Source organism: Candidatus Allofournierella excrementavium (assembly GCF_048526665.1).
In the GTDB taxonomy this organism is placed as follows: Bacteria; Bacillota; Clostridia; order Oscillospirales; family Ruminococcaceae; genus Allofournierella_A; species Allofournierella_A excrementavium.
This window is the reverse complement of record NZ_DBGFPE010000001.1, coordinates 1-54,266: the sequence shown is the minus strand read 5'-3', so window position 1 is coordinate 54,266 and position 54,266 is coordinate 1. Positions and strand designations below refer to the sequence as shown.

53 protein-coding genes and 1 pseudogene are annotated in these 54,266 nt (G+C 63.6%); 37 read left to right on the top strand and 17 right to left on the bottom strand.

Annotated features, from left to right (window positions below):
• Positions 1–333 precede the first annotated feature (333 nt).
• The 6 genes from ACMI1Q_RS00270 to ACMI1Q_RS00245 all read left to right on the top strand — a co-directional run bounded on the left by ACMI1Q_RS00270 (position 334) and on the right by ACMI1Q_RS00245 (position 4,441).
• Positions 334–1,434 carry a hypothetical protein gene (locus ACMI1Q_RS00270; protein ID WP_419502394.1) on the top strand — a complete coding sequence of 367 codons (1,101 nt, stop codon included), beginning with the start codon at positions 334–336 and terminating at the stop codon, positions 1,432–1,434.
• 175 nt (positions 1,435–1,609) lie between these two features.
• The gene (locus tag ACMI1Q_RS00265; RefSeq protein WP_419502393.1) at positions 1,610–2,521 is read left to right on the top strand and encodes a helix-turn-helix transcriptional regulator; all 912 of its coding nucleotides are present in this window, start codon (positions 1,610–1,612) and stop codon (positions 2,519–2,521) included.
• Position 2,522: 1 nt separating this feature from the next.
• Positions 2,523–2,846 (top strand): TfoX/Sxy family protein, encoded by a 324-nt coding sequence (locus tag ACMI1Q_RS00260; RefSeq protein ID WP_419502392.1) that lies wholly within the window; start codon positions 2,523–2,525, stop codon positions 2,844–2,846.
• Between the two features lie 2 nt (positions 2,847–2,848).
• On the top strand, positions 2,849–3,490 hold the full coding sequence (locus ACMI1Q_RS00255; RefSeq protein ID WP_419502391.1) for a GyrI-like domain-containing protein: 642 nt from the start codon (positions 2,849–2,851) through the stop codon (positions 3,488–3,490).
• Positions 3,487–4,038, top strand: coding sequence for a DUF3795 domain-containing protein (locus ACMI1Q_RS00250; RefSeq protein ID WP_419502390.1), 552 nt, complete (start codon positions 3,487–3,489; stop codon positions 4,036–4,038). The genes ACMI1Q_RS00255 and ACMI1Q_RS00250 overlap by 4 nt, the downstream gene beginning before the upstream one ends.
• Positions 4,039–4,042: 4 nt before the next feature.
• A complete protein-coding gene (locus ACMI1Q_RS00245) occupies positions 4,043–4,441 on the top strand; it encodes an SRPBCC family protein (RefSeq protein ID WP_419502389.1) in 399 nt (132 codons plus the stop codon).
• 34 nt (positions 4,442–4,475) lie between these two features.
• Here the strand turns inward: ACMI1Q_RS00245 and ACMI1Q_RS00240 are convergent, their stop codons facing one another.
• Both ACMI1Q_RS00240 and ACMI1Q_RS00235 read right to left on the bottom strand, forming a co-directional pair.
• Positions 4,476–5,234, bottom strand: coding sequence for a MerR family transcriptional regulator (locus ACMI1Q_RS00240; RefSeq protein WP_419502388.1), 759 nt, complete (start codon positions 5,232–5,234; stop codon positions 4,476–4,478).
• Positions 5,235–5,316: 82 nt separating this feature from the next.
• Entirely contained in the window at positions 5,317–6,093 is a 777-nt protein-coding gene (locus ACMI1Q_RS00235; protein WP_419502387.1) for a helix-turn-helix domain-containing protein, read from the bottom strand.
• Between the two features lie 179 nt (positions 6,094–6,272).
• On the opposite strand from ACMI1Q_RS00235, the gene ACMI1Q_RS00230 reads away from it, so the two are divergent.
• The 11 genes and pseudogenes from ACMI1Q_RS00230 (at position 6,273) to ACMI1Q_RS00180 (ending at position 12,539) form a co-directional block, all read left to right on the top strand.
• Positions 6,273–6,719: a YaiI/YqxD family protein gene (locus ACMI1Q_RS00230; RefSeq protein ID WP_419502386.1), complete on the top strand. Its 447-nt coding sequence runs from the start codon at positions 6,273–6,275 to the stop codon at positions 6,717–6,719.
• A gap of 28 nt (positions 6,720–6,747) precedes the next feature.
• Positions 6,748–7,422 carry an alpha/beta hydrolase gene (locus ACMI1Q_RS00225; RefSeq protein WP_419502385.1) on the top strand — a complete coding sequence of 225 codons (675 nt, stop codon included), beginning with the start codon at positions 6,748–6,750 and terminating at the stop codon, positions 7,420–7,422.
• A gap of 53 nt (positions 7,423–7,475) precedes the next feature.
• Entirely contained in the window at positions 7,476–8,081 is a 606-nt protein-coding gene (locus ACMI1Q_RS00220; protein ID WP_394981382.1) for a DUF1349 domain-containing protein, read from the top strand.
• A gap of 41 nt (positions 8,082–8,122) precedes the next feature.
• Positions 8,123–8,533, top strand: a complete 411-nt coding sequence (locus tag ACMI1Q_RS00215; protein ID WP_419502384.1) for a peptide deformylase — start codon at positions 8,123–8,125, stop codon at positions 8,531–8,533.
• Positions 8,530–8,844 (top strand): TIGR04076 family protein, encoded by a 315-nt coding sequence (locus ACMI1Q_RS00210; protein ID WP_419502383.1) that lies wholly within the window; start codon positions 8,530–8,532, stop codon positions 8,842–8,844. The genes ACMI1Q_RS00215 and ACMI1Q_RS00210 overlap by 4 nt, the downstream gene beginning before the upstream one ends.
• 13 nt (positions 8,845–8,857) lie before the next feature.
• A pseudogene (locus ACMI1Q_RS00205) lies at positions 8,858–9,573 on the top strand (SDR family NAD(P)-dependent oxidoreductase).
• Positions 9,570–10,016: a flavodoxin family protein gene (locus ACMI1Q_RS00200; RefSeq protein WP_419502382.1), complete on the top strand. Its 447-nt coding sequence runs from the start codon at positions 9,570–9,572 to the stop codon at positions 10,014–10,016. Before ACMI1Q_RS00205 ends, ACMI1Q_RS00200 begins: the two are co-directional and overlap by 4 nt.
• A 14-nt stretch (positions 10,017–10,030) precedes the next feature.
• Positions 10,031–10,264 carry a hypothetical protein gene (locus ACMI1Q_RS00195; RefSeq protein WP_177521858.1) on the top strand — a complete coding sequence of 78 codons (234 nt, stop codon included), beginning with the start codon at positions 10,031–10,033 and terminating at the stop codon, positions 10,262–10,264.
• Between the two features lie 217 nt (positions 10,265–10,481).
• Complete coding sequence (locus tag ACMI1Q_RS00190) at positions 10,482–10,883, top strand: hypothetical protein (protein ID WP_419502381.1); 402 nt, start codon at positions 10,482–10,484, stop codon at positions 10,881–10,883.
• Between the two features lie 188 nt (positions 10,884–11,071).
• The gene (locus tag ACMI1Q_RS00185) at positions 11,072–11,668 is read left to right on the top strand and encodes a hypothetical protein (RefSeq protein WP_419502380.1); all 597 of its coding nucleotides are present in this window, start codon (positions 11,072–11,074) and stop codon (positions 11,666–11,668) included.
• A 19-nt stretch (positions 11,669–11,687) separates the two neighbouring features.
• Entirely contained in the window at positions 11,688–12,539 is an 852-nt protein-coding gene (locus tag ACMI1Q_RS00180) for a hypothetical protein (protein ID WP_419502379.1), read from the top strand.
• Positions 12,540–12,637: 98 nt separating this feature from the next.
• Here the strand turns inward: ACMI1Q_RS00180 and ACMI1Q_RS00175 are convergent, their stop codons facing one another.
• On the bottom strand, positions 12,638–13,963 hold the full coding sequence (locus ACMI1Q_RS00175; RefSeq protein ID WP_419502378.1) for an MATE family efflux transporter: 1,326 nt from the start codon (positions 13,961–13,963) through the stop codon (positions 12,638–12,640).
• 76 nt (positions 13,964–14,039) lie between these two features.
• On the opposite strand from ACMI1Q_RS00175, the gene ACMI1Q_RS00170 reads away from it, so the two are divergent.
• The 6 genes from ACMI1Q_RS00170 to brnQ all read left to right on the top strand — a co-directional run bounded on the left by ACMI1Q_RS00170 (position 14,040) and on the right by brnQ (position 18,833).
• Positions 14,040–14,858, top strand: coding sequence for a MerR family transcriptional regulator (locus ACMI1Q_RS00170; protein ID WP_419502377.1), 819 nt, complete (start codon positions 14,040–14,042; stop codon positions 14,856–14,858).
• Between the two features lie 113 nt (positions 14,859–14,971).
• The gene (gene bilQ, locus ACMI1Q_RS00165) at positions 14,972–15,391 is read left to right on the top strand and encodes a bilirubin utilization transcriptional regulator BilQ (protein WP_419502376.1); all 420 of its coding nucleotides are present in this window, start codon (positions 14,972–14,974) and stop codon (positions 15,389–15,391) included.
• Positions 15,384–16,487: a bilirubin reductase gene (bilR, locus tag ACMI1Q_RS00160; RefSeq protein ID WP_419502375.1), complete on the top strand. Its 1,104-nt coding sequence runs from the start codon at positions 15,384–15,386 to the stop codon at positions 16,485–16,487. Before bilQ ends, bilR begins: the two co-directional genes overlap by 8 nt.
• Positions 16,484–16,990 (top strand): flavodoxin family protein BilS, encoded by a 507-nt coding sequence (gene bilS, locus ACMI1Q_RS00155; protein ID WP_419502374.1) that lies wholly within the window; start codon positions 16,484–16,486, stop codon positions 16,988–16,990. The genes bilR and bilS overlap by 4 nt, the downstream gene beginning before the upstream one ends.
• 33 nt (positions 16,991–17,023) lie before the next feature.
• Positions 17,024–17,350: a hypothetical protein gene (locus ACMI1Q_RS00150; RefSeq protein WP_177522199.1), complete on the top strand. Its 327-nt coding sequence runs from the start codon at positions 17,024–17,026 to the stop codon at positions 17,348–17,350.
• A 139-nt stretch (positions 17,351–17,489) separates the two neighbouring features.
• Positions 17,490–18,833 carry a branched-chain amino acid transport system II carrier protein gene (gene brnQ / locus ACMI1Q_RS00145; protein WP_419502373.1) on the top strand — a complete coding sequence of 448 codons (1,344 nt, stop codon included), beginning with the start codon at positions 17,490–17,492 and terminating at the stop codon, positions 18,831–18,833.
• 45 nt (positions 18,834–18,878) lie between these two features.
• On the opposite strand, the gene ACMI1Q_RS00140 is transcribed toward brnQ, so the two are convergent.
• Positions 18,879–20,714 (bottom strand): DUF975 family protein, encoded by a 1,836-nt coding sequence (locus tag ACMI1Q_RS00140; protein WP_419502372.1) that lies wholly within the window; start codon positions 20,712–20,714, stop codon positions 18,879–18,881.
• A 263-nt stretch (positions 20,715–20,977) separates the two neighbouring features.
• Here ACMI1Q_RS00140 and ACMI1Q_RS00135 point away from each other — a divergent pair, with 263 nt between their 5' ends.
• Entirely contained in the window at positions 20,978–23,770 is a 2,793-nt protein-coding gene (locus ACMI1Q_RS00135; protein WP_419502371.1) for an InlB B-repeat-containing protein, read from the top strand.
• A gap of 75 nt (positions 23,771–23,845) precedes the next feature.
• Here ACMI1Q_RS00135 and ACMI1Q_RS00130 read toward each other — a convergent pair whose 3' ends face one another.
• Positions 23,846–24,682 (bottom strand): glycosyltransferase family 8 protein, encoded by an 837-nt coding sequence (locus tag ACMI1Q_RS00130; RefSeq protein WP_419502370.1) that lies wholly within the window; start codon positions 24,680–24,682, stop codon positions 23,846–23,848.
• Between the two features lie 253 nt (positions 24,683–24,935).
• Here ACMI1Q_RS00130 and ACMI1Q_RS00125 point away from each other — a divergent pair, with 253 nt between their 5' ends.
• The 6 genes from ACMI1Q_RS00125 (at position 24,936) to ACMI1Q_RS00100 (ending at position 30,792) form a co-directional block, all read left to right on the top strand.
• Positions 24,936–26,021, top strand: a complete 1,086-nt coding sequence (locus ACMI1Q_RS00125) for a Gfo/Idh/MocA family protein (RefSeq protein WP_419502369.1) — start codon at positions 24,936–24,938, stop codon at positions 26,019–26,021.
• A 7-nt stretch (positions 26,022–26,028) separates the two neighbouring features.
• The gene (locus ACMI1Q_RS00120; protein ID WP_419502368.1) at positions 26,029–26,739 is read left to right on the top strand and encodes a 6-phosphogluconolactonase; all 711 of its coding nucleotides are present in this window, start codon (positions 26,029–26,031) and stop codon (positions 26,737–26,739) included.
• Between the two features lie 215 nt (positions 26,740–26,954).
• The gene (locus tag ACMI1Q_RS00115; RefSeq protein ID WP_419502367.1) at positions 26,955–27,458 is read left to right on the top strand and encodes an RNA polymerase sigma factor; all 504 of its coding nucleotides are present in this window, start codon (positions 26,955–26,957) and stop codon (positions 27,456–27,458) included.
• Positions 27,448–27,972: a zf-HC2 domain-containing protein gene (locus ACMI1Q_RS00110; RefSeq protein ID WP_419502366.1), complete on the top strand. Its 525-nt coding sequence runs from the start codon at positions 27,448–27,450 to the stop codon at positions 27,970–27,972. The genes ACMI1Q_RS00115 and ACMI1Q_RS00110 overlap by 11 nt, the downstream gene beginning before the upstream one ends.
• Before the next feature lie 4 nt (positions 27,973–27,976).
• The gene (locus tag ACMI1Q_RS00105) at positions 27,977–28,801 is read left to right on the top strand and encodes a hypothetical protein (protein ID WP_419502365.1); all 825 of its coding nucleotides are present in this window, start codon (positions 27,977–27,979) and stop codon (positions 28,799–28,801) included.
• Between the two features lie 95 nt (positions 28,802–28,896).
• A complete protein-coding gene (locus tag ACMI1Q_RS00100) occupies positions 28,897–30,792 on the top strand; it encodes a CvpA family protein (protein WP_419502364.1) in 1,896 nt (631 codons plus the stop codon).
• A gap of 86 nt (positions 30,793–30,878) precedes the next feature.
• On the opposite strand, the gene glf is transcribed toward ACMI1Q_RS00100, so the two are convergent.
• The 12 genes from glf to ACMI1Q_RS00040 all read right to left on the bottom strand — a co-directional run bounded on the left by glf (position 30,879) and on the right by ACMI1Q_RS00040 (position 48,168).
• A complete protein-coding gene (glf, locus tag ACMI1Q_RS00095) occupies positions 30,879–31,979 on the bottom strand; it encodes a UDP-galactopyranose mutase (RefSeq protein WP_419502363.1) in 1,101 nt (366 codons plus the stop codon).
• 11 nt (positions 31,980–31,990) lie between these two features.
• Positions 31,991–33,004 carry a glycosyltransferase family 2 protein gene (locus ACMI1Q_RS00090; protein ID WP_419502362.1) on the bottom strand — a complete coding sequence of 338 codons (1,014 nt, stop codon included), beginning with the start codon at positions 33,002–33,004 and terminating at the stop codon, positions 31,991–31,993.
• A 189-nt stretch (positions 33,005–33,193) separates the two neighbouring features.
• Positions 33,194–33,745, bottom strand: a complete 552-nt coding sequence (locus ACMI1Q_RS00085) for a GtrA family protein (protein ID WP_177521889.1) — start codon at positions 33,743–33,745, stop codon at positions 33,194–33,196.
• A gap of 60 nt (positions 33,746–33,805) precedes the next feature.
• Complete coding sequence (locus ACMI1Q_RS00080; RefSeq protein ID WP_419502361.1) at positions 33,806–36,229, bottom strand: glycoside hydrolase family 3 C-terminal domain-containing protein; 2,424 nt, start codon at positions 36,227–36,229, stop codon at positions 33,806–33,808.
• Positions 36,230–36,318: 89 nt separating this feature from the next.
• A complete protein-coding gene (locus ACMI1Q_RS00075) occupies positions 36,319–39,273 on the bottom strand; it encodes a glycoside hydrolase family 3 N-terminal domain-containing protein (protein ID WP_419502360.1) in 2,955 nt (984 codons plus the stop codon).
• A 211-nt stretch (positions 39,274–39,484) separates the two neighbouring features.
• A complete protein-coding gene (locus ACMI1Q_RS00070; RefSeq protein ID WP_419502359.1) occupies positions 39,485–40,816 on the bottom strand; it encodes a GHKL domain-containing protein in 1,332 nt (443 codons plus the stop codon).
• Positions 40,813–41,523: a LytR/AlgR family response regulator transcription factor gene (locus tag ACMI1Q_RS00065; protein ID WP_419502358.1), complete on the bottom strand. Its 711-nt coding sequence runs from the start codon at positions 41,521–41,523 to the stop codon at positions 40,813–40,815. Before ACMI1Q_RS00065 ends, ACMI1Q_RS00070 begins: the two co-directional genes overlap by 4 nt.
• 195 nt (positions 41,524–41,718) lie before the next feature.
• Positions 41,719–42,927, bottom strand: coding sequence for an aspartate kinase (locus ACMI1Q_RS00060; RefSeq protein ID WP_394979365.1), 1,209 nt, complete (start codon positions 42,925–42,927; stop codon positions 41,719–41,721).
• A 62-nt stretch (positions 42,928–42,989) separates the two neighbouring features.
• On the bottom strand, positions 42,990–43,880 hold the full coding sequence (thrB, locus tag ACMI1Q_RS00055) for a homoserine kinase (protein WP_419502357.1): 891 nt from the start codon (positions 43,878–43,880) through the stop codon (positions 42,990–42,992).
• Positions 43,881–43,895: 15 nt separating this feature from the next.
• On the bottom strand, positions 43,896–45,125 hold the full coding sequence (locus ACMI1Q_RS00050; protein ID WP_419502356.1) for a homoserine dehydrogenase: 1,230 nt from the start codon (positions 45,123–45,125) through the stop codon (positions 43,896–43,898).
• Between the two features lie 48 nt (positions 45,126–45,173).
• Positions 45,174–45,599, bottom strand: a complete 426-nt coding sequence (locus ACMI1Q_RS00045) for an ACT domain-containing protein (protein WP_177521897.1) — start codon at positions 45,597–45,599, stop codon at positions 45,174–45,176.
• A 250-nt stretch (positions 45,600–45,849) separates the two neighbouring features.
• Positions 45,850–48,168, bottom strand: a complete 2,319-nt coding sequence (locus ACMI1Q_RS00040; RefSeq protein WP_419502355.1) for a transglycosylase domain-containing protein — start codon at positions 48,166–48,168, stop codon at positions 45,850–45,852.
• Between the two features lie 566 nt (positions 48,169–48,734).
• On the opposite strand from ACMI1Q_RS00040, the gene ACMI1Q_RS00035 reads away from it, so the two are divergent.
• The 7 genes from ACMI1Q_RS00035 to udk all read left to right on the top strand — a co-directional run bounded on the left by ACMI1Q_RS00035 (position 48,735) and on the right by udk (position 54,115).
• On the top strand, positions 48,735–49,034 hold the full coding sequence (locus tag ACMI1Q_RS00035; RefSeq protein WP_177521838.1) for a BofC C-terminal domain-containing protein: 300 nt from the start codon (positions 48,735–48,737) through the stop codon (positions 49,032–49,034).
• A 121-nt stretch (positions 49,035–49,155) separates the two neighbouring features.
• On the top strand, positions 49,156–50,934 hold the full coding sequence (locus ACMI1Q_RS00030; protein ID WP_419502354.1) for an HAD-IIIC family phosphatase: 1,779 nt from the start codon (positions 49,156–49,158) through the stop codon (positions 50,932–50,934).
• A gap of 22 nt (positions 50,935–50,956) precedes the next feature.
• The gene (locus tag ACMI1Q_RS00025; RefSeq protein ID WP_177521839.1) at positions 50,957–51,199 is read left to right on the top strand and encodes an acyl carrier protein; all 243 of its coding nucleotides are present in this window, start codon (positions 50,957–50,959) and stop codon (positions 51,197–51,199) included.
• 65 nt (positions 51,200–51,264) lie between these two features.
• Positions 51,265–51,681 (top strand): MaoC family dehydratase, encoded by a 417-nt coding sequence (locus ACMI1Q_RS00020; RefSeq protein ID WP_419502353.1) that lies wholly within the window; start codon positions 51,265–51,267, stop codon positions 51,679–51,681.
• A gap of 9 nt (positions 51,682–51,690) precedes the next feature.
• The gene (locus ACMI1Q_RS00015; protein WP_330058044.1) at positions 51,691–52,422 is read left to right on the top strand and encodes an SDR family NAD(P)-dependent oxidoreductase; all 732 of its coding nucleotides are present in this window, start codon (positions 51,691–51,693) and stop codon (positions 52,420–52,422) included.
• A complete protein-coding gene (locus ACMI1Q_RS00010) occupies positions 52,419–53,408 on the top strand; it encodes a hypothetical protein (RefSeq protein ID WP_419502352.1) in 990 nt (329 codons plus the stop codon). Before ACMI1Q_RS00015 ends, ACMI1Q_RS00010 begins: the two co-directional genes overlap by 4 nt.
• Positions 53,409–53,488: 80 nt before the next feature.
• The gene (gene udk, locus ACMI1Q_RS00005; protein ID WP_419068571.1) at positions 53,489–54,115 is read left to right on the top strand and encodes a uridine kinase; all 627 of its coding nucleotides are present in this window, start codon (positions 53,489–53,491) and stop codon (positions 54,113–54,115) included.
• The last annotated feature ends 151 nt before the right edge of the window (positions 54,116–54,266 follow it).

The window sequence follows — 54,266 nt, the reverse complement described above, 5'->3', positions numbered from 1 at the left end:
CTTGAATAGCCAGCAGGGGTCTGACAAGACCTCAGCTTTGCTATACCTTTCTTGAGCCATCTCTTTTTCACCACCACCATTCATTTTTGGGGTTGACTTTTAATAGTTAATCTTTCTGTTTTATGATACCACAGCGGAGATTTTCCGGCAATTGCGCCGGCCGGGGTACGGCTGCAAAAATATTGCAAAAAAGCTGGTTTTTCTCAAACGGGTTTTGTATGATAGAAGCAGAGATTTGCGGCTCGCTGCGGCGTTTACCGAGGACGCATTGCGCTCTTTTCTCGCGAAAATTTCAAACCATATTCCGAAATACCTTTCGAGGAGGAATCGAATGTGAAAAAGGAATTGGAAAACAATGTTCTCACTCCCACGGAAAAAGCTCCGAACTCCTTCGGAAAAGCAATGGGACATCTGGGCGTTCATGCCAAAGAAACCGTGGCCAAAGCACAGAGCGCTGTGATGCATGCCGTGGACAAAAACGGTAACGGAAAAATCGACGCGGAAGACTTTGGCCTGACCCGTGAAAACCTGGAGGACGCAGGCGAAACAATGAAAGGCGTCGCCCTTGCCGCCGGGCATGGACTCAAGGCAGGAAGCGCTGCTATGGGGAAAGCCTTTGCCGAAGCCCGACTGGAACTTGACCTCAAAACGTTAAAGCCGGCCTTTGCGGATACCTTGCCCTTCACCGCCAAAGACAGCCAGGCGGATGCCGCGCAGCCAAGCATCCTCTCCATTGTCGCTCGGGACAAAAAAAGAAGTGAGAGCGAAGTGTGCCGCGGAGCGGTGGGATACTATCAGTCCGCAAAGGGATATGAACTGCTGAATCTTTACGAAGACTACGTGCCACAGTTATCACTGGCATTTTACCCTGCTGCAGCCAAGGGCGTTTTCCTGGCAGACCCTTATCAGACAGGGGTCTATATCGCTCTGGACGAATACTTTGACTTCATCCGCAAGGCGCTTGTGAACGAACTGGAAGTCGTGGCGCAGGACCTTGGCGCAAAACATGTCCGCATCAGTTTCAAAGAGGACAAAAAAGCGCTGGTTGCGCAGCAGGTCAAAACCAAAGCAAAAACGCAGATGGAGTCGGTGTCTGCCAGCCGTTCGGCTTCCGTGGATGAATTCTCCAGCGTGGAAATCGCCGCCGATGTGAAGTTCAGCGGACATGATTCTCCCATTGCGCCGCCCCTTGTCTACTTCAAAAACGAGAGTGACATTGTGAAGCTGGTCCGTATGCGCACCAGCGATGGTTTCAATAAAATCGAATCCAAAACTTATCGTTTTCAGTGCAATCGTCTGTTCGGCGCCAAAGAAGATGACTCCGCGCAAATCAGCGCGATCCTGAACGGCATCAAATGCACCGGGTCGGCCTCCTTCAGCCAAAATATCCAGCGTGAAAGCCGCACCATTCTGGAATACAGCATTGAATTCTGACAAAAGTTCCGGCTTCCTGATTTTCACTGCAAACGGGCGCAGAAGTCCTCAAAACCAGAGGAGTTCTGCGTCCGTTATTTTTAGTATTACCTGCGCTTCGCCATCAAACATGACACACAGCTGTCCGGTTCCTATGGTATAATACAGGCAAGACACAGGAAAGGCGGCGGGGCGTATGAAACTGGACCGGCTCATCGGCATCTTGTCCATCCTGCTCCAGCGGGAGAAGGTCACCGCGCCGGAATTGGCGGCACGGTTCGAGGTGTCCCGCCGCACCATCCAGCGAGATGTGGAGGCCCTCTGCCGGGCGGGCATCCCCATCGCCACCGCGCAAGGGGCGGGCGGCGGCATCTCCATTCTGGAGGGCTACCGGGTGGACCGCACCCTCCTCACCGCGCCGGAGATGCAGGCCATCCTGGCGGGGCTGCGCAGTCTGGACAGCGTCAGCGGCACCCGCCGCTACGCCCAGCTGATGGAAAAGCTGTGTGCCGGGTCGGGCACGCTGGTGCCCGGCAGCGCCGACCTGCTCATCGACCTGTCCTCCTGGTACAAGGACAGCCTTGCCCCCAAGATCGAGCTGATACAGGACGCCATCCGCCGGCGGCGCACCGTCCGCTTTTGCTACTTCTCCCCCAAGGGGGAATCCCGGCGCACGGTGGAGCCCTGCTATCTGGTGTTCCGCTGGTCAGCCTGGTACCTGTGGGGCCGCTGCCGCACCCGGGAGGACTACCGCCTCTTCAAGCTGAACCGCATGACCGGGCTTTCCACGGGCGAGCCCTTCGAACCCCGCCCCGCCCCCCTGCCGGACCTCGCGCCGGAACGGGTGTTCCCGGAAAAGTATCGGGTGACCGTCCTTTTTGACCCTGCCTGGCGCTGGCGGCTGGTGGAGGAATACGGCGCGGACGGCCTCACCGAGGAACCGGACGGCCGCCTGCGGTTCACCGGCGGTTTTCCCGACGCGGACAGCGTGCTGGGCTGGGTGCTCACCTTTGGCGAGGGCGCGGAGCTGGTGGAGCCTGCGGAACTGCGCGAAAAGCTGCGCCGCCTGACCCGGTCGCTGGCCGAGCGCTATGAAGGGAGGAACTGAGATGGCGTCCCATCCGGATTTTGTGGATTTTGTGGCCGACCAGCTGCGGGAGGCGGGGACCATCCGCAGCCGCAGGATGTTCGGTGAATACGGTCTTTACTGCAACGGAGTGTTCTTCGCCGTCATCTGTGATGACCAGTTCTTCGTAAAAATCACCCCCGAAGGCTTAAATGCCTTCCCGGACCTGCCCAAGGCCCCGCCTTATGAAGGGGCAAGAGACTCTTTCCTGGTGGAAGATGTGGAGGACCGGGAGCGGATGACCGCCCTCGTGCGCATCACCTGCGAGGCACTGAAAGCCTGTCCCCAGAGAAAAAGGAGGAAATGACTATGCCCTTCGACTACAAAAAAGAATACAAGGAATTCTATCTTCCGCCCAGAACGCCAAGCATCGTCACGGTGCCCGCCATGAATTTTCTGGCGGTGCGGGGGCAGGGCGACCCCAACCAGGAAGACGGCGCCTACAAAGAGGCACTGAGCCTGCTCTACGCCGTGGCCTTCACCATCAAGATGAGCAAGCTGGGCAAACACAAGCTGGAAGGTTACTTTGACTATGTGGTGCCGCCGCTGGAAGGCCTGTGGTGGCAGGAGGGCGTGCACGGCGTGGACTACGCCCGCAAAGGCGATTTTCAGTGGATCAGCCTCATCCGCCTGCCGGAGTTCGTGACGGAAGAGGCGTTCCACTGGGCAATCCGCGAGGCCACTGAAAAGAAGAAGCAGGATTTTTCCAGGGTGGAGTTCTTTTCCTGGGAAGAGGGGCTCTGCGTCCAGTGCATGCATCTGGGCCCCTACGACGACGAGCTCGCCACCGTGGCGGCCATGGACGAATACGCCCGTGCCCAGGGGTATCTGCCGGACTTCAGCGAGAGCCGGTTCCACCACGAAATCTACCTGAGCGACGTGCGCCGCTGCAAGCCGGAAAAGCTGAAAACGGTCATCCGGCAGCCGGTGAGAAAGGAGGTCCGGCCGTGAAGGGATTCACGCGGGAGCACACAGAATTCAGCCTCTGCGGCCTCGCCTGCCTGCTCTGCCCCATGCAGGTGGGCGGATACTGTCCGGGCTGCGGCGGCGGAGCGGGCAACCAGAGCTGCGCCATTGCCCGGTGTTCACTGGAACAGGGCGGGCCGGAGTTTTGCCGCGGCTGTGCCGCCTACCCCTGTGCCCGGTACGACGAGTTCGACACTGCGGATTCCTTTGTGCCCCACAGCCGCCGGGCCGCCGATTTGGCCCGGGCCGGGGAGATGGGGCTGTACGCCTGGCTGGCCCTGCTGCGTCAAAAGCGCACCGTTCTGGACCAGCTGCTGGCGAACTGGAACGACGGCCGCCGAAAGTCTCTCTACTGCGCGGCCGCCTATCTGCTGGAGCCGGAGGCCCTGCGCCGGGTGATGGAGGCGCTGGCCGCCCAAAGCGATCTGGCCGCCGCGCCTGCAAAAGAGCGGGCCCAGGCCGCCGCCGCGCTGCTGCAAACGGAGGCGGACCGGGCGGGCATCAGCCTGAAGCTGAACAAGGGAAAGGGGTGAGCGAATGGCAGCGTCACAAGTGACGGTGGAGTTCTCCTGCCCGGTGGAAACGCTGTGGCACACCGTGACCGACCTGGAGCACACTGCCTGGCGCAGCGACATCGAGCGAGTGGAAGTTTTGGACGCGGCCCACTTTGTGGAGCACACCCGCGGCGGCTATGCCACCCGCTTCACGGTCACCGCCTGCGAAGCGCCTTGCTTTTGGGCCTTCATCATGGAGAACGGCAACATGTCCGGCGCCTGGGAAGGGCATTTTGAAGGAACGGCGAATGGTTCCCGTCTGGTCTGCACCGAGACCGTCAACGCAAAGCGCTGGTGGATGCGCCCCTTCGTGCCCGGCTATCTGAAGCGGCAGCAGGTGCTGTATCTGAACGACCTGCGCCGCGCACTTTCCGGCAAATGAAAAAGCGCCCCCGGCATCTGCCGGGGGCGCTAACTTATTTTGCCCAGCGCTCCACCGCGTCCCGCAGGAACTGCGCGCAGCCAGGCACCGCCCGGTCGTAGTAGGCGGTGAACCGCTCGTCCAGCACATACAGCTGGGCGATGCCCCGGTGCTTTTGGGCCGTCAGGTCCTTCACCGTCACCGCCAGCCAGCGGCGGTGCAGGTCATAAAGTTCCCTGCCCTCTTCGCTGTCGGGCCCAAGGCCCGCCTTCACCGCGGCTTCCAGCCTTTGGCGCAGTTCGGCGTCCAGCGCGTTCCATGCGTCGTACTGCTTCTGCGTCAGGCCCATCAAACCGGCGTTGGCGGCGTCCACTTCCCCGTCGCCGTATTTGGCCCGGGCCTCTTTGCCGTGGGCGGCCTCGTTTTCTGCCACCAGCTTCGCTTTCAAGGCGGCAAACTTCTTTTCGTCCTCCATAGGCTCCTTCCTTTCTTCGCTGCCGATGGTCTCTTCCACCGACCGTATCAGGTCTTCCAGCCGGGCCTTCTGCGCCTGCAAGGCAGCCAGGTGCTGCCGCAGGGCGGCCAGCCGGTCGAAGGAGGGCGCGTCCAGACATTCCCGGATGCGGGCCAGCTCCACCCCGAGGGCCCGGTAAAACAGGATGTCCTGCAGCCGGTCCACCTGGGCCGGGCCGTAATATCGGTAGCCGCTCTCGGCCACCCGGCCGGGCTTCAGCAGGCCGATCTCGTCGTACCAGCGCAGGGTGCGGGTGGACACCCCCGACAGGCGCGACAGTTCATGGATGGAATATTCCATGCTGTTCCCTCCTTCCTGCTATCAGTGTAGCAGTTGACGGTACGGCAGAGTCAAGAGGAAAGCGAAAAAATTTTCAGCGGGTTCAGCCCGGGTCATAGGTGCTGAGCGCCTCGCTCAATTGCGGGAGCCACGCGGGGCCGTCGTACTGGGCATCCGGGGCGCAGATCTCCATCAGCTCCACCTTTCCGTTCCGCCAGGTGCCCCGGCAGGTGAGCAGGTAGGTGAGCTGCCCCTGCCGCACCGTCAGCTCCAATTCGGTGAAGAGGAACATGTCGTCCAGCCGGGTGCGGCTGAAACTTGCCCTGGCGTCCCGGATGAGCACGTCCTGCTCTCTGAGTTCCTCCAGCGCCTCGTACACGCCGCCGGCATTGCCGATGCAGCGCTCTATCCCCTCTTTGTCGTAGTTTTCCAGCGCCCGGGCGGCGCTGCGGGCGCACAGCCACGCGGGGATGCACCGCCAGGCGAACCCGTCGCCGCCCACCGTTCCGTTCAAGACCGGCAGGGCGAGCAGCAGCGCCAGGCAGACGCATACCACCGTCAGCAGGCTCCGCTTGTGCATGGTCTTCTTCTTTTGAGCGAGCTCCTGCTCCGAATACCGAAGCACCTCCTTCACGGCGCTGTCGATATTTTCCGGGTGCGGCTCTGCCTGCGCCCGGGCCCCGGAGATGAGTTCCAGCACGGTGACGTCCAGCGCCTGCGCCAGCGGTTCCAGCAGGGCGATGTCCGGGGCGCACAGCCCCCGCTCCCATTTTGAGACCGCCCGGTCGGTCACGTTCAGGCGCTGGGCCAATTCCTTCTGGGTCAGCTTCTTTTCCTTGCGCAGCGTTCGTATCAGTGCGCCGGTGGCTTCGTTGTTCATCCCTCGGCCCTCCCTTTCGCCTCTATTATACCTCTGCGCCGCCCTTCCCGCACCAAACCGCTGGTTGAGTGCGGGGCGTGCCCTGCTTTTTTCCGCGTCTTTTCGCGGCCGCCGCTTGTTGCGCTTCGGATTTCATATTACAATAGAACCAGTCAAGAGAGCAAGAAAGGAGGAGCGCCATGCCCACTGTATTGATCGACGCGGACGGCTGCCCGGTGGTGGACCTGACCATCCGCGTCTGCAAAGGCCATGGGGTGCCGGTGCTCATTCTCTGCGACACGGCCCACCGCATCGAGCGGGCCGGCGCTGAAACGCTGGTGTTCGACAAAGGCGCGGACAGCGTGGATTTCGCCCTGGTCAACCGGGTGAAAGCCGGGGACATCGTGGTCACCCAGGACTACGGCCTTGCCAGCATGTGCCTGGCCCGCCGGGCCCGGGTGCTGAACCAGAACGGCCTGGAATACACCGCGGGCAACATCGACGCGCTGCTGGAGCGCCGCTGGCAGAACAAAAAGCTCCTCCGGGCCGGCAAGCACCCGAAGGGGCCGGCCAGGCGCACGAAGGAGCAGGACGCAGCCTTTGCAAAAGCCTTGGATGAGATATTGCGCGGCACCGCCGCGCTGTGATGTTTCCCGAAAAAGGGAGGGATGCACGATGCACACATTCACCGCATGCGGCAGGACCGTGACCGTTTTCCCCGCCGGCGTGCCGGACGCGCCGGTGGTCTTTCTGAACACCTTCGGGGACGAAGGCCAAAAAGTCTTTGAGGCGCTGGCCGCCGGCGGCTGCCCGCCGCTCTCGCTGGTGTCCGTCAGCGGCCTGGATTGGGACCGGGACATGGCCCCCTGGAGCTGCCCTGCCGTGTTCAAAAACGCCGCGCCCTTCACCGGCGGCGCGGACGAATACCTGCGGCTCCTGGTCGGGACCATCCTGCCCACAGCGGAGGCAACGCTGGCCGGCGCTCCCCGCTGGCGCGGGATCGCGGGCTATTCCCTGGCGGGGCTGTTCGCGCTGTACGCCCTGTATGAGACGGACGCATTTTCCCGCGCGGCCAGTGTGTCCGGCTCGCTCTGGTTCCCCGGGTTCCGGGAATTCGTTTTCTCCCGCGAGCCCCTGCGCCGGCCGGACCGCCTTTACTTCTCCGTGGGCGACAAAGAAAGCAAAACGCGCAACCCCGTGCTGCAAACGGTGCAGGAGAACACCGAGGCGCTCTGCGGGTTTTACCGCGGCAAGGGCGTTTGCACAACGTTTCAGCCGAACCCCGGCGGGCACCATGAGCACCCGGCCCAGAGGACGGCGGCGGGCATTCAATGGCTGGCGAAGGAATAGCGCCGCTCCGCGCGAGTATGATACAATAGAAAAAAACGAGAGGGATCCTTGCTATGAACTTTGACGTCAACAAGCTGGTCTGGACCCGGCCGCCGAAGCAGTACCGCATCGCGGCGGACAAGATCGAAATGACCACGCAGCCCCACACCGACCTGTGGCAGCGCACCTATTACCATTTCCGCAACGACAACGCTCCCCTGCTGCAGATGGAAACGTCGGAACCCTATTTCAGTTTTGTGGTGAAGACCGACTTTTCCGCCGCCTGCCACCGCTTTGACCAGTGCGGGGTCGTTCTCTATCTGGACAGCGAAAACTGGCTCAAGGCCTCGGTGGAATACGAGAACGGGGCCTTTCAGCATCTGGGCAGCGTCGTGACCAACGAGGGCTATTCCGACTGGGCCACCACCGCCATCGACGGCAGCATCCGCACCATGTGGTACCGCCTCAGCCGCCGCGGGGACGACTACCGGCTGGAATGCTCCCGGGACGGGGTCGATTTCAGCCAGATGCGCGTCTGCCATCTGCGCAAAGGCGGCGGCGCCATCCGCTTCGGCCTTTACGCCTGCTCGCCGGAGGACTCGTCCTTTACCGCTGTGTTCTCGCAGATGCAGATGACCCAGTGCCAGTGGCAGGCCCATGACGGCCAGCAGCCGGACTGAACCCATCGCGGCCGCCATTCAAAGCCATAAGGAGGACCGAAATGATTCGAGAGATATGCAAAGACGTGCTGTTTCTGGCGCGAAAAGCCGAGCCCGCCACCCCCGGCGACCTGCCGGTGGCCGCCGATCTGCTGGAGACGCTGGAGGCCCATGCCGACGGCTGTGTGGGCATGGCCGCCAACATGATCGGTGTGGCAAAGCGCATCATCGCCTTTGACGACGAGGGGGTCTACCGGGTGCTGTTCAACCCGGAGATCGTAAAGAAAAGCGGCCCCTATGAGGCCGAAGAGGGCTGCCTGTCCCTGACCGGCACCCGCAAGACAAAGCGCTGGAAGACCATCAAGGTGAGATACCAGGACGAGCAGTTCCGCCAGCGGTTCAAGACCTGGACCGGCTGGTCCGCCCAGATCATCCAGCATGAGATCGACCACTGCGAGGGGATCATCATATGAAAAAATGCAGGACCACCGTCATGCGCATCACCCGGTACGAGGACCTGATGGCGCGCTACGAAAACCCCATCGAGCACGCCTGCGAGATGCAGGAGGGCCAGGTGTTCATCGCCAACGGCTGGCAGAAGCCGAAAGGCTTTTGCCCCAGCGCCTGGGACACCCTCTCCCCCTTTGTGCTGGCCCTGAGCCACGGCGCGGAGGATTTCTATGACGGCTGGATGAAAAACCCCCGCTCCGCCATGCTCTCCTGCAACGACGGATTCCGTCCGGTGAGTTTTCTTGTAGAGGCGCTGGACGAGGACGCGGACTAAAGGAGGAAACGCCATGTTTGAAAACAAAGTCGCCGTCGTGACCGGCGGCGCGAAGGGCATCGGCAAAGCCATTGCCCGGGAATTCCGCAAAGCCGGGGCCGAGGTGTGCGTCATCGACCTTCTGCCGAATGATTATTTTGTGGGCGATCTGGCCGACCGGGCGGTGCTGGAGGAGTTTGCCCGCAAGGTCATCGCGGACCACGGCCATGTGGACTATCTCATCAACAACGCCCTGCCCCTGATGAAGGGCATCGGCGAGTGCATCTATGAGGAATTCAACTATGCTCTGCGGGTGGGGGTGACCGCCCCCTTCTACCTGACCAAGCTGTTCGCGCCCCATTTTGCGCCGGGGGCGGCGGTGGTGAACATCTCCTCCTCCCGGGACCGGATGAGCCAGCCCCAGACCGAGAGCTACACCGCGGCCAAAGGCGGCATCTCGGCGCTGACCCACGCCCTGGCGGTGAGCCTTGCGGGCAGAGTGCGGGTGAACAGCATCTCCCCGGGCTGGATCGAGACCGGCGACGCGGTATGGGCCGGCCCGGACGCTGCTCAGCAGCCCGCCGGGCGGGTGGCACCCCGCTGGACATCGCCAGCATGGTGCTGTTCCTCTGCTCGGACAAGGCGGGCTTCATCACCGGCGAAAACATCTGCATCGACGGCGGCATGACCCGCCAGATGATCTACCACAACGACTTCGGCTGGACGCTGCAAGGAGGGAACGAAGAATGAAAACGGCGATTTGCTATCTTTCCTGCCACCATGGCAACACCCGCAAGGTGGTGGAGGCTATGGCCCAGGCGGGCGGCGCCGACCTCATCGACGTGCGCACCCGGCAGGCGGTGCGGCTGGAAGAATACGACCGCATCGGCTTTGCCTCCGGCATCTACGGCTTTGAGATGCACAAGGCGGTGGCCTCCTTCGCCCGGCAGTATCTGCCCGCGGGCAAGCCGGTGTTCTTCGTCTACACCTACGGCGGCGCAAAGGGCACCGGCGCGAAGGCGCTGGCCCGGATCGCCGCAGAAAAAAGCTGCCCGGTGCTGGGCGAATTCAGCTGCAAGGGCTACGACACCTTCGGCCCCTTCAAACTGGTGGGCGGCCTCGCCAAGGGCCGCCCCAACGAGAAGGACCTGGAGAAGGCGCGGGCGTTTTACCGGGGACTTGAGACGACGTGACGCAGGGGGAAAAGATGGACTGGAGATTTGAGACCGCCGGCCCCACCGGGGAGTGCAAAGCCTTTGGTGTGAACCTTTTCAAATACCCCTGGCGGGACTGCAGGGAGACCGCCATCGTCACCGACCCCCGCCACGGCGCGGAGAAGGTGTTCCATGTTTATGAGGTGGAAATCGACGGCGTCGTCCGCCGCTTTGCCGGCGGGGAGTTTTCAAACGGCGTGTTCGGGGTGTATCTGCCGGCGGACTGAGTTTTTCCCAAGGTCAAAGCCACAAGGATTTTGCCGGCGGGGTCAATGCCCCGGTCGTGTTCCGGTCCAACGCGGCAAGGCCAAAAAAGGCCCCTGGAACTATGCGTGCATCAAATGCACCTTGTTCGTTTCTATCCATCCGCGGCCATGCCCTGCAATGCTGCCTGTCACTATAGCTGAACAAACGGCTTGTGTTGAACGATTGCGAGGTGAGATAATGCTGCAGAACAGCCCGGCGGAAACAAATGCGTATATAGCGCGGCGAGGACGCTTTGTGTATCAGCTCTTCCTCTGTCTTGGCTTCTGGAGCATGGCCAGGAGAAAAATCGATGGAACACTGTTGCTTGTGATCGTTGTGATTTTCTTCATTTCCAGAAAGCGCGACAAAGTGGTGGTCGGTATAATGGGTGGCGCCGCCTTAGCCGTGGATATTCTGTTGGCGGTGGTCCCCTTCCCCGCTCCGCTTTTTCGAGCGCTCCTGATTCTTTTTAGAGCAGCGCTTGAGGTTGGCATATGGTGGAAATTGGTCGAAGTACTGATTCCAAGCGCGGACAGGCATGCAAGATTCTGGAGTATTTTATGGGTCGTCTGGAGCATTTGCAACCTCTATATCGCGTGAATACAGTGCGGTTTCCTGTTGAAAGAAAACTCTGTCCCCTCACTTGCAGAAATGTCGCAATTCGATCACTGCATTTTCGTGGTATATTTCATACTATCTACGTTCGGCGCACCGATATTCCTATATGATCGCTATGCGTTATGGCGCTATTTGCGGTCATATGATTTGAACGGGGAAGGAAAAGAAAAATGAGTTTCGACAAATCGTTTGCAAACAACGAGAGGCTTGTTTTTTACCCGAAGTTTTTTAGACGGTTTTTTGGCTTACTTCCGGTGGCATCTATACTGATTGGCTATGGCTTTTTCGCTGAGTTCATGATGGCAAGAGGCGGTGATTATTACGTTGGCGCAAAGAGGGGGCACGGATATGTAATTGCTGTGCTTTTCGCGATGTTGTCGATATACTTCTTGATATTCCTCTTGAACCAAAAACTTACGATCGATCAAACAGCTGTTTGCATTGAGCCGATTTTTGGAGAAATCCCTTCCTTGGCCAAACCGCCCGAACGGTATGAATGGGAAAAAATCGCGCTGATCAAGCAGAATCGCCGATTTTTCCGAGGCTATGATTTTTACACAGCCGCAGGCGAACACTATGGAACGATTTCATACAGCAGCTGGCGGCACTCAAAGAAATTGCAGTCGCTCATCATAGAGCATGTACTTGCACATGGGGGACGATTTGAAGTGGAGCCGCCCCGCCCGCATGTACCTCTCACAAAGCGCGTGTCTGCGGCCATTCCAAAGGTTGTGGAAGCCATAAAAGCCCAGTTTATGCCCCGTTAAACACATGGAAGGAGTCCCCATGAATATTCGCGAAGACCGCCGGCCGACCCTCGCTTCCTGGCCCAAGCGGATGTACGATTGGAGCGAGGTGCCCGCCCCCTTCCGGGCCGCGCTGGCGGACTGGAACGCCGCGGGCATGCCGCCGGGGAACATCACCCTCATCCCCCGCATCCATCAGTACTCCGGCGCGCCGGAATATGTCACCGCCTGGTTCGGCGGCGAGGTCTGCCTCCAGCGCATGGCCGGCGGCAGACTGGATGTGGGGCGCATCCGGCCCGGCGATGTGGCGCAGGTCGGTTATTCCGTCCAGCTGATAAAATGCACGGTCACCGTCCGGCTCAAAGACGGCGGCCGGACCGGCTTTTCCTACAACAAGACAAAAGAGGACCAGCTCTACCCTGTCCTCAGCCTCCTGCTGGGCCAGCCCGCCGACCGCCGACCGCCCCTGCGGCATCCCGACTCCCCCGCTTTTGCACAGCTTTTGCAGGAGAGCTATGCCATGTACTACACCTCTCTCCTGGCCTATCGCTTCGGCGGCCAGGTCCTGGACCATATCTTCCTGCGGGGCAAAAACCGCAGTCTGCTTTACCTCCTCCAGCGCCGGCCGGACCCCGAATGCTTCTGCGCCATGACGGACGCCGGACCGGTGTGCATCCTCACCGACTTTTACGGCACCTCCGTTCTCTATCTGCCGAACTCCTCTTCCTGTTCTCTTCGGGTCAAGCCCCTGCCCCGCGGCAAGGGCAGCGGCCTTTATCTGCGCACCCCGGAGGATGAGGAACGGCTGTATTTTTACCTTCTCCCGGGGCAGGAAGACCCGGCGGACGCCTTTGTTCGCCGCTGGTTCTCCCAGCCGGCGGAAGAGGGCTGAACGCGGACGCACGCCCCACCCTTTCCGGCATCACAAAAGCCCGCAGGGCCCTTGTTCGCAGGGCTCTGCGGGCTTTCTTGTTTTTCTTGGGGCGCGCTTTACGCCGCGGCTGCCGGCGGCCTGCCCTGCATGCGGTAGAGCTGCACCGCCACGAGAACGGTCGCCGCTTCGGAGAAGGGCATGGTCAGCCAGATGCCGTTTTCCTCCAGCAGCAGCGGCAGCACCGCGATGAACACCACCACCAGCACCAGGCTGCGCAGCAGCGAGATGACCGCGCTGGTCAGCCCGTTGCCCAGGGCGGTGAAGTAGCCCGAGAGGAACACGTTGAAGCCGATGAACACGAACACCGGGCTGAACAGCCGGAGGGCCTGCCAGGTGATGTCGAACACGTTGCCGCTCTGCACGAAGAGGTGGATGATGGCTTGGCCTCCCAGCAGCGACGCGGCCAGGATGAGCGCCGCCGTGACGGCGATGGTGCGGAAGCTGTAACGCAGCATCTCCCGAATTTTGTCCGGGTTTTGCGCGCCCACGTTGTAGCTCACCACCGGAGCCACCGCCACCGCGATACCCATGTAGAAGGAGATGAAGAAGTAGTAGATGTACATGATGATGGTCACGGCGGCCACCCCGTCCTCGCCGAAGTATTTCATCACCATCAGGTTGAACAGCAGGGTGGTGATGCCGGTGGAGAACTCGGTGAACATCTCGCTGCTGCCGTTGGTGCAGGATTTGAGCAGCACCTTTGCGTCCGCCTTGGGGCGGGCGAAGCGGATGTTGCCGAACCGCAGAAAGTAGACGAGCCCGATGAGGGCGCTGGCCGTGATGGAGAGGGTGGTGCCCCAGGCCGCGCCCAGCGTGCCCAGGCCGAACACGCCCACAAAGAGATAGTCCAGCCCCACGTTCAGCACCAGACCCGCCACCGACATGGCAAGCCCCACCTTGGAGTTGCCGTCGCTGCGCACCAGATACTCAAAGAACAGCTTGAACGCCATGGGCACCGTGCCCAGAAACACCACCAGCGCATAGGGCAGCACGTGGGGCATCAGCCGCTCGCTGCTGCCCAGCAGCACCGCGATGGGGCGCAGAAAGGCCACGCCCAGGGTGGTGAACGCCACCGAAAAGGCCAGCAGCACCAGGCACATGAAGCTGAAAATGCGGTTTGCCTGCTCCATCTCGCCGCGGCCCAGGTGCTCGCCGATGATGGCGCCCGCCCCGGTGGCCAGCATCACCGCAACGCCGAAGGTGACGCAGGTGATGGGGATGACGATGTTGATGCCCGCCAGCGCGTCCGAACCCGCATAGCGGGAGACGAAAAAGCCGTCGATGGTGGTGTAGAACAACAGAAAGATCATGGTCAGAACGCTGGGCAGCAGGCTTTTCAGATACTGCCCGTAGCTCATCGGCCTTGAAAACGCTTGGATCACGATATAACCTCCATGATGCCGGGGTCCCCTGGGGCTATAATAAAGGATATAGTAACTATAATGTCAAGGAGGCTGTATGGAAAATCTTTTTTCGGTCGGCGAACTTGCGAAGTACCAGAACATCTCCAAGCAGACCCTGATCTTTTACGACAAGATCGGCCTGTTCCGCCCGGCCTGGGTGGACCCGGACAACGGCTACCGCTATTACAGCGCCGCCCAGCTGGATTTTCTGGACACCATCCTCATCATGAAGAAGATAGGCTTCTCGCTGAAAGAAATTCAGGAGCACATGAAGCACTACACCATTGACAGCAGTCTGGTGCTTCTGCGCAGCCAGCTGACCCGCATCGACCAGCAGATCGCCGAGCTGAATCTCATCCGCAGCCGGCTGGCCCACCGCTGCGACCAGATGGAGCGCGCAAACTCCTTCCGCCGGCAGCGCGCGGCGGTGCATGTGGGGCAGACGAAGGGCCAGTATATCCTCTACGAGCCGGTGCAGCCCCCTTTCAGCCCCCGGGAGATAAGCATCGCCACCAAAAAGTGCTTTGCCGCCTCCTTTGAAAAGCAGCTGCCCATCTTCTTCCAGTGCGGCGTGTCGGTACCGCTGGAGCGGGTGCGCCGGGGCGATTTCATCCAGGCGTCGCTGGCGTTCCTGCTCACCGAGAACACCCCGCTGGCCAGCAACATCCGCCAGCTGCCCGCCGGGCGGTGCGTCAGTTTGTACCACTTCGGCGACTACGCCTCCATGGGCCGCTCCTATCAGGAGCTGCTGCGCTTCTGCGACGAAAACGGGCTGGAGATCATCTCCGACTCCTATGAGTTCTGCATCAACGACTACCTTTCGTCCTACGACGAGAACGAGTATATCACCAAAATCATGTTCTACATCCGCTGACCCCTTTTGCCCTGCCCTTTGCGGCGGGGCAAAATTTTTTTGTGGATTTCACTTGACAAAGTCAAATAACAATGTATACTTGACCATGTCAAGTGACGAAAGGAGTGGGAACAATGTTTGACACACTGGCTTATCATTCCTCGGTGTTCTACCGGGATTTCACCGCCTACACCAGCGAGAAGCTGGAAAAACTGGGCCTGCACTTCGGCCTGCTGTTCTTTCTTATCTATGTGGGCAAGCACCCGGGCACCACGCCTTCGGACCTGACCGAGGAGCTGCATCTGGACTGGGGCCACTCCCAGCGGTGCATCACCAAGCTGGTGGAGAACGGTTTCCTCACCAAGGAGAAGGCAGGCCGCCGCTACCAGCTGGACCTGACCGAAAAGGGCCGGGAGGCCTTTGCCATCAGCCATCAGGTGTTCTTCGACTGGGACGAAAAGCGGCTGGCCGTCCTCACCGAAGAGGAGCGGCAGACCCTGTTCGCCCTGCTGCGCAAGCTGACCCCGGGCCGGGAGGTCCCGCGCCATGTATGAGGCCATCGGGCAGCCGCTGGAGCTGGGTGGCCTGCGGCTGAAAAACCGCATCGTGTTCGCCCCCACCACCCTGGGCCTTGCGGAACCGCAGCAGGAGGAACTGCTGCGGCGCATCGCCGCCGGGGGCTGCGCCCTGGCCTGGGTGGGCGACGTGCCGGTGGGCAAAAAGGGCTTCGGCAGCCTGTTTTCGAAGAAAGGGTTTGAGCACTACCGGCGGCTCACCGGCGCGCTGCACAGCGAGGGGTGCCTCGCGGGGGCGCAGCTGCATCAGTCGGATTCGGACCTGGGGGCGATGGTGAAATACCTGCCCGCCCTGCTGGCCCGGCGCATCAGCCCGGACGGGCTGCGGCAAAAGCTGAACGACGCGGCCGGTCCCTACATCACCGGCCTGCCCGCCGAAAAGGTGAAGCGCATCACCGCCGCCTTCGGCGACGCGGCCGCCCAGGCCCGCCGGGCGGGCTTCGACCTGGTGCAGGTGCACGGCGACAGGATGTGCGGCAGCTTCGCCTCCTCCCTGTTCAACCGGCGCACCGACGCTTACGGTGGCAGCCTGGAAAACCGCCTGCGCTTTGCCCGGGAGGCAGTGGAGGCGGTGCGGGCCAGCCAGCCGGACCTGCCCATCGACTTCAAGCTGGTGGTGCGGCTGGAAAACTACGGCCGGGCGGGCCTTCTGCCCGACGAGCTGGCGGTGGCCGTGCCGATGCTGGAAGCCGCGGGCGTGACCAGCTTCCATGTGACGCTGGCGAACCACAGCGCCCTGACGGACACCATCCCTCCGGCGAACCACCCGGACTTTGGGGAGGAAGGCTGCTTTTTGTTCCTGTGCGACATGGTGCGGCAGTACACCCGTCTGCCGGTGTGCGGCGTGGGCGGGCTGACCGACCCGGACTTCGTGGAGCGGCAGCTGGCCGAAGGCCGCATCGACTGCGCCGCCATGAGCCGCCAGCTCATCGCCGACCCCGACTGGCCCAACAAGGTGCTCGGCGGCCGTGCCGCCGAGGTGCGCCGCTGCGTGCGGTGCAACAAAGGCTGCCTGGGCGGCCTGATGGAGCACAAGGGCGCTCACTGCATTTTTGAAGGAGGCAACAGAAAATGAGTTATGCCATCGTTTATTCCAGCCGCACCGGCAACACCGAACTGCTTGCCCGTGCCATTCAAAGCGCTCTGCCCGCGGAGGACTGCCTTTACTTCGGCGGCCCCGACGCGGCGGCGCTGGCGGCCGACCGGCTGTACGTCGGCTTCTGGACCGACAAGGGCAGCTGCGACGAAGCGCTGGCGGCTTTTCTCGCCACCGTGGAGCACAAGGAAGTGTTCCTGTTCGGCACCGCCGGGTTCGGCAGCCAGCCCGCCTATTTCCAGGCGGTGCTGAAGCGTGTGCAGGCGAACCTGGGCCAGGGTTGCACCCTGGTGGGCAGCTACATGTGCCAGGGCAAGATGCCCCAGGCGGTGCGCCGGCGCTACGAGGCGATGCTGGCCGCCCCGGACCACGCCCCCAATCTGGAGGCCATGATCGAGAACTTCGACCATGCCCTCTCCCACCCCGACACGGCGGACCTGGACGGACTGACCAAAGCCGTTCTGGCCGCCGGGCGGGAATAAACATCAACATTGAATTTTCAGGAGGATACGAACATGAAGAAATCTGCCAAGATCTGGCTGTGGGTCGCTCTGGTGCTCTGCGTGTGCACCACCGGACTGAATCTCTCCGAAGGCCGCTGGCTGTCGGTGGCCATCGCCGTCGTCTCCATCATCGGCCTGTGCGTGCTGCTGTTCGGCCAGCGCAAGGCCGGCTATATTGTGATGTGCGTGTGCGCCGTGGGCTCCTTCGTGGTGGGCGTGACCCAGAACATGGGCGAACTGGGCGCCGCGCTGGCCATCGTGATGTCCCTCATCGGCTCCGCGCTGGTGCCCGTCATCACCGGCCTGTTCATCAAGAGTCAGTGGAAGGAACTGAAATAAGGGCCGCTTCCCGCCGCCTCTCCCCTTTTTCGGGGAGGGGCGCTTTTTTGTTTTTCCGGGCATTTGCCAAGCGGAGACGAATGCGGTATACTCATTTTGTATCCGACAAAATTCAGCGCAAAGCGCAAGGCGGTGGAACATGAAAAAGCTCACGATGCGGCAGCTGCTGGCGGTGGCCAGCATGCTGTTCGGTATGTTTTTCGGCGCGGGGAACCTGATCTTCCCCGCCTCCATGGGCCAGCTGGCGGGCAGCAGCGTGTGGCTGGCCAGCGCCGGCCTGCTCATCACCGGCGTGGGCCTGCCGCTGCTGGGGGTGGCCGCCCTGGGCGTCAGCCGGGCGGACGGCCTGCTGGAGCTGAGCAGCCGGGTGGGCCGCCGCTACGGCCTGTTCTTCACCTGTGTGCTGTATCTCACCATCGGGCCGCTGTTCGCCATCCCCCGCTGCGCCACCGTCTCCTACACGGTGGGCGTGCAGCAGCTGCTGCCGGGGGCGGACCAGCGTCTGGCGCTGGCGCTCTTCTCTTTTGTGTTTTTCGGCGCGGTGCTGTTTTTCTCGCTGCGGCCGGGCGAACTGCTCACCTGGATCGGCAAGGTGCTCAACCCGCTGTTTCTGTGCTTTCTGGCGGTGCTGGTGGTGCGGGCGCTCGTCTCGCCCCTGGGCGCGGTGAGCGCCGCGGCCCCCATGGGCGCCTATGAGACGGACGCCTTTGCCGCCGGTTTTCTGGAGGGCTACAACACCATGGACGCGCTGGCGGGGCTTGCCTTCGGCATCATCGTGGTGGACGCCATCCGCCGGCTGGGGGTCACCGAGCCCGGCCAGGTGGCCAAAAGCACCGTGGGCGCGGGGGTGTTCAGCGCGCTGCTGATGGGTCTCATCTACGTTCTGGTGGCGGTGATGGCCGCCCAGAGCCGCGGGCTTTTCGAACCCGCGGCCAACGGCGGCGGGGCCCTGGCCCAGATCGCCCAGCACTATTTCGGCAGCGCGGGCGCGCTCATTCTGGCGGCCACGGTCACGGTGGCCTGCCTCAAGACCGCGGTGGGGCTGGTGACCAGCTGCGGCGAGACCTTTGTGCAGATGTTCCCCCGCGGGCCCCGCTACCCGGTGTGGGCTGTGGGCTTCTGCCTGTTCAGCTTCGCCATTGCCAACCTGGGGTTGGACGCCATTCTGGCCTGGACCGCCCCGGTGCTGATGTTCCTCTATCCCTTGTCCATCGTGCTCATCCTGCTGACGCTGTTCGGCCGCCTGTTCGGCAGCCACCGCACCGTGCTGGCCTGGACGGTGGGCTTCACCATCCCGGCGGCGGTGCTGGACCTGGTCTGCGCGCTGCCCAAAGGTTCGGCGGCGGCACGGCTGCTGGCCCCGGTGGCGGGCCTTGCCCAGTGGCTGCCCCTGGCGGACAAGGGCTTCGGCTGGGTGGTGCCCGCGCTGGCGGGCCTTCTGGTGGGCCTTGTGCTGGCAAAACGGCCCCGGCGCGCAGCCTGAGACAAACAAAAAACTTCCCGGTGGGACCCACCGGGAAGTTTTTTGTTATGTCAGCTTTCCGCCTGCTGCGTATAGCCGGAGGCAGGGCGGCCGCCCTCGATGTCGGTGACGCCCCGGCCGGTGTTGGGCTCGAACTGTGACCAGACCGCGTCGCAGAAAAAGACCGCCGCCACCACGCTGCACACCGTTACCAGAAGTTTCCGGTCCACACGGGCGAGGGCCGCGTCCAGCAGCGGGGCCACCATGTACACCACCGCAAGGCCCCCCCACGCCGAACACCAGCAGGCCCTCGGCGCAGATGCGCCCGTTCAGGTTGAGGAAATAGCCGCTGTAATCCCACCACAGGGTGCCGCCGGTGGCCAGTTCCAGCACCAGCGACGTCATGTATTCCAGCGTGCCGCACAGCAGGATGGTGGCCAGAAATTCCAGCCCCGGCCGGCCCCGCAGCCGGTAGAGCACCGTGAGCATGAGCACCGCGCCGGTGCCGTAGATGGGCAGCCAGGGCCCGTGGAGCACGCCCCGGTTCACCAGCTCGCCGGTGGACACCAGATGCAGGCCCACCTCCCACAGCCAGCCGAAGACCGAGAGGCTCAAAAAGATGGCCAGCAGCGACCAGACGGAATAGCGCCGCATGTAGTTCAGCGACTCCACCAGCTTCTGGCGCTCCTCTTCCGGCAGGGGGTAGAGCCGCACGGGATAGGCCGTGCCCTCCACGTCGTCCATCAGCGCGAACAGTCGCACCCGGTCCGCCCGCCGGGCCTCGGCCACCCGGTCCTGCTCCCGGGGGAACAGCAGCACGCCGAAGTCGTCCGCCAGCACGCCCCGCCAGCCGGAAAGGCTGTGCTGCTCGCCGTCGGGGGTGTTCATCACCCGGATGACGTCGCTGTATTTTTTGGCGATGGCGTCGGCGGGCGCTTTTTCATAGAGATAGTCGTCGTCCAAAAGCTTCGCGTCCTGCAGGCCGTTCTGGATGGCCAGGGCCCGCAGCCGGGCGTAGTAGCGGGCGAAGCAGGCCATTTTATAGGGATTGGTGAACAGCACGTCGCTCACCCCCAGGGTGAGGATGCCCAGCACGTCCCACCCGATGAAGGACAGCTCGAACACAAAGCACTCCCACTTGTGGCCCCGCATCATCCGGCGGGAGAGGCCGATGGCCTGCCGGGCGGTCATGTCCGGGTTTTCCGCCACGATGTAGGGCACCAGGAAGTAGGAATAGTGCTTCACCACGCCCCCCACCACCGTGAGGCACCACAGCAGATACAGCACGTATCTCACGCACATGGTCCAGGCGGCCCGCCGCCAGCGGCGCACCCGGATGAGGAACAAAAACCGCTGGGGGGTCACCCGGTCGTAGAGCATGCCCTCCAGAAAGACCCGGCGCATCACCACCGGGAACACGTTCTGGATGAAGAACCAGAACACCGCCAGACCCAGCGCGAACACCACCACCAGCAGCGCCACGCCCCCGCTCTCCGAGCCGGTGATGGAGGCGGCCGCCGCCACCGACGTGACCACGATGGAGCCGGAGGTGATCTGGTTGACCACCTCCGACAGCACGCCCCGGGTGCGCCCAAAGGCCGGGTCCCCCTTCTGGGCGGCCTCCACCGCCGCCTGCTGGGCCCGGTCCGCCGCGTCCCGCCCGGCCTGCAGGTCGTTCTGCGCGATGGTGGCCAGGATGCCCTCCCAGGAGTTTTCCGTCACCTGGGTCTTGGGCACGCTGCTCTGGCCGGTCACCCCCAGGCTCCGCGCCGAGGAAAAGCCCAGCGCGCCGGAAAACTCCGAGCCCAGAAAGGCTGCGATCAGGCAGGCGGCCACAAAGATGAACCAGTGCCTTTTCAGGCAGGTCTTTGCCTGGCTTTTGATTTTCTTTCTCTCTTTCATTGCCGCAGCGCGGGGCCGAAAGACGCCCGCTCTCCTCCCCTTCAGAGTCGTATAGACAGTATATGAAATGCCGCGCCAAAAGGCAAGCGCCCCCCGCCGGGGCCCGCCAGAAAAACGGCCGCCCGGCAAACGCCCCTTCCTTTTTTTAAAAGAGGTATGGACAGCGGCGGAAAGCATGGTACAATAAACTTCTTGGCAGGAATCATTCTTAAATGCGGCCCGGCGCGGATGTCCCGCGTCAGAACATAAAAAGGAGAACCCTCATGCGAACTTTGCTGAAGACTCTCTGCGTCACGCTGGCCCTGGCGCTGGCGGCGCTGGCCCTGCCGGCGGGCGCCTTCGCCCTCGGGCAGGACGTGGACATCAATGAAACGAATTTCCCCGACCAAATCTTTCGCGGCTGGCTGCTGGACAAAGGCAACCTGAACGGCATGGGCGCCGACGGCGTGCTCACCAGCGGGGAACTGGCACAGATCACCGTGCTGGACCTCTCCGGCCTGGGCATCGGTGACCTGACCGGCATCAGCCATTTCACCGCGCTGGAACGGCTGAACGTGAACAACAACCGGCTCACCAGCCTGGATGTGAGCAAAAACACCCGGCTGACCTCGCTGTACTGCGCCACCAACGCCCTGGAACACCTGGACGTGACCGGCTGCCCGGAACTGGTGGACCTGAACTGCGAGCGCAACAGGCTCACCGAGCTGAACCTTGCCTGCAACCCGAAGCTGGTGCAGCTCTACTGCCGCCACAACTCCCTCACCCAACTGGACGTGAGCCGCAACCTGGAGCTGGTGTTCATCGAGACCTTCGACAACAGCCACACCAGCTTTGACTGCTCCATGCTGAAAAAGCTGGAATTCCTGCACATCGACTACAACAAGCTCACCACCCTGAACATGAGCGGCAACCCGGCGCTGAAGGACAGCGGCTTCGTGGCGGCCAACAACCATCTGGACACTCTGGTCCTGCCCAACATCCCCGACTTCACGGTGGACGCGGAGGTGTTCTACGAGCAGAACCCCCGCACCGGCTACGACACCGTGGAGTGGTATCTGGACTCCTCCTTCACCCGCCCGGTGCATCCGGAGGACCAGCTGCCCGCCAACGGCCAGACCGTCTATGCCCGGTGGGTGCCCAACCCCTACACCGTGTATTACCGGGCCAACGGCGGCCAGGGCAGCATGGAGCCCCAGTCCGCCGTCTACGGCGCGTCCTTTGCCCTGACCCCCAACGCCTTCACCCGCACCGGCCACACCTTTGACCACTGGTCCACCTACAGCGACGGCGTGGGCGGCCGGGACTTTGAAAACGGCGCCACCGTGGAAAATCTGGCGGGCGAGAACGGCAGCCGCACCGCGGTGTACCTCTACGCCCAGTGGCGGCCCAACGCCTACACCATCCACTTTGCCCCGGGCGGCGGCGAGGGCTCCATGGACGACATCCCCGCCACCTACGGCCAGAGCGTGACCCTGCCCGACAGCACCTTCACCAACGCGGAAGGGGTGTTCCTGGACTGGGCACAGAGCGCCGATGCGGAGCAGCCGGAGTATTTCGCCGGCCAGTCGGTGCAGAACCTCACCGCCGAGGACGGCGGCAGCGTGACCCTTTACCCTGTGTGGAAGCCCCTTTCCGCCATCAAGGAAAGCTTTCAGGAGGGCCTGAACGCCCTGAAAGGCAGCTACTCCGCCGCCAACTACTACGATGAGGACTGGGCCCGCATCGAAAGCGCCTACACCACCGCCCACGACAGCATCGAAGCGGCCACTGTGGACCAGCTGGACCTCATGCAGCAGGCCCTGAACGACGCGGCCCAGGCCATGAGCGCCGTGCCCACCCGCGCCGCCCGGGCCGAGGAACTGGCCCAGCACTGGACCGCGCAGTTCGCCCCCATCCTCGGCAAGCTGAACGCCCCGGTGAGCATGGCAGACCGGGGTGACCGTCAGGCGGATGTGGGCGCAGCCCTGCGCGGCTCCGCCGCAAACGAACTGGCCGCCCAAAGCCAGCTTTCCGATTCTGCCAGCGCCCTGGCCGCCGCAAACGAAGCCCGCGCCCTGCTGGAAAGCCAGCTGGGCCGGCTGCAGGCCATGGAGAGTGCCCTGGGCTGGATGGGGCAGGCCGAGGACTGGTACAACAAGCCCATGAGCGAGGCCACCTCCGGCACCGTGGACGAGCTTGCCGCGCTGGAGCAGAGCCTGAGCGAGCTGGACGCTGACGCCCGCTTCTTCTGCGACCCGGCCGCGGTGGATTCCATCTCGGAAAAAGCCCATCTCGCCCGGGAGAAGGCGACTGCCCTGAGCGAACTGGACGCGGAATATGCCCGCCTCACCCAGTGGGACTACACCGAGCAGAACCGTCAGCTTCTGGACGACACCGCCGCCGCCCTGCGCCGTGAGATCGAGGCCGCCGAGGCCGCCGGGATGCCCGGCGCTCTGCTGGTGGCCGGCAAGGCGCAGCTGGAGCAGGTGGACCCCATCCCCAAGGCTCCCGCCGTGACCGCCTGGCCCACCGCCGCGCCCCTCACCAAGGGGCAGGCGCTGAAAACCAGCGCCCTCACCGGCGGCAAGGCGAACGTGCCCGGCACCTTCGCCTGGAAGGAGCCGGACGCCCGGCCCCAGGTCAGCGGTAGCTTCGCCGTGGTGTTTACCCCGGCGGACGCACGCCGCTACACCGCCGTGGAGCAGCAGGTGCAGCTGACCGTGAAGGAACAGCCTGCCCCCACCGCGGCACCCGGCTCTGACCCGGCTCCCGCGCCCACGGCCACGCCGGCCCCGGCGGCCACCCCGGCGGCTACCCCCGCCCCGGTGAAGCCCACCGCCACGCCGGCTCCCACGGCCACCCCCGCGCCTTCGGCCACGCCGGCCCCCTCCGCCTCGCCCGCGCCTTCGGCCACCCCGGCCGCCAGCGCCGCGCCGGAGAGCCCCGCTTCCGACGCCGATGAGCCCGCCTCCACGGGCGGCGCGCTGCCCGGTTTTGCCCTGCCCCTGCTGGTGCTGGGCGCGGCCGCGGTGATCGCCGCCGTGGTGCTGGTGGTGCGCGCGCGCCGCCGGTCCTGAATCCTGAACGCTGAATAAAGCAGGCCCCCTGCCGCACATTGCGGAAGGGGGCCTGTTCTTTGTTTTTGCCGCCGCTCAGTCGCCCAGGTACGCCCCGGTGCGCCTTGTCAGCTGGATGTAGTGCTTGTAGAGGATGCCGAACCGCCGCACATAGCCGGGCCGCCAGGGCTTGGACTTGCCGCAGAAGTGCAGGATGCCGGTGTTGCGCATCACCCAGTCCATGTCGCACACGCCGCCGCTGCGCAGCAGATAGGTGTTGTAGTTGCGGGCGTCGTAGTTCCAGAGGGTGTCGTCCAGTTCCAGGGTCCTGTCGCCGTAGAGGGCGTTGAGGATGTCCTGGTCCGGCAGCAGCAGCGCCTTGCCCTTCTCCTCGGCATAGCGGAAGATGTCCTGGGGGCGCACCTGCGCCCGGGCGGCGTTCAGGTCGATGAGCAGCACGCCGGAATTGAAGTATTTGCAGTCGGTGCCCAGGCGCACCTGGTTGATGTTGTTCATCAGGCCGGTCTTGCCGGTGTGGGAGGCGGCAGCGAACAGCCTGCCCTCCAGCGGCGTTTCCCACAAGGGCCGCAGGGAGTTGAGCACCAGAATGTCCGGGTCGATGTAGAGCACCCGGTCCAGCTCCCCGGGCAAAAAGCACCCCGCCAGCAGCCGGTAATACATCTCCTGGGGATACTGCCGGGTCACGGGGGCCGCGTCGAACACCGAGCGGTCCACCGTCAGGCAGCGCAGGGTCATGCCCAGCCGCCCGCACTGGCGCTCCACCGTTTCCAGCGCGGCGGGCCTGATGCCGCTGTGCAGCAGCCACACCGTCAGCGCCTCGTCCGGGTGGGCGGTGCGCAGCGAGGTCAAAAGCACCTGCAGCGGCGGCAGATATTTTTCATTGAGGGTCACAAGAATGTTGATCTCGTTCATTTTGCTTGGTCCTCCTGTGGGCGGTTTGCCGTCCTTTTCTTATAGTACTCCATTTTTGCCGCCGTTTCCACCACCCAATCAAAACTCTATGCCTGCCCCGCACCGTTCATGCGGCCGTCCGCCGAATTTTGCCGTCAACTTGCACAATTTTGTTTATATAAGTTTATTTTTGCTCATTTTTGCAATATATGCTGCAATTTGTTTTGGGAATGTTGCTTTTCCCGCCAAGATAAAAACAAGGAGGGTCTTTTCCATGAGCAAGACAAAGGTCGCCCTGCTGGGCACCGGCTTCATCGCCAATATCCACGCCGAGAGCTACGCCCGTTTCGTCCACGACGCAGAGGTCGTGGCGGTCTATGGCCGTGACAAGGCGCACGCCGAAGCCTTCGCCGCCGCCCACAGCATCCCCGCCGCCTACGGCGACATCGACGAACTGCTGGCCGCCGAGCAGGTGGACGTGGTGGACATCTGCCTGCCCAACTACCTGCATCACGAAGCCTGCCTGAAGGCCGCCGGCGCGAACAAGCACGTCATCATCGAAAAGCCCCTGGCCCTGACGCTGGAGCAGGCGGACGAAATGATCGAGGCCTGCCGCAGCCGTGGCCTGAAGCTGATGTACGCCGAGGAGCTGTGCTTCGCCCCCAAATACGAGCGGGTGCGCGCCCTGGTGGAAGCGGGCGCGGTGGGCGACGTGTACATGCTCAAGCAGGCCGAAAAGCACAGCGGCCCCCACAGCCGCTGGTTCTATCAGAAAGAGACCGCCGGCGGCGGCGTGATGATGGACATGGGCTGCCATGCCCTGGCCTGGTTCCGCTGGATGAACAAGAACAACCCCGTCAAGAGCGTCTACGCCGACATGAAGACCGTGCTGCACAAAGAGACCACCGACTGCGACGACAACACCGTCACCCTGGTGGAGTTTGAGAACGGCGTGACCTGCATCGCCGAGGACAGCTGGGCCAAGCACGGCGGCATGGACGACCGCATCGAGGTCTACGGCACCAAGGGCGTTTCCTACGCCGACCTGTTCCGGGGCAACTCCGCGCTGACCTACAGCACCGACGGCTACGACTACGCCAGCGAGAAGGCGGGCAGCTCCCAGGGCTGGACCTTCACCATCTTTGAGGAGGCCTTCAACCAGGGCTATCCCCAGGAGCTGAGCCACTTCATCCGCTGCGTGCGGGAGGACGAGACCCCCTGCGTCACCGGCGAGGACGGCCGCGCCGTGCTGGAGATCATCTATGCCGCCTACGCCTCCGCCAAGAGCGGCGCGAAGGTCAACCTGCCTTTTGAGCCCAAGGGCCTGAAGTACCCCATCGAACTGCTGCTGGGGGAATAAGGCCGAGATGAAGAAACTGGTTTTTGACACGGCGGAACTGGCCGCCGATCACGCCGCCGACACGGTGGCCGCGCTGCTGGCCCAAAAACCCGACGCGGTGCTCTGCCTTGCGGCGGGGCACACCTCCCTGCCGGTGTTCGAGGCATTCTTCCGCCATGGGCTGGACTTCTCCCACGCCCGCTTCGTCGGCCTGGACGAGTGGGTGGGCGTCGGCCCCGAGGTGGAGGGCAGCTGCGCCTCCTTTCTGGAGCGGAATTTCTTTTCCAAGGCGAACGTGCGGAGTGAGAACATCCGCCTGTTCAACGCCCTCGCCCGGGACCTTGACGCCGAGTGCGCCGCCGTGGAGCTGCAGCTCGAGGACTGGGGCGGCATCGACTACCTGCTGCTGGGCATGGGCATGAACGGGCATCTGGCGCTGAACGAGCCGGGCGACTCCTTCGAGCACACCGCCCACGTGGCGGAGCTGTCCGAGACCACCAAGACGGTGGCCCCGAAGTATTTTGCCGCGGACATGCCGCCCCTGCGCCAGGGCATCACCCTGGGCGTGGCCGACTTTCTGCGGGCGCGCCGGGTACAGCTGACGGTGTTCGGCGCGGCCAAGGCGCCGGTGGTGGCCCGCCTGCTGGAACTTGGCCCCACCACCGACCTGCCGGCCACCGCGCTCCACCTTCTGCCCGAGGTCGAGCTGCTGCTGGACGCGGCCGCCGCCGGGGCCTGAGGCTTTTTCCCGCGCTTTGAAACAGCGCAGACAAGACATTTCCCTGCCGGGCATCTCCCTTCCCGGCTGTTCTCCGGCAGAGCGGCGCCGCCTTCGGGCGGCGCCGCTTTTCTTTTGGTTGCGCGGCTTTGGGCGGCAAATTATAATATTTTCAAAGGGATGTGTAACGAAACGGCCTGTTCGGGCCACAAATGGGGTGAAAGGGGGCGGGCGGCATGGGCACACCGCTGGAAGAACTGTTCAGCGCCTTTCACCGGGATGTTTACACCTATCTTTTCAGCCTGTGCCGCGACGCCGCCCTGGCGGAGGACCTGACGGGCGAGACCTTTCTGGAGGCGGTGCGCTCCTTCGGGGCCTTCCGGGGCGAGGCGGACTGCAAGACCTGGCTGTTCACCATCGCCCGCCGCCGGTGGTTCGCCTGGCTGAAAAAGAAAAAGCGCCGCCCGGAGACCGAGGCGCTGAGCGAATTTCTGGAGTGCGGTGAGCCGGGGCCCGCGGCCCGGGCGGACGCGGCTGAGCTCTTCGGCCGGGTGCGGGCGCTGCTGGCCGCCGAGCCGCCCCGGTCGCAGAAGATAGCGTCCATGCGTCTGGAGGGATACTCCTTTTACGAGATAGGCCTTGCCTGCGGCGTGAGCGAGTCCTCCGCCCGGGTCATTGATTTTCGGGTGAAAAAGCGCATCCGCGCCGCGCTGGAACAGGAGGGATACTATGAACGGTGACATCGGCTGCGAAATCTGCAAGGACCTTCTGCCCCTGGTGGAGGACGGTGTGGCCAGCGAGGCCAGCCGCGCCGCCGTGGCCGCCCATCTGGAGCGCTGCCCGGACTGCCGCGCCCTGGCCGCCGGGGCCGTGCCGCCGCCCCCTGCCCCGGACGGCGACGCCCTTCTGCGGCGGGTGCGCCGCACCCTGCGGGGCTTTGCTCTGGTGGTGCTGCTGGCCGGGGCCCTGTTCGGCATGGGGCTTTCCGGCAGCATGAACATGTTCTACAACAGTCTGCTGATGCCCGCCATGGGCGCGGCGGCCTATTACGTCTGGCGCTGGAAGGCGGCGGCGGTGCTGCCGCCCCTGCTGGCGGGCATGAGCCTCGTCTGCTGGGCGCTGTGCTGGGGCTGGGGCGTGGAGGCCGCGCCCCTGCCGGGCTATCTCATCTGGGCCGCCATCTACTGCGTTCTGGCGCTGGTGGGGGTGGCCATCGCGGGGCTGTTCCACTTCGCGCTGAAAAAGGAGGGCTGACGCCATGAAAAAACGCATCCTCAAACTGACGGCCTTCGCCGCCGCCCTGGCTCTGCTGGCGGGGGTGCTGTGGTTCTCGAACGGCTTGCTGGGCAACCCGGTGTCCAAATTTCTGGCTGCCCGCGCCGCCCGGGAGTATCTTGCCGGCCAGTACCCCGGCGCGGATTATCAAGTGGAGTCGGTGAATTACAGCTTCAAATTCGGCGGCTACACCGCCGCCGTCGTCTCCCCCACCAGCATCGACAGCCACTTCACCCTGGGCCTTTCCATGGCCGGGCGCATTTTGTGGGACGGCTACCACTCGGTGGAGAGCGGCTGGAACACCTGGGAGCGGCTGAACGGCGAATACCGCGCCCTGGTGGACACGGTGCTGGACGACCCGGACTTTGGCTACAACGTGTTCATCGGCTTTGGCGACCTTTGGATGGAACATGAGTACGGCGAGCCCTGGCCGCCCTACATCCTTTACAGCGATCTGGAGCTGGACGGCGACTACGACATTCGCCAGCTGGGCAAAGCCTGCGGGCGGCTGACCCTGTATGTGCGGCAGGACGAGGTGAGCGTGGAAGAGGCGGCTCAAATTCTTTTGGATACCCGCCGGGCGATGGACGAAGCGAACGTGCCTTTTTATTGCATCGACTTCGTGCTGGAACACCCCCTCACCGAGGACGGGCGCCTGCCCGAGGGGGATGTGCGGCTGCGGTACTTTGCCTGTGAAGACATCCGGGAGGAGGGCCTTGTGGAGCGGGTGGAGGCGGCGGACGCCGAGGCCAAGGCCTACTACGCCGCCCTGGACGAGGAAAAGGCGGCCGGAGGGAATTTACAATAAGTTTACTTCTCTTCGCCGGCCTCTGCCTTGATTTGGGCGGGGTTTTCGGGTATGCTGTATGATAAGCATATTTTTTGAAGAAAGGCGGGAATCATTTGGCTTCTCCGTTTCAGTTCAACTCCGACAATCCCTTCGGCAGCATGTTCGGCTTTCAGATGGGCGGCATGGGCGGCCCCGGCGGCTCCCCCGGCGGCCAGCCCCGCCGCGCCCCCCGCAAGCCCCGGCGCGCTTTGGTGAAAAGCCCGGTGGCGCGGGTGCTGGTGAACCTGCTGGTGACGCTGGCCTTCGGCCTTGTTTATTTTTATCTGGAGCTGCCGGCGCTGAACCTCCAGGCGAGGGAGTTCTATGTTTTCGTCTTTTTGCTCTGCGCGGTCTACTGCGCCAGCGCCATCTTCACCTCCGGCTTTGAGAGCGGCGACGCAAAGGGCTACTTCACCTTTGTGAAAAAGCAGTGCACCCTGCCCTTCTTTGTGGTGGTGGGTCTGGCGGTGGTGGTGCTGGTGGGCTCGCTGCTCTCCTGGGAGGTGCTCCGCGCCGGCAGCTATTCCAAGCTGCTCACGGTCAAGACCGGCGACTTTGCCAGCGAGGTGGACGAGATCCGCTACGACCAGATCCCCATGCTGGACGCCGACAGCGCCCAGCGGCTGGGCAGCCGCAAGCTGGGCGAACTGGCGGACATGGTGAGCCAGTTTGAGATCCTGCCCACCTACACCCAGATCAACTACCAGGGCCGCCCGGTGCGGGTGACCAGCCTTGCCTACGGCGACATCATCAAGTGGTTCACCAACCGCTCCGAGGGCCTGCCCGCCTACCTCATCATCGACATGGTGACCCAGGAGGCGGAGGTGGTGCGCCTGGACGAGGGCATGAAGTACACCACCGCCGAGCACTTCGGCCGCAACCTCTACCGCCATCTGCGGTTCCACTTCCCCACCATGATGTTCGCCCAGCCGGTGTTTGAGATCGACGATGAAGGCACCCCCTACTGGGTGTGCAGCCGGGTGGTCAAGACCATCGGCCTGTTCGGCGGCACCGACATCCAGGGCGCGGTGCTGGTGAACGCCATCACCGGCGAAAGCACCTATTACGCCTATGAGGACGTGCCCAGCTGGGTGGACCGGGTGTATGCCTCCGACCTCATCATGCAGCAGTACGATTACTACGGCCTGTATCAGAACGGCTTTTTAAACTCCATCTTCGGCCAGCGGGACGTGACCCAGACCACCGAGGGCTATAACTACATCGCCATCAACGACGACGTGTATATGTACACCGGCGTGACCTCGGTCACCAGCGACCAGTCCAACATCGGCTTCCTTTTGAGCAACCAGCGCACCAAGGAGACCTTCTTCTACCCGGTGGCGGGCGCCACCGAGGCTTCGGCCCAGGCCTCCGCCCAGAGCCAGGTGCAGCAGATGCGCTATGTGGCCACCTTCCCCCTGCTTTTGAACATCGCCGACCAGCCCACCTACTTCATGTCTTTGAAGGGCGACGACGGCCTTGTGAAGATGTACGCCATGGTGAACGTGCAGCAGTATCAGATCGTGGAGACCGGCCAGACGGTGGCGGACTGCGAAGCCAACTACCGCCGTGCCCTGGCGGAGAACGGCCTCATCGCGGGCGGCGAGGCCGAGGTGCCCGATGCGGAGCACAGCGAGGCCACCGGCGTGCTGGCGGAGATCCGCACCGCCGTGATGGACGGCAACAGCTACTACTTCCTGCGCCTTGAGGGCCAGGACGTGTTCTACACCGTCAGCGCCGCCGACAGCCCCATCGCCGTCATCCTGAACGTGGGCGACGAGGTCACCATCACCTACGCCCCCGGCGAAGAGGGCAGCATCCTCTCCGGCACGTCGGTGGAGCGTACCGCCGCCGGCACCAGCCCGGCGCAGCCCGCCGGCGGGGGCGAAACCGGCGGCGAGGCCCCCGGGCAGGAAGATGCCCCCAGGCAGGAAGAGACCGCCCAGCCGGCCGAGGCCCCCGCCGCCTGAGGGCGCGGGCGCAGGGCCGCCGCGCAAACACAGCAAAAAAGCCGCTTCGGGAAATTCCCGAAGCGGCTTTTCTCTTGCCAAAAACGTTACCGGGCCTTCCAGGCGGCCAGGGCGGCCTCGATGACCTTGTCCATGTCGTAATACTTGTACTCGCCCAGCCGGCCGCCGAAGAGCACCTTTTCCTCGCCCTCGGCCAGCGCCTTGTACTGCTGGTACAGCGCGCCGTTGGCCTCGTCGTTCACGGGGTAGTAGGGTTCGTCCCCCACCTTCCATTCGGCGCTGTACTCCCGGCTGATGACCGTCTTGGGCTGGGTGCCGAACTCGAAGTGCTTGTGCTCGATGATGCGGGTGTAGGGGGTGTCCGCGTCGGTGTAGTTCACCACCGCGTTGCCCTGGTAGTTCTCCATGTCCAGGGTCTCGGTCTCGAACCGCACGCTGCGGTAGGCCAGCGCCCCCAGCTTGTAGCCGAAGTAGGCGTCGATGGGGCCGGTGTAGACCACCTTGTCGGCCACAGCGTCCCAGGCGGCCTTGTCCGCCAGATAATCAACGCCCAGCTTTACTTCCGCACCTTCCAGCATCTTCTCCACCATGGCGGTGTAGCCGCCCACGGGGATGCCCTGGTAGAGGGCGTTGAAGTAGTTGTTGTCGTAGACAAAGCGCACCGGCAGCCGCTTGATGATGAAGGCGGGCAGTTCGGTGCAGGGGCGGCCCCACTGCTTTTCGGTGTAGTGCTTGACCAGCTTCTCGTAGATGTCGGTGCCCACCAGATTGATGGCCTGCTCCTCCAGGTTTTTGGGCTCGGCCACATAGTGGGCGGCCCGCTGGCGCTCGATCTCGGCCTGGGCCTCGGCGGGGGTGATGACCCCCCACATCTTGTTGAAGGTGTTCATGTTGAAGGGCAGGTTGTAAATTTCGCCCTTGTAGTTGGCCACCGGGCTGTTGGTGTAGCGGTTGAAGGTGGCGAACCGGTTCACGTAGTTCCACACCTCGTCGTTGTTGGTGTGGAAGATGTGCGCGCCGTAGCGGTGCACCTGGATGCCCTCCACCGCCTCGGTGTAGATGTTGCCGGCGATGTGGTCCCGCTTTTCAATGACCAGGCAGGTCTTGCCCGCCTCCATGGCCTTCTGGGCGAACACCGCGCCGTAAAGGCCCGCGCCCACGATGAGATAGTCGTAGTGCTTGTTCATCCTGCTCCTCCTTAGTTGAAGCCGACCACTTTCTGGCTGATCTTGTAGGCCGCCACGGCGATGGCGCGGCCCGCCGCGCCGGGCAGGTTCATCACGATGCCAAACAGACCCCAGCGCAGTTTTTTGTAGACCCAGGGGTCAGAGGTGCGGATGTAGTTCCACAGCTGGCGCTTTTTCTCCAGATGCTCCGCCTCGCCGCCCCGGATGAGCAGGATGGAGGAGACGGTGGTGATGATCTCCAGATAGTTGAACAGATACTTGCGCAGCCGGGGCTCCTTCACCGCCTTCAGGTCCACCTGTTCCAGCATCAGCTTGTTCACCCGCAGCTGCTGGTCGATGCGGCGGATCATCACCGTCTCGTTCACCGACTGGTCGTTGCGGCCGATGTAGTAGTGGTAGAGGTCCACATCCAGGTAGTAGAGGGTCTTGACCCAGCGCATGGGCACATAGACATAGAGGTTATCCACATAGAAGGTGTGGCGGGGCAGGTCCAGCTTGCAGTCGCGCAGCAGCTGGGTGCGGTAGATGACCGAGTGCATCAGGATGTACTGGCCCTTGCGGAAGTGGCCCGCCTCGGCCCAGGTGAAGGGCTTTCCCTCGGGCAGAACGCCCCGGTACTCCATCACCTTTTTGTGCTTTGCGCCCACCTTGTCGTAGATGTAGTTGCAGACCAGCAGGTCCACCGGCTCACCCTCGGCAAAGCCGCGCAGGGTGTCCAGCACCTTGGGGTAGGCCTCCTCGTCCAGCCAGTCGTCGGAGTCCACCACCTTGAAGTAGAGGCCGGTGGCGTTTTTCAGCCCGGCCATCACCGCCGCGCCGTGGCCGCCGTTCTCCTGATGGATGGCCCGGACGATGCCGGGATACTTCGCTTCCAGCTCATCGGCGATGGAGGCGGTGTCGTCCTTGGAACCGTCGTCCACCACCAGGATCTCCACCTCGTCGCCGCCGGGCAGCAGCGTTTCCACGCAGTGGCGCATGTAGTCCTGAGAATTGTAGCAGGGGACCGCAATGGACAGAAGCTTCACGCTTTTCGTCCTCCTTCGATTTGTTGTTGCCGTGCGCGCCAAAAGGCCGCACACAGATATTATACACGATTTTTGGAAAAATGGGGCACAAAATTTGCACTTTTTCATGCCGGACAAAAAGGAACGGGCGTTCCTACACCTATAACGGTGCAGGAACGCCCATTTTTTCATTTCGTGTCCGAGCGGTGCTCAGGCAGCCTTTGCGCTCTCGGGGAAGATCTTCTTGTTCACGAAGAAGAACACCACCATCGAGATGCCGCCGTTGAGCACGGTGGTGCCGATGTTGTAGATGAAGTCGGGCACCAGCAGGCCGGCCACCGCCACCCACACGCAGTTGATGGAGTTGACGATGCAGGTGATGACGATGAACGCCGCCACATACCAGGCGATCTGAGGGCCGATCTTGCCCTTGGAGCGGAAGACGAAGCTGCGCTGGATGGGGAAGTTGATCATCTCGCCGATGACCATGGCCACCATGTAGGCGCAGAAGTAGGCAAGGCCGCCGTGGGCCTGGTCGTAGCCCAGGATGTTCCACTCGAAGGTCTCGCCGAAGAGGGTGACCGGGATGCCCGGCCAGCCGAAGGCGGTGTCGCCCAGGCCCGCGAAGGCCGCGGGCAGAAATTGCAGCATCAGATACTTGAACACGGTGATCAGGTTGCTGACGATGACGAACAGGCCGCCCTCACGCACCCACTTGGCGGCGGCGGGGTGTTTATCCGCAAAGTTGTTCCAGAACTTCATTGTTTCCTCCTTGTACCAGGCGTTGTTCCAGGCTGTTCTGCGCCTGGCGGTTGCGGGGCATCAGCCCTTCGCGGCGTTTTTCTCGGCCTTGGCGATGCGGGAAAGGCTTCGCCAGCCGCGCCATACCTGCCCCAGGCCCTTGAAGAAGTGGCCGTTGACCATCACCAGGATGCCCTCGGCCATCTCCATGCTCACCATGCCGTTCATCATCTTGGCGATGCCGCGGAAGGGCATGTTGTAGATGAACAGGATGTTCAGGTCAGGCTTGCCGCCCGCGATGCTCTTTTCCTTCATGCCCGTCAGGATGCGGCCCGCCAGCCGGGCGATGGGGTTCCTGGCGTAGTACATCTGGCAGATGGCGTCGTTCATCTCCAGCAGCTTGGTCTCGTCCCATTTGCCCTGGGGCACTTCGCGGCCCAGCAGGGCGGCAAAGGCCTCGTCGGGCACATCGTCCAGTTTGAGGTCGTAATAACAGGCCAGCGCTTCCTTGTCCGCGGTGGCCTGCACGGCCTCGCCCGCCACGTTCACGCTGCCGGTAAGGCGGATGCCGGCGCAGCTGGAGCCCACCATCACGGTGTACTCGCCGCCCTCCACCTTCCAGGCCCTGGCCTGCGCATCGTACCAACGGAAGGCCTTGTCGTCCAGGGGGATGGCGACCCGGCGGCTCTCCCCTTCCGCCAGGCGCACCTTGGCAAATCCCTTCAGTTCCTTGGCCGGCCGCAGAATGGCGCTGCCGGGCTTGCCGACATAGACCTGCGCCACTTCGGCGCCCTCCACACTGCCGGTGTTGGTGAGGGTGAAGCTGACCTCGGTCTCGCTCACCGCAAGGTCGCTGTAAGCGAAGGTGGTGTAGGACAGGCCGTAACCGAAGGCAAACCGCACGGGCTTGTTCGCCGTTTCAAACCAGCGGTAGCCCACGAAGGGGCCCTCCCGGTATTCGGCGGTGCGCTGGCGGCCGGGCCAGTAGTGGCTCACCGGCTCGTCGGCCCATTCCAGCGGCCAGGTCTGGCTCAGGCGGCCGCCCGGGCACACCTGCCCGGTGATGACCCGCAGGGCGGCGGAAGCGCCCGCCTGCCCGCACAGGCCGGTGTAGACCAGGGCCTTGCAGTGCTCCAGCCAGGGGGTCTCCACCGGGCTGCCGGCGGCCAGGACCACCACCACGTTGGGGTTGGCCGCGGCCACCGCTTTCAGCAATTCCACCTGGTTGCCCGGCAGGCGCATGTGCTCCCGGTCCAGGCCCTCGGTCTCGCTGATCTCCGGCAGGCCCATGTAGAGCAGCACGGTGTCCGCCTGCTTTGCCAGGGCCACGGCCTGCTCGGTGAGGGCCTTGTCCACCGCGTCCGCCCGGGTGAAGCCCTGGGCGTAGCCCACGCTCTCCAGGGGCATCTTGTCCAGCACGTCCAGGGTGCACTCCAGCTTGGTGGGGTTCACCAGGCTGCTGCCCGCGCCCTGGTAGCGGGGGGTGGCGGCAAAGTCGCCGATGACGGCCACCTTCGCGCCGGCGGCCAGGGGCAGGATGTTCTCCTCGTTCTTCAGCAGCACCACGGCCTCTTCCGCCACCTTGGCGGCCAGAGCGTGGTGGCCTTCCTTGTCGAAGCTGCCGTCGGCCTTTTCCTTCGGGGCCACCGCCAGGATGACGTCCAGCAGTTCGTCCACCCGCTGGTCCACCACTTCCTCGCCGATGACGCCCGCCTTCACGGCGGCGGCCAGCTGGCGGTCGGAGTCGCCGGCGGTGCCGGGCATCTCCAGATGGCTGCCCGCGCGCACGCCCTCCACATGGTCGTTGGAGCCGCCCCAGTCGGTGACCACGGCGCCCTCAAAGCCCCACTCGTCCCGCAGGATGTCGCTGAGCAGCGTCTTGTCCTCGTTGGCGTAGGTGCCGTTGATCTTGTTGTAGGAGGACATGATGAATTTGGGCTTGCCTTCCTTGACGGCGATCTCGAAGTTGGTGAGATAGATTTCCCGGAAGGTGCGCCCGTCCACCACGCTGTCGCTTGCCATGCGCAGGGTCTCCTGGCTGTTGGCGGCGAAGTGCTTGGGGCAGGCGGCGATGCCCCGGCTCTGGATGCCCCGGATGTAGCCCGCGGCCAGTTTGCCCGCCAGGATGGGGTCCTCGGAGAAGTACTCAAAGTTGCGCCCGCACAAAGGGCTGCGCTGGATGTTGAGGCCGGGGCCCAGCACCACGCTCACCCCCTGCGCCACCGCCTCCTCGCCCAGGGCCGCGCCCAGTTCCTCGCCCAGGGCGGGGTCCCAGGTGCAGGCCACGGTGACGGCGGTGGGCCAGCAGGTGGCGGGCAGGCTGGCGTTCAGGCCCAGATGGTCGCCCTCGCCCACCTGCTTGCGCATGCCGGTGGGGCCGTCGGACAGGTAAATGGTGGGCACGCCCAGCCGCTCCACCGACCGGGTGCTCCAGATGTCCCGGCCGGACAGAAGGCCGCACTTTTCTTCCAGGGTCATCTGTTCGATGAGTTCCTTGTGTTTCATTCGTCAAGCTCCTTGTTCTGCCGGGCTTTACGGCCATGGGGCGGAGCCCGAAGGCCCCGCCCCGGAATGACCGAAAAAGCGAAAGGTTGTTATTCGGCGGCGCCCTCGCCCTCAGCCACAGTCACAACGGGCTGCTCGGAAACGCGGCGCTTGTAGTTCTTGACCGCCTTGATCTCCAGGGCCGCCAGGATCAGCACCAGCACGGCGTCGATGCCGTAGCCGATCAGCTGCCAGGTGGGCAGGCCGGGGTTCAGGTTCTCCTCCATGTAGGCGCGGCTGTTGACCACGGTGTAGAGGATGTTCTTGCAGGCCTGACGGGCAGCCAGAACGCCGGTGGCGCTGGTGGTGTCGGTCAGGTAGTTGGTCTCGGTGGGGTAGTTCACCAGGCAGAAGTCGGTGCCGTTGCGGATGGCCTGGTCAGCATCCATGTAGCCGTAGACGCCGAAGTAGTCGGTCAGGACCATGCCCACGAAGCCCCACTCGTCGCGCAGAACGGTGTTGCACAGGGCGTTGGAAGCGCCGGCCCACTCGGTGCCGACATAGTTGAAGGAGGACATCACCGCGTCGGCGCCGCCTTCCTTCACGGCCAGCTCAAAGGGCTTGAGGTAGATCTCGCGGATGGACTGCTCGTTGGCCCAGGTGCAGAGCATGGTGTTGCGGTTGGTCTCCTGGTCGTTCAGAGCGTAGTGCTTGATGTAGGAGTACACGCCGTGGCTCTCGGCGCCCTGCACGGCCTGGGCGGCCAGCTTGCCGCTGAGCACGCCGTCCTCGGAGTAGTACTCGAAATTACGGCCGCTGAAAGCGGAGCGGTGGATGTTCATGGCGGGAGCGTACCAGCCGGACACATCCAGGTCGTCGGCCATGCGGCCGATGGAGGAACCGAACTTGTAAACGGTGTCGGTGTTCCAGGTGGAAGCCATCATCACGGTGCCGGCAAAGCCGATGGAGCCCTGCTGGGTGAAGTTGTTGTTGATGGAGGCAGGGCCGTCGCAGTCGTAGGTCTGCACCTTGCCGATGCTGTTGATGGGAGCGGTCTGATAGCCGCCCATGGCGATCAGCTCGCTCATCTCAGAGACGGTGAGCTGGTCCAGGAAGGTGTCCCACTGGGGGTCGTCATAATCAAGGCCCCGCATCTGGACCAGTTGGATGTTGTTCTGGGCGCCGGTGGTGGGCATCACGTCGTCGGCGTTGTTGTAGTTGTTGGGGTCGTAGTTGGCGTTGTTCAGGAAGGTGGCCTTGTCCTCCTCGCTCATGGACATGCTGGCGGGAGCGGCAGTGGCCTCGGCGTAGTTGGCGAAGTGGTCGGCACGGGACAGGTAAGTAACGTCGCCCTCCACGTTCTCGAACTGGTTGGCGGGAGCGGTCAGGTCGTTGGAACGGCCCTCATCGTAAACGATGGTCTCGGGCACGTTGTACACGCGGCTGTCCAGCACGGTGTGAGAGTCGGAGTTGATGCTGATGACGTAGTCGCCGGCCTCCAGCACGTAGGCGGCAGCGCCGTAGGTGTCGTAGGAAGCCATGTCCTCAGCCTTGAAGCTGATGGTCAGGGTCTGGGAAGCGCCGGGCTCCAGGATGTCGGTCTTGTCAAAGGCCACCAGGTTGGCAGTGGCTTTCTCGATGCCGCCGTTGGTGTAGGGCGGGTTGAAGAAGACCTCGACCACGTTCTTGCCGGCCACGCTGCCGGTGTTGGTGACGGTCACATCAAAGCTGATGGTGTCGCCGTCCACGGTCAGGTCGCTCATGGTCTGCTCAAAGGTGGTGTAGGACAGGCCGTAGCCGAAGGGGTACACGACGGTGGAGTCGTAGTCGATCAGGCCCTCGGCGGCGGCGGTCTCGTAGAACTTGTAGCCCACGTAGATGCCCTCGACGTAGTTCACGAAGCTGGGCATGGCGGTGACTTCCTCACCGGTGGAGAAGTTGGTGGAGACCACGGCGTGCTCGTCCATGTTGTCGTACATGAACTGGCCGAAGTTGTTGACGATGGGGGTGTTGAACAGGTCGTAGACGAAGGTGTCAACGGTCTTGCCGGAGGGGTTCACCGCACCGGCCAGCACCAGGCCCACGGCGTCAAAGCCGTTCTGGCCGGGGCAGGGAGTGTAGACAGCGGCGTCCACACCGTACTCCTCCAGGAAGCCCAGCTCCATGGCGTTGTTGGTGTTGATGAGCACGATGACCTTGTCGAAGTTGTCGCACACCATCTGCAGCATCTCTTCCTCGCGGTTGCTCAGCTGCAGGTAATGGTCGCCTTCATCCCAGTCGTTGCCCTCGTTCAGGGTGTCGTCGTACACGCCGTTGAAGTAGGAGTTGCCGGTCAGAGCGTCCCGCTCTTTCCAGGTGCCGTCCACGACGGCGGCCATGTCGGTGGGCATGTCGGCGTTCTCGCCGCCGGGCCGGGAGATGACCACCAGCGCGGTGTCGCTGAACTCTTTGGCGGAGGCCATCAGTTCGTCGGTGTAGGCGCTGACGTTGGGCTCGGGCAGGGTCCAGTCCTGGGCCCACATGCCCACGCTGGGACGCTCGGCCTGATAGGCCTCGTAGAAGTCCACCAGATCCTGGTTGACGTTCAGGCCGGCGTTGGTCAGGCCGGTGATCAGGTCGGTCACGGCGTACTGGTCGTTCAGAGCGCCGGAACCCACGCCGCCGTAAACGGGGGCGGTGGAAGCCCAGCCGAAGACGTTCACGTTGGAGCCGCCGGCCAGGGGCAGGGCGCCGTTGTTCTCCAGCAGGGTCACGCCTTCGCTCACCAGCTCGGTGTTGACCTCGTAGGCCTCGGCCATGCTCTCCTCGGTGATGGAGCCGCCGCCCATGGCCAGGTTGATCATGGTGAACATGGGTCCGAAGCAGATGGTGTTCACCACGATGATGACGGCCAGAGCCAGCGCCACCAGGGCGCTGCTGCGGGCCAGCTTTCTCTTGGCGACGGGCAGAGCCTTGCAGGCAATGATCACCGCCAGAGCGACGACGAGAGCAACGCCCAGCACGATCAAGTGGGTCTTGACGCTGGCCAGGACGTTGATCACGTCTTGAATGTTGATGGCTAACATTTTGCGATTCCTCCTTGCGTATCGTCCGCCGGGCGCTTTTGGGCCCGCGCGTTATCACGGTTCATACTTTAACACAAATTTCACCCGAAAGGCCGCCGGAGGGACAAACTGCCATTTTTGCGGCACAAGTGGGAAAACGCTTTGTGCACTTTTGCAACGAAAAGCCCGGCTTGTTTGTGTAACACGCACAAGTCGGGCTTTTTCTTTACCATTATTTTTCCTGCGTGCCCTCTGCCAGCGGCAGCAGGATCTTGAGTTCGAACCAGTTCTTCCGGGTGTTCACCGTCACGGTGCCGCCGTACTTCTGGGCGGTGCGGCGGATGCTCTTGAGGCCGTAGCCGTGGTAGTCGGTGTTGCCCTTGGTGGTGCGGGGCAGGCCGTTCTCGAAGGTCAGCTCCCCTTCAAAGCAGTTCTCGAAGCGCAGCAGCGCAAAGTTCTTCTGGCGGGACACCGCCACGTGGATGAGGCGTTTCTCCTTGTCCTCGATCTTCTTCACGCTCTCGATGGCGTTGTCCAGCGCGTTGCCCACCAGGGTGCACAGGTCCATGGGGCTCACCCCCGCCAGCACCGTGCCGTCGGCCACCGTGGTGAGGTGGATGTCGTGCTTCTGGCAGTAGAGGCTCTTGCCGGTGAGCAGCACGTCCAGCACCTGGTTGCCGGTCTTGTTCTGGGCCTCGTAGGTGTTGATGTCGCTCTCCATCTCGTCCAGCCAGGCGCTGCGGCGCTCGGCGTCCGGCTCGGCCCGCAGCGCGGCGATCTGGTGCTTGAGGTCGTGGTATTTGCGGTTGATGAGGTCGATGCTCTCCCGCGACTGCTGGTACTGGGCGTACTGGCTGCGCAGGATGCTGTCCATGGTCTCCAGCTCGTGACGCACCTGCAGCTCCGCCCGCTGCAGGTGGTAGGCATAGAGGATGGCGATGCCTCCCAGGTCCACCAGCGTGCGGATGTTGAAGATGTCGCCCACATACTGGCTGCTGAAGGGGGTGTCCGCCTGGGTGTAGCTCAGGTTGCTGATGAGAAAGGCCGACGCGCCGATGATGGCGGCGTTGGCCAGTTCCCGGGGGGTGATGGTGATGGGATGCTCCGCCGCGTGGCTGCGGGCCTCCAGCAGGAACATCAGCCCGAACACCACGGCATAGACCACCGCCAGAAAGGCCAGCCGGGCAAGGAAGCTGTCCTGCCCCGCCAGATTGGCGTAGTGGTAATAGAGCTGCCACTCCAGCGAAGCGCCGAACTCCGCCAGGATGAAGGCCCGCACGGTGTAGTAGCCGGCGTTCAGCGCGCCCCGGCCGCACGCCAGGAACAAGAACAGGAACATCAGCCCGATGGCCGCCAGCATGCAGGGGATCCACAGGGGCAGGGGCACGTCGTCGGTGGCCACCAGAAAGATGCTCTGCACCGCCAGCATACCCGCCGCAAGGCCCCAGAAGCGCAGGCTGCCCCGCTTTTCGGGCAGCAGCGAGAGGATGTAGACAAGGCAGGCCAGCCACTCCGCCAGCGCCGTGTACAGGCGGGGGATGTCCGCCAGGTCGCCCGGATTCATTTGACCACCTCGCCCACATAGTCGGTCAGCGCCGCCAGAAACTCATTCTTGCGCCCCCGGCTGATGGGCAGGGCGTGTCCGCCCACGATGGCGCAGCCGTCCCGCACGCCGTCCACATGCTCCAGGTTCACAAGGCAGCCCTTGTTGCAGCGGAAAAAGCCGAAGCTCTCCAGCTTTTCCTCCACCTCCCGGATGGTGCCGGTGGTGGTGTGCTCCTCCCCGTCGGTGACGAACACCAGATTGTGGCCCTGGCTCTCCACATAGAGGATGCGGGAGATGTCCAGCTTGCGGGCCCCGCCCCGGATGGCGATGGTCATATAGCGCCTTGCCCGCCGCTTCATCCGGCCGATGGCCCGCTCCAGCCGCTGGCTGAAGGCGAAGTAGCTCACGGGTTTGAGCACATAGTCCAGCGCGTCCACCGCGTAGCCCCGGATGGCGTACTGGGCCATGTTGGTGATGAAGATGATGACCACCTCCGGGTCCACCTTGCGTATCTCCTCGGCGGCGGTCATGCCGTCCATGAATTTCATCTGCACGTCCATCAGGATGATGTCGTACTGGGCGCGGTATTTCTCCAAAATCTCGTCGCCGTCGCAAAAGCGCACCGTCTCGAACACCTCGCCGCTCTCGTCGGCATAGCGCGCCAGATACTCTTCCATCTGCTTCGCGCAGGAGTCCTCGTCCTCCACAATGGCGATGCTGATCATGGGCTTCTCTCCTTTCCTGAAATGCTTTGGGGCCGGCGGGCCGGCCGAACATCCTTTGGAACAAGTGAACAAGGCAGCGCGCCAGACGATGGTCAAACTGCCGAAAAAGGCGGCAAACGGCGCGGCAGCAAAGCCAAGGCTGCCCGCCCCGGCCAAGCAGCCGCGCCGCGAAGGTCTATTCTTTTTTCGCCCTTATCAGGGGATGAACACGCCGTGGATGGCGCTCACCGCCCGGTCGGCCTCTTTTTCGTCGATGATGACGCTGATCTTGATCTCGCTGGTGCTGATCATGTGGATGTTGACGTTGGCCTCGAACAGGGCCTCGAACATGCGGCTGGCAACGCCGGGGTTGGACTGCATGCCCGCGCCCACCACGCTGACCTTGGCGTAGTTCTTTTCCACTTTGATCTCCTTGCCGCCGAAGCGGGGCTGGTTCTCCTTCAGCACCTCCACCGCGTTCTCGGCCTCGCCCAGGGGCACGGTGAAGATCAGGTCCTTGTTGCCGCCGCGGCCGGTGGACTGCAGGATGATGTCCACGTTGATGTTGCGGCTGGCCAGGGCCCCGAACACTTTAAAGGACATGCCCGGCACGTCCGGCACCTCCATGATGGAGATCACCGCCACGTCGGTGTCCTTGGCAACGCCCTTGATGAGCATTCCTTCCATATCGTCTGCTACCTCCTTCACGATGGTACCCGGCACCGGGTTCAGGCTGGAGAGCACCTCCAGCTCCACGCCGTATTTCTTGGCAAGTTCGACGCTGCGGTTGTTCAGCACCTGGGCGCCCAGGCTGGCCAGCTCCAGCATCTCGTCAAAGCTGATCTGTTCCAGTTTGCGCGCGCCGGGCACCTTGCGCGGGTCGGCGGTGTAAACGCCCTCCACGTCGGTGTAGATCTGGCAGCGGTCGGCGTGCAGCGCGGCGGCCAGCGCCACGGCGCTGGTGTCGGAGCCGCCCCGGCCCAGGGTGGTGATGTCCTCCAGGCGGTTCATGCCCTGGAAGCCCGCCACCACCACCACGCGGTTGCGGGCCAGCTCGCTCTCCACCCGCTCGGTGTCCAGCCGGCGGATGCGCGCCTTGGAATAGGCGCGGTCGGTGATGAAGCCCGCCTGCCAGCCGGTGAGGCTCACCGCCTGCACTCCCAGCACGCTCAGGGCCATGGCCAGCAGCGCGATGGAGATCTGCTCGCCGGAAGCCAGCAGCATATCCATCTCACGCCGGCTGGGCTCGCTGGTGATCTCGGCTGCCTTGGCGATCAGGTCGTCGGTGGTGTCGCCCTGGGCGGACACCACCACCACCACGTCGTTGCCAGCCTTGCGGGTGGCGGCCACGATGCGGGCCACGTTGAACACCCGGTCACGATCGGCCACGGAACTGCCGCCGAATTTTTGCACGATCAAGGCCAAATTTCCTCAACTCCCTCTATCAACAAATGCCTCCTGGCATAAGTGTATGCATTTGCACGGTCTTATTCTACCACAGCGCCGGTGTTGTCCGCAAGCATCCGCCGCAGCGAGAAGGCCAGCGTCTCCGGCGTCCCGGCCAGAAGCTCCTCGGCGCGGCCGAAAAAGTCGCTGTTGTCCCGGTGGACCACCGCCATGATGGTGGGGCCCGCGCCGGAGATGTAGACCGCGTAGGCCCCCAGGTCCCAGGCCAGCTCGAAGATGCGCTCGCCGCCGGGGATCAGGGGCAGACGGTACTGCTGGTGCAGCGCGTCCTTGGTGGCCACCTTCAAAAGCTCATAGTCGCCGTCGCAGAAGGCGGCGGTGGCCAGCGCCGCCCGGGAAAGATTGTACACCGCGTCCGCCCGGTCCACCGTTTTGGGCAGGGCCGCGCGGGCCTTCTCGGTGAGCAGCTTGAAGTTGGGGATGAAGGCCGCGAATGCCAGCTCCTCGTCGATGGGCTTGCGCACGCTGTACACCTGGCCCTCGTCGTAAACGCTGGTCACAAAGCCGCCCAGCATGGCCGGGGCCACGTTGTCCGGGTGGCCCTCGATGCTGGTGGCCAGGGTGAGCATCTGCCGCCGGGTGAGGGGCGAGCCCAGCAGGGCGTTGGCCCCCAGGATGCCCGCCACGATGCAGGCGGAGCTGGAGCCCAGGCCCCGGGCCATGGGGATGGGGTTCTCCTGCCGGATGCGGATGCCCTTCAGGGGCTGGCCCAGCTGGTCGAACACCGCCTTGGCCGAGCGGTAGACAAGGTTGCCCGGGCCGGTGGGGATGAGGGTGCCGTCGCTGGCCAGGATGTCGATGCGGTCGCACTCTTCCAGGGTGACGGTGTTGTGCATGGAGACCGCGAGGCCCAGCGCGTCAAAGCCGGCGCCCACGTTGGCGCTGGTGGCGGGCACGGTGACTTTTACCATAAACGCTTTCCTCCCTCAATCGGTGAGCTGGCGCAGCACCAGCTCCACTTTGCCGCCCAGGGCTGTGACCTTGCGGGCGGCCTCCTCCAGCCCGCGGGGGGCGATGTAGGTCACGAGATAGGCCGCCTCGCTGCCGTCGTCGCTCACCAGCTCGCCCTCGCCGTAAAGCGCGGGCAGCACGGTGGCGGGCAGCCCCTTCACCCGCACATAGCAGGTGGCGGGGGTGGGGTCCTCCAGCAGGCCGTCGAAGGGCTCGCTGGGCTGCCAGAACAGGCTGTCGTGGATCTTCGCGCCGTGCTTGAGGGCGTCGATCACGTCCGCCACCACCGCGCTGGCGGTGGGCAGACGGCCCGCGCCCTTGCCGTAGAACACCACGTCGCCCAGCATGTCGCCCTTCACCAGCACCGCGTTGAACACGTCGTCCACGCTGGCCAGCTGGTTGGATCTGGGCACCAGCATGGGCTCCACCGCGGCGGTCACCCGGCCGGTCTCGTCCCGCCTGGCCCAGGCGATGAGCTTGATGACGCAGTCCAGCCGGGCGGCAGCGGCGATGTCCGCCACCGTGATGCCCCGGATGCCCCGGGTCGGGATGTTTTTGGGATAGAAATGATGCCCGAAGGCGATGCTTGCCAGAATGGCGATCTTGCGGCAGGCGTCGGGGCCGTCCACGTCGTCGCCGGGGTCCTTGGTCTCGGCGTAGCCCAGCTGCTGGGCGATCTTCAGCGCGTCCTCAAAGCCCATCTCCTCCCGGGCCATCTTGGTGAGCATGAAGTTGGTGGTGCCGTTCACGATGCCCTGCACCTGGCTGATGACGTTGGCCGCAAGGCACTGGTGCATGGGAGTAATGATGGGGGTGCCGCCGCCCACGCTGGCCTCGAACAGAAAGGCCGCCTTGTGCTCTCTGGCCAGAGCCAGCAGCTCGGCGCCGTAGGTGGCCACCATCTCCTTGTTGCTGGTCACCACGCTGCGCCCGCTCTCCAGCGCTTTCCGCACATAGGGGTAGGCGAATTTGGTGCCGCCGATGGTCTCCACCACCACCTTTATCTCCGGGTCGGCCAGGATGGTGTCGATGCTCTGCACAAACAGGGCCGCGTCGGGGTGATTGCTGAAGTCCCGGATGTCCAGGATGTATTTGACCTCCACGGGCTGGCCCGCGCGGCGGCTGACGCTGGCCGCATTGCGGCGCAGCACCTCCAGCACGCCGCCGCCCACGGTGCCGAAGCCCAGGATCGCGATCTTTGCCATAGGTCCCTTCGTTCCTTTCCTCTTCAATGCTGACTTTGTGCGCCCGCGTCACACGCCCTGGCGGATCTCCACCACGGTGCGCTGACGGCGCAGCTTCTGGAGCATTTCCTCCACGCTCATCTGCATGGTGTCGGTGCGCACGCTCACCGCCACCTGGGCCGCGCCGCTCTCCGGCGTGGACTGGTTGATGGTGACCACGCTGCCCCCCGCCGCGCTGATGCCCGCCAGCAGCGCCTGCAGCGCGCCGGTCTCGTCCAGCAGGGTGGCCAGCACGGTGATGACCTTGCGGCTGTTGCGGGCGTCGAACACGCAGTCCTTGTATTTATAGAAGGCGCTGCGGGACAGCCCCGCCTGCCGCACAGCCGACGAGATGTTGCGCACCGCGCCGCTGGCCAGCAGTTCCTTGGCCTTGAGCACCTTGATGAAAACGTCCGGCAGCACGCTTGCGTCCACCAGCAGAAAACGACGTTCCATACTCTTCCTCCAAATCCCCCGCAAAGGGCGCGATTGTACTCGATGAAAGCACATTTGTGTCCAAAGATGCTACAATGTTTATACTATACCACTTTGCCACGCCAAAGTGCAAGGGGCAGGTGCGGCCGCGGCGCGATTTTCGGCAAATGGAGCAGTTTGGGCCCCTCTGGCGCATTTCGTTTGCACACAATACACAAAGGGCCCCTTCTGTGCGCTCAGCGCGCACAGAAGGGGCCCTTGCCGGTTCGTATCAGGGATGCAGGGTGCAGTAGCCGGGCATGTTGTCGGCGGTGTAGTAGCCCACTGCCGTGTTGGGGCAGTTCACGGCCAGTTCGCCGCTCTCCGCGCAAAAGCGCGCCGTCTGCACGTCGTCGCTCACCGGGAAGCTCTTGGTCTCCAGGTCGGCCTGGATGGTGTCCATCAGCTGCTTCCACGCCTTCTGGATGGGCTTTGCGTTCTGGCCCTTCTTCACGTCGGTGAAGTCATAGGGCTGGTCGTAGCCCCACCACACGCCGGTGACGTAGTAGGGGGTCAGGCCCACGAAGGTGAAGTCGTGGTTGTCGGTGGTGGTGCCGGTCTTGGCGGCGGCCTCCATCTCGCCGGCAGGCTTGATGGTGGTGCCGGCGGTGCCGTTGGAGCCCAGAACGCCCTGCAGCAGCCGGTTCATGATCATGGCGGTGCTGGGCTTGATGGCCTGGGTGTGCACCACGTTGACGGTGTTGTCCAGAATGACCTCGCCGGTGACGGCGTTCTCCACGATGGTGTACAGGTGGGGGGTCACATACTCGCCGCCGTTGCCGAACATCTGGTAAGCGGCGGTGAGCTCCATCAGGCTGATGCCCTCGGAAAGGCTGCCCAGCACCATGGGGGCGTAGTCCGCATCCGCCTCGGTGAGGTGGGTCATGCCCAGGGTGTCGTGGGCGAAGCTGTACATATAATCCTTGCCCACGCGCTGGCCCACACGCACCGCGATGGTGTTCTTGGAGCGGGCGATGGCGGTGTTCACGGTGACGAGAGCGCCGTCGCCGAAGCCCTCATAGTTCTTGGGCCAGTCCTGCCAGATGTCGGGGTTGGCCAGCACCTCGGGGGCGTCGTTTTCAAACATCTTGGTGCCGTACTGGGGGTAGGAAGAACGCAGGTTTTCCTTGACGATCTTGCCCACGCCCATATCGGGCAGGGCGGTGGAGTAGTTGATGAGGCCGGAGTCGATGCCCAGGGAATAGGCCGCCAGCGGCTTCATGGTGGAACCCACCGACCGCTGGGTGCCGCCGTACTCGGGGGCCACCGCGCGGTTGAGCCCCAGGTCGGTGGTCTTTTCGCCAAGGCCACCCACCAGCGCCAGCACCTGGCCGGAATAATCCATGGTGAGCATGGCCGCCTGGGTGCGGGCGTTGTAGTAATACACCGGCTCGCCGTCGTCGTTGGTGCCGGTCTTGTAGGTGCCGTCGTCGTTCACCACGATGTTCTCCAGCTCGGAGGGCTCGGGCACCTGGCTTTGCAATATCTCCTCCTCATGCCACAGCGCCGGGATGGCGTCGTCGGCGTTGAGCATGATCTTCTCCATTTCCTCCTGGAGGAAGGGGTCCATGGTGGTGTAGATGCGCAGGCCGCCGTTGTAGATGAGGTTGTGGGCCTCGGCGGCGGTGTAGCCAAGCTCGTCCTGCAGCTGCTTTTGCAGCATCTTGTACACCGCGTCGGCAAAGTAGGAGTTGTTGGAGGAGGTGGTCACCACCTCGGCCTCCTTCTCCTCCGCCAGCACCAGGGGGCTTGCCACCGCGTCGTTGTATTCCGAGTCGGTCAGCTTGCCCTGCTCGTGCATCAGCTGCAGGATCCAGTTGCGGCGCTGCAGGTGCTGCTCGGGATTGGTGTAGGGGTTATAGCCGGTGGGGTTCTTGGTGATGGCCGCGATGCTGGCGCACTGCGCCGGGGACAGCTCGGCCAGGTCGTCGATGCCGAAGTAGTTGGACGCGCCCGCCTTGACGCCGGCGATGGAGCCGGACAGGCTCACCGTGTTGAGATACGCCTCCAGGATGGTGTCCTTGTCGTAGCGCTTGTCCAGGCCCAGGGCGCGGAAGATCTCGCGCAGCTTGCGGTCCACCGAGACGTCATCGTCGCCCAGGATGTTCTTGATGAGCTGCTGGTCCAGGGTGGAAGCGCCCTGCATGCTGTCGTAGATGGGGAAGCCCAGCTTGGTGGCGATGTAGTTGACGCCGGCGGCGAAGGTGCGCTTGAAGTTCACGCCGCTGTGCTCGTAGAAGTCCTTGTCCTCCACGCAGATGAAGGCCCACTTGAGATAGGGGTTGGACTCGATCTCCTGCAGGTCCACCCATTCGCGGTCGTTGCTGTCGTGCCATTCCTCGGTGACCACCCACTCGCCGGTGTCGTGGTCCCGCGCCAGCAGCTGGCTGGTCTGGGCCAGCTCCAGGTTGGTCAGGTCCAGCAGCTCGGCGTCGTTGGCGGTGATCTCCACGGCGTAGAGGCTCAGCAGAACGGCCAGCACGCTGCCCACCATCACCCCCAGGCAGATGCAGGCGGCCACGAATTTCATGAAGCCCTTGAAGATGCGCATGCCCTTGGACTGCTTCTTGCCGCGGGGCCCGTGGGAACCGCTGCCCTCCCCCGGCTCCTGGCCCGCCGGGCGCGAAGAGCGCCGGGGCGAAGAGGAGATGCGGGAAGGCCCGTTCTTGGCGCTGCCGGTGCGGGAAGTGCCGCGGGGCGCGCTGCTCCGTGCGCCGGAATGGGACTCGCCGGAGTGAGACGGGGCGTGGGCACTGCCGGACGCGTGGGACGCGCTGCCGGTGTGGGCCGCGCCGGTGCGGTTGAGTTTCCGGCCCTGGCCGGAACCGGCGGAGCCGGCGCTGTGGGTGCCGGAGGTGCCGGAGCCGTCGGGCCGCCGGATGCTGCGATGCTCGTTGGAGTCTATGAGGACCGCCTCCTTTGCGGAAAATTCGCTGGATGTACTGTGGCGAAAACCGCCCGCCGTCCGTGTTTTCGCGCAAACGAAAACAGACGGCCGCGGACCGCCATGTTGGTATTATACCACAACCCACCCCGCCAAGTACAGTGAAATCCCATTGAAAACTGTATGAACCCGCCGCACCGGGTCAATACTGGCCGTGAAAGGGGGTCTTGCCAATGACCAAAGTCTGGGTGTCACTGCTGGCGGCGGTGTGCGCTTTGAGCCTGGGGCTGAGCCTTTTCTGGATGGTCCGGCCCGCCCGCACCGGTCCGGAGAGCGCCGCGGCCGCGCCTTACATTTTGAAGGACCACGGCGGCAGGCTGGCGGTGTTCGCCGCGGAGGGCGGCGAGCCGCTGCGGGTCTACGACGTCTACACCCACCTGCTGCCCGAGAGCGACGTGGCCGCCCTGCAAAAGGGCATCCCGGTGGAGAGCGAAGAGCGGCTGGACCGGCTGCTGGAGGACTTCGGCGCCTGACGGCGGGGCTGCGGCCCCGTCGCCCTTTTCGGGGGAGGCGCGCCCCTTTCTCGGTTGCTTTTGTACGGGGGCTATGGTACAATGATTTTGTAAAAAATTGTAAACAAACGGAGGCGTCACCGTGGACCTTTTACGCAGTGATTTCGACCCCGCCCTGGTCTTGCAGCAGAAGCGGCGCATCAAGCGCGAACTTTTGCAAAAGCCGGGCCTCATCCCCAAAAAAGTGGCCCTGATGAGCGGCAGCACCATCGGCGAGATCAAGAACATCCTGGAGCTGTTCTTGCTGGCCAACGGCATCCAGCCGGAATTCTACGAGGGCGGCTATTCCCTGTTCTTCGAGAATCTGGTGTTTGACGACGGGGCGTTGAAAGCCTTCGCGCCCGACTTCATCTTCATCCACACCAGCCAGCGGAACCTGAAGCTCTGGCCCGAGGCCGAGGACGACGCCGCGGCCTGCGAGGAGAAGCTGAACGCCGAGTTCGCCCGCTTCGAGCAGGCGGCCAAGGCGGCGCTGGGCTTCGGCTGCCCGGTGGTGCTCAACAACTTCGATCTGCCCCTCTACCGGGTGATGGGCAACCGGGAGGGCGTGGACGTCCACGGCCGGGTGCGCTTTGTGCGCAAGCTGAACGAGAAGCTGGCCGCCCTGGCCGAGGCCACCCCGAACCTTTACATCAACGACCTGGCCTATCTGCAGGCGCTTTACGGCATGGACCGCTTCAGCGACCCCACCGCCTGGTACGCCTACAAGTACGCGGTGAGCCTGGAGTGCCTGCCCTATCTGTGCCAGAGCGTGGCCAACATCATCAAGAGCCTCTTGGGCAAGAACAAGAAGGCCCTGGCGCTGGACCTGGACAACACCCTCTGGGGCGGCATCATCGGCGACGACGGCGCCGAGGGCATCGTGATAGGCAGCGAGACCCCCGCCGGCATGGCCTACGCCGAGTTCCAGGGCTACCTGAAAGCCCTGGGCAAGCTGGGCATCCTGCTGAACGTGTGCAGCAAGAACGAGGAGTCCATCGCCCGCACCGGCTTCGAGCGGGCGGACAGCGTTTTGAAAGCGGACGACTTCCTCTGTTTCAAGGCCAACTGGGACCCCAAGCACCTGAACATCGCCGCCATGGCCAAGGAGATCAACATCCTGCCCGAGAGCTTCGTCTTTGTGGACGACAACCCCGCCGAGCGGGAGATCGTGCGGCGGGAGCTGCCCATGGTCACGGTGCCGGAGCTTTCCTGCCCCGAGGAGTACATCGCCGCCATCGACCGGGCGGGGTACTTTGAGGTGACCACCCTCTCGGCGGACGACAAAAAGCGCGCCGAGATGTACAAGCAGAACGCCCAGCGCGCTCAGCTGGAGCAGAGCTTCGGCAACTACGACGACTACCTCAAGAGCCTTGATATGGTGTGCGAGATCGGGGCCTTCGACGCGCCCCACGCCGAGCGCATCACCCAGCTCATCAACAAGACCAACCAGTTCAACCTCACCACCCGCCGCTACACCGCCGCCGAGGTGGAGAGCCTGCTGGGCAACGACGAGTACATCACCCAGTACGGCCGCCTGGTGGACAAGTTCGGCGACAACGGCCTTGTCACCGCCATGATCGGCCACAAGCAGGGCGACGTGCTGGAGATGGACCTGTGGATCATGAGCTGCCGCACCTTCAAGCGGAGGCTGGAGCACGCCATGTTCGACGAACTGGTGCGCCGCGCCGCCGAAGCGGGGGTCAAGACCATCGTGGGCCACTACTACCCCACCGCCAAAAACTTGCTTGTGAAGGATTTTTATGCTACAATCGGCTTTGTAAAAACCGCCGAGGACGAGGCCGGCAACTGCACCTTCGAGTTCACCGGCTTCGAGGGCTACCAGCCCCAGTGCGGCGTGATGGAGATCAAACGGGTCTGACCCGAAAAGGAGCGTTCAAACAATGGATAAGCAGAGCATTTTTGATGCCGTGCAGGAGATTTTCCGCGACAACTTCGACGACGAGGAACTGGTCATCACCCGTGAGACCTGCGCCGACGACATCGAGGACTGGGACAGCCTGGAGCAGATCAACCTGCTCACCGCCATGGAGAAGAAATTCGGTCTCAAGTTCAAGCTGGAGGACGTGCGCGGGCTGGAGAACGTGGGCGATCTGCTGGACCTGATCGAGCGGCTCACCGCCTGATCTTATGCAGCCAAAAGGCCGGGCACCTGCCCGGCCTTTTTTGAAGAAAAAGGAGTTTTGCACCCATGAACAGCTACACTCTGGCCGACATCACCCCCGGCATGACCGAGAGCTTCACCGTCACCGTGATCGAGGCCATGATGGACGCCTTTTACGCCGTTTCGGGCGATAACAGCCCCATCCACATGGACGCGGACTACGCCGCCGGCCGGGGCTATCCCGGGCGGGTGGTCTACGGCATGCTGGGCGCCAGCTTTTTCTCCACCCTGGCGGGGGTCTACCTGCCCGGCGAGCACTGCCTGCTCCACAGCGTGGAGGCCAAGTTCGCCAAACCCGTTTTCATCGGCGACACCCTCACCGTCACCGGCAAGGTGACCGAGGTGAACGACACCTTCGGCGAGATCACCGTCAAGGCGGTCATCGAGAACCAGAACGGCCAGAAGGTCACCCGCGGGCTCATCAAGGCCGGCGTGGCGAAATAAGGAGGACATATGAGCAACGTTTATCTCATCACCGGCGCGTCCAGCGACGTGGGCTGCGCGCTCATCCGCCGCCTGTGGCAGCCGGGGGATGTGTTCATCGCCCAGGGCGCGGGCGACCTGGGGGGCCTTGCCGAGCTGTGCAAGGAGCACCCCGGCTCCATCCGCACCTACGACGTGGACCTGACCAACGAAAAGGCGCTGGAGACCTTCATCGCCGACGTGCAGGCCAACTGCCCCGCTCCCACCCACTTCGTGCATCTGCCCGCTTTGCGGGTGGTGAACACCAAGTTCAAGAAGTTCGACGAGGAGCGCTTTGAAAAGGACATGAGCGTGCAGCTGCGCAGCGCGGTGGCGCTGTGCAAGGCCTTTGTGCCCGCCATGGCCAAGGCGAAGAAGGGCCGGGTGCTCTTCATGCTCACCAGCTACCTGCTGGGCCTGCCCCCCAAGAACACCGCCGCCTACATCATGGTCAAGAGCGCCCTGGGCGGCCTTGCCAAGAGCCTCGCGGCGGACTACGCCCCCTATGGCGTGACGGTGAACTGCGTGGCTCCCAGCATGATGGAGACCAAGTTCCTGGCCGACACCAGCGACCTGATCGTGCAGGCCAGCGCGGAGGCCAACCCCATGGGCCGCAACGCCACCCCCGCGGACGTGGTGCCCGCCATGGCGTTCCTTCTGAGCGATGAGGCCGGCTTCATCACCGGCGTCACCCTGCCCATCACCGGGGGCAGCGCCCTGTGAGCGCCCCGGTGCTGCGCCTCGCGGCCCCGGACGAGGCCAAGCGAGTGGTGGATTTCGTCAACGCCAACTTCGACTGGCGGCTCCCTCTTATCAACAGAGAGGAATATTTTAATTTTTATTACAAAAGCGGCAATGCACTGCAGTTCGCCCTGGCCGAAGAGGAGAGCGTTCTTGTGGCCGCCGCCGGCTACATCCGGGCTTCGGACGCCCCCGACGCCGACGTCTGGGTGTCGGTGTGGGTGGCGGCCAAGGGCCACAACGGGGTGGGCCTGGAGTTGATGGCCGCCCTGCCCCGGCTCACCGGCGCGCAGGTGGTGGCCTGCAACAACATCCGCCCCAAGACCATGGCCTTCTACCGCTTTCTCGGCTGGCACGCCGACCGGGTGGGCCACTTCTACCGGCTGGCAGGTCTCCCGGAATACCGGCTGGCCCGGGTGGCGGATCCCACCGTTCTGCCCGCCGGGGGCGACCTTTCGCTGGAGCTGGTGGAAGGCCCCGGGGCGCTGGCGGCGCTGGGCATGCCGGACAGCCCCCATACTCCCCGCAAGGACGTGTGGTACATGCAGCGACGGTATTTCGCCTTCCCCCATCTGACCTATCAGGTGTATGCCGCGAAGGAGCAGGGCCGTCTGCTGGCCTATCTTGTCTGCCGTGTGGTAGACAGCGGCCAGGGCAAGGCGCTGCGCATCGCCGATTTTGTGGGCGGCACTTCCCTGCTGCCCCGGTTGGGGGCGGCCATCGACCGCCTTTTGAAGACCAGCGGCGCGGAGTACGCCGAGTGCTACTGCGCCGGGGTGGACCCGGCGGTGATGGCGGCGGCGGGCTTTTGCGAGCGCAGAGAGGGCGATGCAAACATCCTGCCCAACTATCTGCAGCCGCCCCTGTTTGAGAACACGGAATACTACTATTTCACCAGCGACCCCGACCGTTTCGTGCTGTTCAAGGCCGACGGCGACCAGGACCGGCCCAATCTGCCCGCAGATTGAGCGGCCCCGAGGGGGCTTTTGCCCGTCTTTTCCCACCGGCAGCGGGCCGGCGGACACATAGAGAGAAGGAGACTGTGGTTATGAACACGATGGTACTGGGCATTGCCGGCGGCACCGGCAGCGGAAAGACCACGCTGACCAAACGGCTGAAGGAGCGCTTTGGCGATCAGATCAGCGTCATCAGCCACGACAACTACTACAAGCGTCAGGACGAGCTGACCTATGAGCAGCGCTGCCTGACCAACTACGACCACCCCAACGCCTTCGAGACCGAGCTGATGGTGGAACACATCAAGGCGCTGAAGGCGGGCGAGACGGTGCTGTGCCCGGTGTACGATTTTTCCCAGCACAACCGCTCGGACGACTTCATCCAGATCCACCCCGCGCCGGTGATTTTGGTGGAGGGCATCCTCATCTTCGCCAGCCCGGAGCTGTGCGACCTGATGGACATCAAGGTGTTTGTGGACACCGACGCCGACGTGCGCATTCTGCGCCGCATCGTGCGGGACGTGAAAAAGCGGGGCCGCACGCTGGACAGTGTGGTCACCCAGTACCTGACCACCGTGAAGCCCATGCACGAGCAGTTCGTGGAGCCCAGCAAGCGCCGGGCCGACCTCATCATCCCCGAGGGCGGCAAGAACCCGGTGGCGGTGGAAATGCTCATCCACCGGCTGGAGAGCCATCTGGCCAGCGCCGCAAAGGAATAAACGCAAATGAAAAGCCGCCGCGCCCGGCATCACCGGTGCACTTGTCAAGCAAAAGTAGACACAGAAAAGCAATTTAGAGGAAGCCCCGTTCAGACCTGTACTGAACGGGGCTTTTATAGCCCAAAGCGGCGGCAGGTCGATCATGATTGAA

Excerpts from the sequence above, each read along its gene's own strand:
- udk (WP_419068571.1), top strand. The coding sequence starts at position 53,489 with ATGAACACGATGGTACTGGGCATTGCCGGCGGCACCGGCAGCGGAAAG.
- bilS (WP_419502374.1), top strand. The coding sequence starts at position 16,484 with ATGAGTTATGCCATCGTTTATTCCAGCCGCACCGGCAACACCGAACTG.
- ACMI1Q_RS00185 (WP_419502380.1), top strand. The coding sequence starts at position 11,072 with ATGAGTTTCGACAAATCGTTTGCAAACAACGAGAGGCTTGTTTTTTAC.
- bilQ (WP_419502376.1), top strand. The coding sequence starts at position 14,972 with ATGTTTGACACACTGGCTTATCATTCCTCGGTGTTCTACCGGGATTTC.
- ACMI1Q_RS00260 (WP_419502392.1), top strand. The coding sequence starts at position 2,523 with ATGGCGTCCCATCCGGATTTTGTGGATTTTGTGGCCGACCAGCTGCGG.
- ACMI1Q_RS00255 (WP_419502391.1), top strand. The coding sequence starts at position 2,849 with ATGCCCTTCGACTACAAAAAAGAATACAAGGAATTCTATCTTCCGCCC.
- ACMI1Q_RS00045 (WP_177521897.1), bottom strand. The coding sequence starts at position 45,599 with ATGGAACGTCGTTTTCTGCTGGTGGACGCAAGCGTGCTGCCGGACGTT.
- ACMI1Q_RS00125 (WP_419502369.1), top strand. The coding sequence starts at position 24,936 with ATGAGCAAGACAAAGGTCGCCCTGCTGGGCACCGGCTTCATCGCCAAT.
- ACMI1Q_RS00025 (WP_177521839.1), top strand. The coding sequence starts at position 50,957 with ATGGATAAGCAGAGCATTTTTGATGCCGTGCAGGAGATTTTCCGCGAC.
- bilR (WP_419502375.1), top strand. The coding sequence starts at position 15,384 with ATGTATGAGGCCATCGGGCAGCCGCTGGAGCTGGGTGGCCTGCGGCTG.
- brnQ (WP_419502373.1), top strand. The coding sequence starts at position 17,490 with ATGAAAAAGCTCACGATGCGGCAGCTGCTGGCGGTGGCCAGCATGCTG.
- ACMI1Q_RS00015 (WP_330058044.1), top strand. The coding sequence starts at position 51,691 with ATGAGCAACGTTTATCTCATCACCGGCGCGTCCAGCGACGTGGGCTGC.
- thrB (WP_419502357.1), bottom strand. The coding sequence starts at position 43,880 with ATGGTAAAAGTCACCGTGCCCGCCACCAGCGCCAACGTGGGCGCCGGC.
- ACMI1Q_RS00020 (WP_419502353.1), top strand. The coding sequence starts at position 51,265 with ATGAACAGCTACACTCTGGCCGACATCACCCCCGGCATGACCGAGAGC.
- ACMI1Q_RS00180 (WP_419502379.1), top strand. The coding sequence starts at position 11,688 with ATGAATATTCGCGAAGACCGCCGGCCGACCCTCGCTTCCTGGCCCAAG.
- ACMI1Q_RS00200 (WP_419502382.1), top strand. The coding sequence starts at position 9,570 with ATGAAAACGGCGATTTGCTATCTTTCCTGCCACCATGGCAACACCCGC.
- ACMI1Q_RS00110 (WP_419502366.1), top strand. The coding sequence starts at position 27,448 with ATGAACGGTGACATCGGCTGCGAAATCTGCAAGGACCTTCTGCCCCTG.
- ACMI1Q_RS00070 (WP_419502359.1), bottom strand. The coding sequence starts at position 40,816 with ATGAATCCGGGCGACCTGGCGGACATCCCCCGCCTGTACACGGCGCTG.
- ACMI1Q_RS00140 (WP_419502372.1), bottom strand. The coding sequence starts at position 20,714 with ATGAAAGAGAGAAAGAAAATCAAAAGCCAGGCAAAGACCTGCCTGAAA.
- ACMI1Q_RS00245 (WP_419502389.1), top strand. The coding sequence starts at position 4,043 with ATGGCAGCGTCACAAGTGACGGTGGAGTTCTCCTGCCCGGTGGAAACG.
- ACMI1Q_RS00235 (WP_419502387.1), bottom strand. The coding sequence starts at position 6,093 with ATGAACAACGAAGCCACCGGCGCACTGATACGAACGCTGCGCAAGGAA.
- ACMI1Q_RS00035 (WP_177521838.1), top strand. The coding sequence starts at position 48,735 with ATGACCAAAGTCTGGGTGTCACTGCTGGCGGCGGTGTGCGCTTTGAGC.
- ACMI1Q_RS00115 (WP_419502367.1), top strand. The coding sequence starts at position 26,955 with ATGGGCACACCGCTGGAAGAACTGTTCAGCGCCTTTCACCGGGATGTT.
- ACMI1Q_RS00130 (WP_419502370.1), bottom strand. The coding sequence starts at position 24,682 with ATGAACGAGATCAACATTCTTGTGACCCTCAATGAAAAATATCTGCCG.
- ACMI1Q_RS00065 (WP_419502358.1), bottom strand. The coding sequence starts at position 41,523 with ATGATCAGCATCGCCATTGTGGAGGACGAGGACTCCTGCGCGAAGCAG.
- ACMI1Q_RS00230 (WP_419502386.1), top strand. The coding sequence starts at position 6,273 with ATGCCCACTGTATTGATCGACGCGGACGGCTGCCCGGTGGTGGACCTG.
- ACMI1Q_RS00120 (WP_419502368.1), top strand. The coding sequence starts at position 26,029 with ATGAAGAAACTGGTTTTTGACACGGCGGAACTGGCCGCCGATCACGCC.
- ACMI1Q_RS00215 (WP_419502384.1), top strand. The coding sequence starts at position 8,123 with ATGATTCGAGAGATATGCAAAGACGTGCTGTTTCTGGCGCGAAAAGCC.
- ACMI1Q_RS00240 (WP_419502388.1), bottom strand. The coding sequence starts at position 5,234 with ATGGAATATTCCATCCATGAACTGTCGCGCCTGTCGGGGGTGTCCACC.
- ACMI1Q_RS00190 (WP_419502381.1), top strand. The coding sequence starts at position 10,482 with ATGCTGCAGAACAGCCCGGCGGAAACAAATGCGTATATAGCGCGGCGA.
- ACMI1Q_RS00105 (WP_419502365.1), top strand. The coding sequence starts at position 27,977 with ATGAAAAAACGCATCCTCAAACTGACGGCCTTCGCCGCCGCCCTGGCT.
- ACMI1Q_RS00085 (WP_177521889.1), bottom strand. The coding sequence starts at position 33,745 with ATGAAGTTCTGGAACAACTTTGCGGATAAACACCCCGCCGCCGCCAAG.
- ACMI1Q_RS00195 (WP_177521858.1), top strand. The coding sequence starts at position 10,031 with ATGGACTGGAGATTTGAGACCGCCGGCCCCACCGGGGAGTGCAAAGCC.
- ACMI1Q_RS00080 (WP_419502361.1), bottom strand. The coding sequence starts at position 36,229 with ATGAAACACAAGGAACTCATCGAACAGATGACCCTGGAAGAAAAGTGC.
- glf (WP_419502363.1), bottom strand. The coding sequence starts at position 31,979 with ATGAACAAGCACTACGACTATCTCATCGTGGGCGCGGGCCTTTACGGC.
- ACMI1Q_RS00040 (WP_419502355.1), bottom strand. The coding sequence starts at position 48,168 with ATGCGCATCTTCAAGGGCTTCATGAAATTCGTGGCCGCCTGCATCTGC.
- ACMI1Q_RS00170 (WP_419502377.1), top strand. The coding sequence starts at position 14,040 with ATGGAAAATCTTTTTTCGGTCGGCGAACTTGCGAAGTACCAGAACATC.
- ACMI1Q_RS00075 (WP_419502360.1), bottom strand. The coding sequence starts at position 39,273 with ATGTTAGCCATCAACATTCAAGACGTGATCAACGTCCTGGCCAGCGTC.
- ACMI1Q_RS00050 (WP_419502356.1), bottom strand. The coding sequence starts at position 45,125 with ATGGCAAAGATCGCGATCCTGGGCTTCGGCACCGTGGGCGGCGGCGTG.
- ACMI1Q_RS00150 (WP_177522199.1), top strand. The coding sequence starts at position 17,024 with ATGAAGAAATCTGCCAAGATCTGGCTGTGGGTCGCTCTGGTGCTCTGC.
- ACMI1Q_RS00220 (WP_394981382.1), top strand. The coding sequence starts at position 7,476 with ATGAACTTTGACGTCAACAAGCTGGTCTGGACCCGGCCGCCGAAGCAG.
- ACMI1Q_RS00210 (WP_419502383.1), top strand. The coding sequence starts at position 8,530 with ATGAAAAAATGCAGGACCACCGTCATGCGCATCACCCGGTACGAGGAC.
- ACMI1Q_RS00225 (WP_419502385.1), top strand. The coding sequence starts at position 6,748 with ATGCACACATTCACCGCATGCGGCAGGACCGTGACCGTTTTCCCCGCC.
- ACMI1Q_RS00265 (WP_419502393.1), top strand. The coding sequence starts at position 1,610 with ATGAAACTGGACCGGCTCATCGGCATCTTGTCCATCCTGCTCCAGCGG.
- ACMI1Q_RS00135 (WP_419502371.1), top strand. The coding sequence starts at position 20,978 with ATGCGAACTTTGCTGAAGACTCTCTGCGTCACGCTGGCCCTGGCGCTG.